The organism is Neisseria maigaei (assembly GCF_958267405.1).
GTDB classification, from domain to species: Bacteria; Pseudomonadota; Gammaproteobacteria; order Burkholderiales; family Neisseriaceae; genus Neisseria; species Neisseria bergeri.
In genome coordinates this window covers 1-57671 of sequence record NZ_CATQFT010000035.1, presented here as the reverse complement: position 1 = coordinate 57671, position 57671 = coordinate 1, and the positions used below count along the sequence as shown (strand labels likewise).

The window sequence follows — 57671 nt, the reverse complement described above, 5'->3', positions numbered from 1 at the left end:
GGCGTGTTCTTCGTGTCCGTGTCCTGAAAAGCGGGTGTAGTAGCCGATTGTGCCGTTGATGTTTGCCTGTTGGATGAGCAGGTTGCCCATCTGGTGGGTATAGTCTTGGATGACGTTGATTTGACCGGTGCGGTCGGAAACGCTGCCGCGCGGGTCGCCGAAGAGGTGGTATTTGCCGCCGGGTTCGTAGTGCTGCCGTTGGGCGTTATCGGTAATGAACGGGTCTTGCGCCAAGTCCGCCGAGAGGGCGGGCTGTATGAGTGCGGCCGCCGCTACGGCGCAGGCGGCAAGGAGGTTTGTTAGTCTGCGCAGCGGTTTCACGGTTTATTCTCCTTCACGGCGGCGGATGACTTCGTTGCCGACATCGGGGTTTTTACCGTTGTTTTGTTTGAAGTCGGGACGGTTTTGGGCGGTCGTGTCGCCGTAGGGGGTGATGTCGGAGAAATCGACCATCAGGCGGTCTGAGGCTTTGACGGTTTTGCCGACGCTGTAAGGTCCCATCCAGAGGGCGTATTGTTCTTGGTATTGGGATTCGTAGGCGGCGGTTTTAGGGGCAATCAGCAGTTTCCGGCTGTCGCGGTCGACGGCGAAATATTCGAGCTTGGTTTGGGCTTTAAGGGTTTCGGCGTTGTAGAGGTGTAGTTCGGTACGGCTGCGGACGGTGCCGAATACGTCGACGGTTACGAATACGTCGGTGTCGGCGTATTCGGGCGGTACGACTTCGATGCCGCGCAGGTAGAAGACGGTTTGGATGAGGTTGGTCAGGAAGGAAACGTCGCGGGGATTGGCGAGCAGGGTTTCGTTGCGGTAGTCGCCCGTGCCGTTGACGGACAGTCCGGCGGAGCGTTCGCCTTTGCGTCCGCTGTTTCTAGTCAGGGCGGCGGCGGGGGCGTTTAAGAGCGATGTGGAAGTGGTAACGCTGGAGAGCGCGTTGGATTTGGTGGTGGCGGTAGTGTCGTAGGCGGGGTAGCTGTATCGGGTGCTGCTGTCGGGGTTGTTGTGGTAGCCGCCGCGTATCAGTGCGTCGATGGAGTAGCGTCCGCCGCTTATGTTGCCCGAACCTTGGTCGCCCATAACGGAGACGTAAAGGGCGGCTTTGCGTCCTTTCAGGGCGGACAAATCCATTTCTTTGACGGCGGCGCGGGACGATGCGGCGACGAGTTCCTGTTCGACGGCAAAGCGTTTGCCGCCGCCGTGGGCGGGTATGCCGGTCAGTGTGCCGCAGGCTGTGAGGACGAGGGGGATGAGGAGGAGCAGGATTTTCATAGCGGGTTTTGTTTTGTTTTGAATGGGTTTTGAGTGTAAAGGGATTTTAAGATTTTGTAAATGAAAAGGTGTAAAAATGCCGTCTGAGCGGCAGGACGGGCTTTCAGACGGCGTTTGCGCTCAATAATAATATCCCGCGCCTAGAATACACGGTTTGGATGCGCCGGTCGCTTTGTGCGGACTACCGGGAATGCGGTTAATCCAACACGCCGCCAACCACGCAAATGCGGCCGCCTCCACCCATTGCGGATCGAGGTTCAGTTCGGCGGTGCTGTGCAGGGAAACGCGTGTGCCGAAACATTCTGCCAAATCCGCCATTAAAACAGGATTGCGGATGCCGCCGCCGCAAATGTACATTTGACGGGCATCTGCCGCTGCGTGTGAGACGGCGTCGCAAACGGTTTGCGCGGTAAAACGGGAAAGCGTCCGTAATACGTCGTATCGGTTTTCACCGCCGCCAAGGTAGGTTTCGAGCCAATTTAGGGCAAACAGTTCGCGCCCCGTGCTTTTGGGGTGGGGTTGTGCGAAATACGGGTGGGCGAGCAGCCTGTCGAGCAGTTGCGGCAATATGTTGCCTTGTGCCGCCTTTGCACCGTTTTTGTCGTAAGGCAGCTGCCAGTGTGCCTGCGTCCATGCGTCCATCAGCATATTGCCCGGCCCTGTGTCGAAGCCGAAGGCGGGTGCGTCGGGCGGGAGTACGCTGATGTTGGCAATCCCGCCGATGTTCAGCACCGCGCGTGTTTCTTTGTCGTCGCGGAACAGGGCTTCGTGAAAGGCGGGGACGAGCGGCGCACCTTGTCCGCCGGCTGCAAGGTCGCGGCTGCGGAAGTCGCCGACGGTAAAAATCCGCGTCCGTTCCGCCAGCAGCGGCAAATCGGCAAGCTGTACGCTGTAACCGTGTTCCGGTGCATGTCGGACGGTTTGCCCGTGGCAGCCGAGGGCGGTAATGTCGCACGGTGCGAGGTTTTGACTGCACAGCAGTTCGGCGGCGGTTTGCGCATACAGGCGGCTGAGTTCTTGCGACAACATCCTGCTGCGGTGCAGTTCGTCTGTGCCTGTGTCCTGCAAATCCAGCAATTTGCGGCGCAACCGGTCAGGGTAGGGGGTAAAGGCGTGCCCTTCCGCGCCCAGCCATTTGCCGCCGTCCATCCGTACCAGCACGGCATCCGCCCCGTCCATACTGGTTCCCGACATAATGCCGATGTAAAGCTGTGTTTCCATTTCCGCTCCCAAACCGTGTGCAAAACGCCATTTTAACGTGTATTGACGCTCGTATATTGATTTGCTGCCGCAGTGTAAATAAATGTTTCAAGACGGATTGCAAAAGGTTACAATATCCGCGAAAACCCTTCTGTGTTCACTAAGGAATCTTCCATGGCTCAAACTCAAATGAGTGCGAACTTGAAACTGATTAACGCCGTCTTTGCCGCCATGCTGGTAGGCATAGTCGGCTATTTTATCTATTGGGGTTTGGGTTATACCCACTACAATAACAGCGTGCTTTTCATCATCGCCACGATGTTCGGCGTGTTTATGGCGTTCAACGTCGGCGGCAACGATATTGCCAATTCTTTCGGCACCAGCGTCGGTTCCGGCACGCTGACCATCCCGCAGGCTTTGCTGATTGCGGCGGTGTTTGAAGTCAGCGGCGCGGTCATCGCGGGCGGCGAGGTAACCGATACCATACGCAAAGGCATCGTCAATCTGAACGGTATGGACCTCGAACCCATACAGTTTGTGTTTATTATGATGTCCGCACTTTTGGCGGCGGCGTTGTGGCTGCTGTTCGCGTCCCGCAAAGGCCTGCCGGTTTCGACGACGCACGCGATTATCGGCGGCATCGTCGGCAGTGCGTTGTGTATGGCGTTTACGCATAATGCGGACGGGGTGGCGTTGATACGGTGGGGCAAGCTGGGCGAAATCGGGATGTCTTGGGTATTGTCGCCCGTGTTGGGCGGCGCGGTGTCCTATTTCCTGTTTTCGCGCGTCAAGAAAAACGTCTTAGATTACAACGCTTGGGCGGAAGGCACGCTCAAGGGCATCAAGCAGGAAAAAAAGGCGTATAAAGAACAGCACCGCCTGTTTTTCGAGGGTTTGTCCGAAGCCGAAAAAGTCGAGTACGCCACCAAAATGGCGCACGACGCGCAAATTTACGACGAGCCCGAATTCGATCCACAAGAGCTGCAATCCGAGTATTATCGGGGGCTGTATGTGTTCGACAACCGCAAAGACAATGTCGATTCTTACAAGGCGCTGCATTCGTGGGTTCCCTTCATCGCTTCGTTCGGCGCGATGATGATTTCCGCTATGCTGATTTTCAAGGGCTTGAAAAACCTGCATTTGGGGATGAGCAACGTCAACAGCTTCCTGACCATCTTTATGATAGGCGCGGCGGTGTGGATGGGTACATTTGTTTTTGCCAAAAGCCTCAAGCGTAAAGATTTGGGCAAATCGACCTTTCAGATGTTTTCATGGATGCAGGTCTTTACCGCATGCGGTTTCGCATTCAGCCATGGGGCGAACGATATCGCCAACGCCATCGGTCCGTTTGCCGCGATTATGGATGTTTTGAGGACGAACAGCGTTGCCGCGCAAAATGCCGTTCCACCGATTGCCATGCTGACTTTCGGTATCGCGCTGATTGTCGGTTTGTGGTTTGTCGGTAAAGAGGTGATTAAAACCGTCGGTACGAGTTTGGCGGAAATGCATCCCGCCTCGGGCTTTACCGCCGAACTGTCCGCCGCATCCGTCGTGATGGGCGCGTCGCTGATGGGGCTGCCTGTTTCCAGTACGCATATCTTGGTCGGCGCGGTACTCGGTATCGGTTTGGTCAACCGCAATGCCAACTGGAAACTGATGAAGCCCATCGGTTTGGCGTGGGTCATTACCCTGCCTGCCGCCGCCGTATTGTCGGTTGCTAGCTATTTGATTTTGCAGGCAGTGTTCTGATTGTAAAATACTGACGCCGTCTGAACCCGTGTTCAGACGGCATTTCGTTGATGGAATGTGCGGGCTTGTGCCTTATGCACAATCTGTTCTGTCGGGATATGCCGTTTGGTATAGCGGATTAACAAAAATCAGGACAAGGCGACGAAGCCGCAGACAGTACAAATAGTACGGCAAGGCGAGGCAACGCCGTACTGGTTTAAATTTAATCCGCTATATCTTGGTTTCGGAACGGTCGGACACAGAGGTGCGGAACGTTATGATATGCCGCCGCCTGTCCTTGAAAACACTTATCCTGCCGGCAGCAAAATGCCGTCTGAAAAAGCCTTTCAGACGGCATTTGTACGTTAGCCGCAATCACACCGTTTGCGAATATTTCGCCTTGGTTTCCTTGTGGCGCAGGTGGTAATCGAAGACCATGGCGATGTTGCGGATGAGGAAGCGTCCTTTCGGTGTAACGGTCAGCCCGTGGCTGTTCAGGCGCACCAATCCCAAACCGGCGAGTTTTTCCAAATCCGCCAGTTCGTCTTTGAAATAGCGGTCGAACGGGATGCCGAACATACTTTCGTAAATCCGGTAGTCGAGCGCGAAGCGGCACATCAAATCCTGAATGATATTGCGGCGCAGGATGTCGTCCTGATTGAGCTGATAACCGCGCATGATGGGCAGTCTGCCTTCGTCGATGGCGGCATAGTAGGCATCGATGTCGCGTTCGTTTTGGGAATAGGTGCTGCCGATTTTGCCGATGGACGACACGCCGATGGCGACCAAATCGCAATCCGCGTAGGTCGAATAGCCTTGGAAGTTGCGCTGGAGGAAGCCTTCTTTGAGGGCGATGGAGAGTTCGTCGTCAGGTTTGGCGAAATGGTCCATGCCGATGAAGACGTAGCCGCGCTCTGTCAGGGTTTGGACGCAGTATTGCAGCATATCGAGCTTCTCTTCGCTGTCGGGGACGGCGGCGGTATCGATGCGGCGTTGCGGTTTGAACACGTGCGGCAGGTGGGCGTAGTGGTAAAGGGCGAGGCGGTCGGGATCGAGCGACAAAACCGTGTCTATGGTGGTCTTGATGCTTTCCGAAGTCTGGTGCGGCAGACCGTAAATCAAATCGACGCTGACGGATTTGAACCCTGCCTCACGGGCGGCATCGATGACTTCTTTGGTTTCTTCGTAGCTTTGGATACGGTTGACCGCCGCCTGCACTTTGGGGTCGAAATCCTGAATGCCGACGCTCATGCGGTTGAAGCCGAGCCTGCCGAGCATGAGGACGGTGTCGCGGCTGACTTTGCGCGGGTCGATTTCGATGGAGTATTCGCCGGACGGTATCAGTTCGAAATGTTTGCGTATCATACGGAAGACGCGTTCGATCTGTTCGTCGCTCAAAAAGGTCGGCGTGCCGCCGCCGAAGTGCAGTTGGGCAAGCTGGTGCCGTCCGTTCAGATGCGGGGCGAGCAGTTCCATTTCTTTTTCAAGATATTCGATGTAGGCATCGGCGCGGCTTTTGTCTTTGGTGATGATTTTGTTGCAGCCGCAGTAGTAGCAGATGGTGTTGCAGAACGGAATGTGAATGTAAAGGGAAAGCGGTTTGTTTAACGCGCCCATACCGCGCAAATGTAAAGCTTTGATATATTCGCCTTCTCGGAAACCGTCATGGAAACGGTCGGCGGTAGGGTAGGAAGTATAGCGCGGGCCGCTGGCGGGCAGGCTGGCAATCAGCGCGCGGTCAAACTCGGGGCGGTCATTGTTTACATTGTGATTGTTCTGTATCTGAATAATTTTCATGGTGTGTGTGCGGTTTTATGATGTTAGTCAAATTTTGGATAGTTTGGTAGAATGCCACAGTATGATAAACCTGTCTTGATATGTGTCAACAAGCACATAATCGGGATGGGGCAAAACACACGAAAAGGTACGGTATGGCTTCGCATAATACTACACATCAGATGAAAACCTTGTGTTCTTCCTGTTCCCTGCGGGAACTCTGTCTGCCTGTCGGATTGCTGCCCAACGAGTTCAGCCAACTCGATGCCGTTATCCGCCAAAGCCGCCGTTTGAAAAAGGGCGAATACCTGTTCCGTGCTGGCGAAGCCTTTACTTCGCTCTTTGCCATCCGTGCAGGCTTCTTCAAAACAACCGTCGCCAGTCAGGACGGACGTGATCAGGTAACGGGTTTTTTTATGTCGGGCGAACTCATCGGCATGGACGGCATCTGTGCCCATGTGCACAGTTGCGACGCGGTCGCCTTGGAAGACAGTGAGGTATGCGAGTTACCGTTTACCCATATCGAAGAGCTCGGTCAGAATATCCCAAGCCTGCGTACCCACTTTTTCCGCATGATGAGCCGCGAAATTGTGCGCGATCAGGGCGTGATGTTGCTTTTGGGCAATATGCGCGCCGAAGAGCGGATTGCCGCCTTTCTGTTGAACCTCTCCCAAAGGCTCTACTCGCGCGGTTTCGCCGCCAACGACTTCATCTTAAGAATGTCCCGCGAAGAAATCGGCAGTTATCTCGGGCTGAAACTTGAAACCGTCAGCCGCACATTATCCAAGTTCCATCAGGAAAGATTGATTTCCGTCGAACACAAACACATCAAGATTCTCAATCTGCAGGTGTTGAAGAAGATGGTATCCGGTTGTTCGCACGCCATTTGATTAACCCGTACGAACATTTCAGACGGCATTCTCAATAAACACAGGGCAGACGGAAACATCTGCCCTGTTTGTTGTATCTGCCGCAAAGTACCGTCTGAAAACCGGCAGCCGCCTAAATCGAAAAATCCTCGCTGATGGGCGTGTACAGAATCCTATCCACCTTCTCGCGTGTCAGGTGCGGCGCAAACGCTTGGATAAAGTCGTAGGCATATCCGCGCAAATAAGTATCGCTGCGCAAAGCAATCCACGTCGGCGACGGCTCGAACAGGTGTGCCGCATCCACAAGCTGCAAATCGCCGTCCGTATCCGGGTTGTACGCCATTTTCGCCATCAGTCCCACGCCCAAACCCAAGCGCACATAAGTCTTCAATACGTCCGTATCCGCCGCCGCCAATGCGACATCCGGCTGTTCCAAACAGGCTTTGGAAAATGCCCGCGCGATGCTGCTGCCCGTGTTGAATGCAAATTCATAAGTAATCAGCGGAAACCTCGCCAAATCTTCAATACGGAGGGGGTTTCTGCATTCGAGCAAGGGGTGGTCGTTCGGTACAATCACCGCGTGTGTCCAGTCATAGCAGGGGAGTTTGCCCAGTTCGGGATGGTCGTCTATACGCTCTGTAACAATTGCCAAATCAGACTCTCCCGAAGTAACCATTTGGGCGATGGCGGCAGGGCTTCCCTGTTTGATGGTCAGATTGACTTTCGGATAGCGTTTCACAAAATCGGCAACAATCAAGGGTAGGGCATAGCGTGCCTGAGTATGCGTCGTGGCAACCGTCAGCGAACCGCTGTCCTGTCCGGTAAACTCGCTGCCGATATTTTTAATGTTCTGTACATCACGCAAAATACGTTCGGCAATATCCAAAACCGCTTTGCCCGGCTGAGAGACGGAAACCACGCGCTTTCCGCTGCGGATAAAAATCTGAATGCCGATTTCTTCTTCCAACAATTTGATTTGTTTGGAGATGCCGGGTTGTGATGTGAATAAGGCTTCGGCTGCTTCGGAAACGTTCAGGTTGTGCCGGTAAACTTCTAAGGCGTATTTTAATTGCTGTAATTTCATGGCGGGTCGGTGTGGGTCTGTGTCGGGTGGCTGAACATTGTTTATAATTTATCATATTTTCTTGCTGGTACGGTATGGGGCTTTGCCGGTATGTTTGTTGTTTTTGTGCAACGTCAATCGTGCGATATGGAAAAAATCCCCCTAAAGTAATGACACGGAATTGATTTTTCGGCATGATAGACTATCAGGAAACAGGCTGTTTTACGGTTGTTTTCAGGCGTTGAGTATTGACAGTCCGCCCCCTGCTTCTTTATAGTGGAGACTGAAATATCCGATTTGCCGCCATGTTTCTACAGCGGCCTGTATGTTGGCAATTCAGCAGTTGCTCCTGTATCTGCTGTACAAATTTAATGAGGGAATAAAATGACCAAACAGCTGAAATTAAGCGCATTATTCGTTGCATTGCTCGCTTCCGGCACTGCTATGGCGAGCGAAGCTCATATTCACGGTTATACCGTGAGCGGCCAATCACAAGAAGTCGTACGCAACAACTACGGCGAATGCTGGAAAAACACCTACTTCGACAAAGCAACCCAAGGTCGTGTAGAGTGTGGCGATGCAGTTGAACCGGCTCCTGTTGCTGTTGTAGAGCAGGCTCCGCAATATGTTGACGAAACCGTTTCTCTGTCTGCCAAAACCCTGTTCGGTTTCGACAAAGACGTACTGCGTGCCGAAGCCCAAGACAACCTGAAAGTATTGGCCCAACGCCTGGGTCAAACCAACGTACAATCCGTACGTGTTGAAGGTCATACCGACTTCATGGGTTCTGAAAAATACAACCAGGCTCTGTCCGAGCGTCGCGCCAACGTAGTGGCAAACTACTTGGTCAGCAACGGTGTGCCTGCCTCTAAAACTTCTGCTGTCGGCTTGGGCGAATCTCAAGCGCAAATGACTCAAGTTTGTGAAGCTGAAGTTGCCAAACTGGGTGCAAAAGCCTCTAAAGCCAAGAAACGTGAGGCTCTGATTGCATGTATCGAACCTGACCGCCGTGTTGACGTGAAAATCCGCAGCATCGTAACCCGTCAGGTTGCTCCGGCTCATGTTCACACCCAACAATAAGCTTTAAAAGCATCTTGCCGATGGGTAGGGTTGGATTCCTCTTTTGTATAAGAGAAGAGGTTTACGTATCAAACTTTAATCGGTTCTGATGAAACAAAACAAACCCCGCTTTTGCGGGGTTTGTTTTTAGGATGCTTGCGGAAACGGTTATTGTCAGAATATGGGGTAGGGTTTATGCTTCATCAAAATCTTCCTGGTGCTTGAAACTCCGGTTTTGAAGGCGATAGAATTTGGATTTGTTTGTGAGGGAACAAACTCTCTCAAATCAGTGCTGTACGCGGTGCTGCGTTTTATGTGCGGTACTGCGTAAAATACAGCAGATCAATAAAAATCAACATGGCGGTGCGTTCGGACATTTTGCGACATGAAAGAATTCGACTTCATCAAACGGTATTTGCAAACAGGCACGGATAAGGATGTCGTATTGGGCATAGGCGACGATGCGGCAATTATCCGCCCGCGTGAGGGTTTCGATTTGTGTTTCAGTGCGGATATGCTTTTGAAGGACAGGCATTTTTTTGCAGATGTCAAACCTGAAGACTTGGCTTGGAAGGTTTTGGCCGTCAATATTTCAGATATGGCGGCGATGGGTGCGATACCGCGTTGGGTGTTGTTAAGTGCGGCGTTGCCCGAATTGGATGAGGTATGGCTGAAACGGTTTTGCAGCAGCTTTTTCGGTTTGGCAAAAAAGTTTGGCGTAACGTTAATCGGCGGCGATACGACCAAGGGCGATATGGCGTTCAATGTAACCATTATCGGCGAATTGCCGAAGGGGAGGGCATTGAAGCGTAATGCGGCGGCAGTGGGCGATGATGTTTGGGTGTCCGGGCATATAGGGATGGCGGCGGCGGCTTTGAACTGTCGTCTGAAACAGTGTGTTTTGCCTGACGATGTATTTGCCGTGTGCGAACAGAAGTTGCTCCGTCCTGAACCAAGGGTTGAACTGGGACTTGCCTTATTGCCTGTCGCCCATGCGGCACAGGATGTTTCCGATGGGCTGGCTCAGGATATAGGGCATATTTTGACCGCTTCTGGTGTGGGTGCGGAAATTTTTGCGGATAAATTGCCGTCTTTATCCGTATTGAAAGATATTTTGCCACGTTCTCAATGGCTGTCTTATACTTTGGCCGGCGGCGATGATTACGAACTGGTATTTACCGCATCGGAAAGTTGCCGCGAAAGCGTGCTTGCCGCATCGGAACGATGCGGCGTGCCGGTAACGCGTATCGGTAAAATCAATGGGGAATGCCGTCTGAAGATTTTGGATAGTGACGGCAGGGAATTGAAACTTCACTCTTCAGGATTTGATCATTTTGGCTGATTTTAAACCTAACTTTGCATGGCTGCTCAAACGGCCGTTGTGTTTTTTGGCATTTGGTTTCGGCAGCGGGCTTGCTCCGTTTGCACCGGGTACCTTCGGTACTTTGGCGGCGTTACCTTTGGCGTTCGTATTGATTTTGACGGGTGTGGACGGCCTGTTGTTGGCTTTTTTATGTATGGTGCTGTTTATGTGGGGCATACGCATTTGCGCATATGCGGAAAAGGAAACAGGGGTATCCGATCATGGCGGTATTGTTTGGGATGAAATCGTCGCCATGATGTTTGTACTGGCTTTCGTTCCGTTCAAGTGGGCATGGTGGCTGGCGGCGTTTGTCCTATTCCGTCTGTTTGACGCGCTCAAACCGCCTCCGGTCGGCTGGTTTGATAAAAATCTGCATGGTGGGCTGGGTATTATGGCGGACGACATGGCTGCGGCGGTAATGACGTTGATTGTCTTGCAGATTGCGATGCTGTTTTAACCGGGGTTATCTTGCAGAAATGCCGTCTGAATGGTTTCAGACGGCATTTTGTTTAACGTGTTACCGGTTTATATTTAATCCGTTTCGGTTTCGCGCCTTCTTCGCCGAGTCGGCGTTTTTTATCGGCTTCATACTCCTGATAGTTACCGTCGAAGAACACCCATTTGGAGTCGCCTTCACACGCCAAGATATGCGTAGCGATGCGGTCGAGGAACCAGCGGTCGTGCGAAATGACCATCACGCTGCCGGCAAATTCCAGCAATGCGTCTTCCAGCGCGCGCAGGGTTTCCACGTCGAGGTCGTTGGACGGTTCGTCCAACAGCAACACATTGCCGCCGCCCAACAAGGTTTTTGCCAAGTGCAGACGGCCGCGTTCGCCGCCAGACAATTGACCTGCGATTTTGCTTTGGTCGCTGCCTTTAAAGTTGAAGCGTCCCAAATACTGGCGGGCGGGGATTTCAAACTGTCCGACCTGCAAAATATCGCGGCCTTCGGCAATGTTGTCGAACACGGTTTTATCGTTTTGCAAACCCTCGCGGCTTTGGTCAATCAGGCTCATTTTCACGGTTTGGCCGATTTTCACTTCACCCGAATCGGGCTGCTCTTTGCCCGAAATCATTTTGAACAGCGTCGATTTACCCGCGCCGTTCGGACCGATGATGCCGACAATCGCGCCCGCAGGCACTTTGAAGCTCAAATCGTCAATCAGCACTTTATCGCCGAACGATTTGGAAACGTTCACAAATTCAATCACTTCATTACCCAAACGCTCGGCAACGGGAATGAAGATTTCCTGCGTTTCATTGCGTTTTTGGTATTCGTAGTTGCTCATTTCCTCAAAACGCGCCAAACGCGCTTTGGACTTGGCTTGGCGGCCTTTGGCATTTTGGCGCACCCATTCCAATTCCTGCTTCATCGCTTTCACGCGCGCGGCTTCGGATTTCGCCTCGTTTTCCAAGCGTTTTTCTTTCTGCTCCAGCCAAGACGAGTAATTGCCTTTCCACGGGATACCGTGTCCGCGGTCAAGTTCCAAAATCCATTCGGCGGCGTTGTCCAAGAAGTAGCGGTCGTGTGTTACGGCAACGACTGTACCGGGGAAGCGGACCAAGAATTGCTCCAGCCATTCGACAGATTCCGCATCCAAGTGGTTGGTCGGCTCGTCCAGTAGCAGCATATCGGGCTTGCTCAACAAGAGTTTGCACAAAGCGACGCGGCGTTTTTCACCGCCGGACAAATTGCCGATTTTGGCATCCCAATCAGGCAGGCGCAGCGCGTCGGCAGCGATTTCCAATTCATGTTCTGCACCGCCGCCCGTGGACGAACCCGCCGCAATAATCGCTTCCAAGCGGCCCTGCTCTTCTGCCAACGCGTCAAAATCCGCATCAGGATTGGCGTACTCGGCATACACTTCTTCCAAGCGTTTCTGCGCCGCCGCCACTTCGCCCAAACCGCTTTCCACTTCCTCGCGCACAGTTTTCTCAGGATCAAGCTCCGGCTCTTGCGGCAAATAGCCGATTTTGATGCCACCCATCGGCACGGCTTCGCCCTCAAATTCCTTATCCACACCCGCCATAATCCGCAGCACAGTGGACTTGCCCGCGCCATTCAAACCGAGCAGGCCGATTTTCGCGCCGGGGAAGAAGGAAAGGGAAATATCTTTAATGATGGTTTTCTGCGGCGGCACAACCTTGCTCACACGCAGCATGGAATAGACGTATTGTTGGGACATAGTTTTCTCGTTTTCATCAAACAAATTTCAGACGGACATTTTAACCGATAATTTGATTTAAGCCAGTTTATCCGCGAACCGGTATTGCCAAAATCGGGCAGGATTCATAAAATCCGCCTATCCCTTTGAAATTATACAGACAAAAAAAATAATAATGATAGGGGATCACCGCACCGGCAACCATTTCAGATTTTCCAAAGCAAATATAGTGGATTAAATTTAAATCAGGACAAGGCGACGAAGCCGCAGACAGTACAGATAGTACGGAACCGATTCACTTGGTGCTTCAGCACCTTAGAGAATCGTTCTCTTTGAGCTAAGGCGAGACAACGCCGTACTGGTTTAAATTTAATCCACTATACTTTTCAAATCAAAAAAGGATTTACCTTATGTCGGAATATACGCCTCAAACAGTAAAACAAGGTTTGCCCGCGCTGGCCAAAAGCACGATTTGGATGTTGAGCTTCGGCTATCTCGGCGTTCAGACGGCCTTTACCCTGCAAAGCTCGCAAATGAGCCGCATTTTTCAAACGCTAGGCGCAGACCCGCACAATTTGGGCTGGTTTTTCATCCTGCCGCCGCTGGCGGGGATGCTGGTGCAGCCGATAGTGGGCTACTACTCAGACCGCACTTGGAAGCCGCGCTTGGGCGGCCGCCGCCTGCCGTATCTGCTTTACGGCACGCTGATTGCGGTTATCGTGATGATTTTGATGCCGAACTCGGGCAGCTTCGGTTTCGGCTATGCGTCGCTGGCAGCCTTGTCGTTCGGCGCGCTGATGATTGCGCTGTTGGACGTGTCGTCGAATATGGCGATGCAGCCGTTTAAGATGATGGTCGGCGATATGGTCAACGAGGAGCAGAAAAGCTACGCCTACGGGATTCAAAGTTTCTTAGCGAATACGGGCGCGGTCGTGGCGGCGATTCTGCCGTTTGTGTTTGCGTATATCGGTTTGGCGAACACCGCCGAGAAAGGCGTTGTGCCACAAACCGTGGTCGTAGCATTCTATGTGGGCGCGGCGTTACTGATTATTACCAGTGCGTTCACAATCTTCAAAGTCAAAGAATACGACCCGGAAACCTACGCCCGTTACCACGGCATCGATGTCGCCGCGAATCAGGAAAAAGCCAACTGGTTCGAACTCTTAAAAACCGCACCTAAAGCGTTTTGGACGGTTACTCTGGTACAGTTTTTCTGCTGGTTCGCCTTTCAATATATGTGGACTTACTCGGCAGGCGCGATTGCGGAAAACGTTTGGCAGACAACTGATGCCTCCTCCGTAGGCTACCAAGAAGCAGGCAACTGGTACGGCGTTTTGGCGGCGGTACAATCCATTGCTGCCGTTATCTGTTCGTTTATTCTGGCAAAAGTACCGAATAAATACCATAAGGCGGGTTATTTCGGCTGTTTGGCTTTGGGCGCGCTCGGCTTTTTCTCCGTTTTCTTCATCGGCAACCAATACGCGCTGGTGTTGTCTTATACCTTAATCGGCATCGCTTGGGCGGGCATTATCACTTATCCGCTGACGATTGTGACCAACGCCTTGTCGGGCAAGCATATGGGCACTTACTTGGGCCTGTTTAACGGCTCTATCTGTATGCCGCAAATCGTCGCTTCGCTGCTGAGTTTCGTGCTTTTCCCGATGCTGGGCGGCTTGCAGGCCAATATGTTTTTGGCGGCGGGTTTTGTACTGCTGCTGGGCGCGTTTTCCGTGTTCCTGATTAAAGAAACACACGGCGGCGCATAATCTTTTTATTTATCGGCAGAAAGGCCGTCTGAAACTTCTGCCGACGCTTTATCCGATTCAATAAGGCAAACCGTATTTCCAAACGGTTTGCCATAAAACCATCAAAACAGGAGCTTTACGATGTACACAAGAATTATGGAAATCAGCCCTTGGACGCTGCGTTCGGCAAAACTGGAAAAAGAACACAAACGGCTGCAAGAGAGCCTGACCAGCTTGGGCAACGGCTATATGGGTATGCGCGGCAGCTTTGAGGAAACCTATTCCGCCGACAGCCACTTGGGCACCTACATCGCCGGCGTGTGGTTCCCCGACAAAACCCGCGTCGGCTGGTGGAAAAACGGCTATCCCAAATATTTCGGCAAAGCCATCAATGCGCTCAATTTCAGCAAAGTCAAAATCTTTGTCGATGGTCAAGAAGTGGATTTGGCAAAAAACGACGTTGCCGACTTCTCTGTCGAACTCGATATGCAGCACGGCGTGTTGCGCCGCTCGTTCACCGTATTCGGCGTGCGTTTCGATGTGTGCAAATTCCTATCCGTCGCGCAAAAAGAGCTGGCTCTCATCCGTTGGGAAGCCGTATCTGTTGACGGCAAAACCCACCAAGTCCGCATCGATTCCATCATCGATGCCGACGTGAAAAACGAAGACTCCAACTACGAAGAAAAATTCTGGCAGGTATTGGACAAAGGCGTTTCAGACGACCGCTCCTACATTGCCACCCAAACCGTCGCCAATCCTTTCGGCGTGGAACAATTTATCGTCAACGCCGAGCAAACCTTCGCCGGCAGCTTCAAAGCCCTCGGCGGCAGCCAATCCGATTGGCAAGTTTCTAATTCTTTTGAAGCCGAAGTCGGCGGCACGCCTGAAACCTTTGAAAAACGCGTGATTGTTACCACCAGCCGCGATTATCAGGGCTTGGAAGCCGTGAAAGCCGCAGGCCGCGCCTTGTCGGAAAAAATCGCAGGCGTTGCGTTTGAAACCTTACTGGAAGCACACAAAGCAGGCTGGCTGCACCGTTGGGAAATCGCCGACGTGGTTATCGAAGGCAGCGACGAAGCGCAGCAGGGCATCCGCTTCAACCTGTTCCAACTGTTCTCCACCTACTACGGCGAAGACGCACGCCTGAACATCGGCCCGAAAGGCTTTACCGGCGAAAAATACGGCGGCGCGACCTATTGGGACACCGAAGCCTATGCCGTGCCGCTTTACCTCGCACTGGCGGAACCCGAAGTTACCCGCAACCTGCTGCAATACCGCCGCAACCAACTGCCGCAGGCGCAACACAACGCGCGCGAACAGGGCTTGGCGGGCGCACTCTATCCGATGGTGACGTTTACGGGCATCGAGTGCCACAACGAATGGGAAATTACCTTCGAGGAAATCCACCGCAACGGCGCGATTCCTTACGCCATCTACAACTACACCAACTACACCGGCGACGAAAGCTATCTTGCCAAAGAAGGCTTGGAAGTCTTGGTCGAAGTGTCCCGCTTCTGGGCGGACCGCGTCCACTTCTCCAAACGCAACGGCAAATACATGATTCACGGCGTAACCGGCCCGAACGAATACGAAAACAACATCAACAACAACTGGTACACCAACACCCTCGCCGCATGGGTATTGGACTACACCCGCGAAGCCTTGGCGAAATACCCGCGCCCCGATTTGAACGTGAGTGCCGCCGAGCTGGAAAAATGGGCGGACATCAGCGCGAATATGTACCGTCCGCATGACGAAGAACTCGGCGTATTCGTGCAGCACGACGGCTTCCTCGACAAAGACATCCGCCCTGTGTCCGCGCTTTCGCCCGACGATTTGCCGCTCAACCAGAAATGGTCGTGGGACAAAATCCTGCGTTCGCCCTTCATCAAACAGGCGGACGTATTGCAAGGCATCTACTTCTTCGGCGACCGTTTCAACATGGACGAAAAACGCCGCAACTTCGACTTCTACGAACCGATGACTGTGCACGAAAGCTCGTTGTCACCATGTATCCACTCTATTCTCGCCGCCGAACTGGGCAAAGAAGAAAAAGCCGTGGAAATGTACCAGCGCACCGCCCGCCTGGACTTGGACAACTACAACAACGACACCGAAGACGGCCTGCACATCACCTCCATGACCGGCTCGTGGCTCGCCATCGTCCAAGGTTTCGCCCAAATGAAAACTTGGGGCGGCAAACTCAGCTTCGCACCGTTCCTGCCGAGTGCGTGGACAGGCTACGCCTTCCACATCAACTACCGAGGCCGTCTGATTAAAGTCGCCGTCGGCAAAGAAAACGTGGTCTTCACCCTGCTCAAAGGCGAGCCGCTCGATTTGCAGGTGTACGGCAAAGACATCACGCTCAACGGCAGCCACACCGTTGCGTTGGAAAAATAAGGGGGGCGCAAAATGACTTTTACCGCAGTCCTCTTTGATCTCGACGGTGTCATCACCGACACCGCCGAATACCACTACCGCGCATGGAAAAAGCTCGCCGAAGAATTGGGCATCAGCATCGACCGCAAGTTTAACGAGCAGCTCAAAGGCGTGTCGCGCGACGATTCGCTCAAACGCATCCTCGCGCACGGCGGCAAAACCGTCGGCGAAGCCGAGTTCGCCGAACTGACCCGCCGCAAAAACGACAACTACTTGGAGATGATTCAGGCAGTCAAACCCGAAGACGTGTACCCCGGCATTTTGCCGCTGCTGGAAGCATTGAGGGCAAACGGAAAAAAAATCGCCCTCGCGTCCGCCAGTAAAAACGGCCCGTTCCTGCTCGAACGTATGGGGCTGACCCACTTCTTCGACACCGTCGCCGACCCTGCCGCTGTCGCGCATTCCAAACCCGCCCCCGACATCTTCCTCGCCGCCGCCGAGGGCGTGGGCGCGGATATCCGTCAATGCATCGGCATCGAAGACGCCGCCGCCGGCGTCGCCGCCATCAAAGCCGCCGGCGCCTTGCCCGTCGGCGTGGGCAAAGCCGAAGACTTGGGCAGCGACATCGCGCTGGTGTCCGGCACCGCCGAGCTGACCTACGCCTACCTGCAAAACGTGTGGAAACAGTCGGGCAGGTAAAATATTAAGGAAATAAAAAGGCCGTCTGAACAGTGTTTCAGACGGTCTTTCTGCTTTTATAGTGGATTAACAAAAACCAGTACGGCGTTACCTCGCCTTAGCTCAAAGAGAACGATTCTCTAAGGTGCTGAAGCACCAAGTGAATCGGTTCCGTACTATTTGTACTGTCTGCGGCTTCGTTGCCTTGTCCTGATTTTTGTTAATCCACTATAGAACAGATTGATAACCCAACTTACGCAACCATAAAAACCGAATGCCAATCTCTTAACCATGCTATTCAAATTTATTTGAACGATTTTCTCTGACCTGCCAACCTTAACAATCACTATTGAAATGCGCGCCGATGTTTTGCCGCCTTGCGTATGCGGCTTGGGCGACGGCGAGGCTGCATTCGAGCAGGTTGCGGTTTTCGTATTCGGACGCGGTGTGCGGCTCGGCTTGGTTTTGTTTCCAAAGCCGCAGTTGGGCGATGGCGCGGCGCAGGCCGGTATCGTTGCGGAGGATGCCCAGATGGTGTTGGTTGAGCGCTTGCAGGGTGGGGCGGCTGAATGCGCTTTGGATGCCGTCTGAAAAGATGCCTGCTTCGGAGGAGGGGCTTTCAGACGGCCTTTGGAATGGTTCGGCTTGGAATGCTTGTCCGTCCGCGATGGTTCGGGCGGCAAGCCTGGCGGTAACGACGCATTCGAGCAGGGAGTTGCTGGCGAGGCGGTTGGCTCCGTGCAGCCCTGTGCAGGCGGTTTCGCCTAAGGCGTAGAGCTGTGGCAGGGAGGTTCTGCCGCAGGGGTCGGTTTGGATGCCGCCGCAGGTATAGTGCTGCACGGGGCGGACGGGGATGGCTTGGCGCGTGATGTCTAGGCCGCATTGGGACAGGCAGTGCCGATGGATGGACGGGAAATGCTGACGGACGAACGCCGCGGGTTGATGGCTGATGTCGAGCGAGACGAAGTCTTGCGTTTGTTTGGCGATTTCGGCGGCGATGGCGCGGGCAACGATGTCGCGCGGCGCGAGTTCGGCGCGGCGGTCGTAATGCGGCATAAACCGTTCGCCCGCTTGGTTGGTCAGGATACCGCCTTCGCCGCGCACGGCTTCGGAAATCAGGAAGGTGCGGCCGTTTTCAGACGGCCTTGCCAAGCCTGTGGGGTGGAATTGGATAAATTCGAGGTTTTCGACTGCGCAGCCTGCGCGTATCGCCATGGTGATGGCGTCGCCCGTGCATTCGGGCGGCGTGGTGGTAGCGGCGTAAATCTGTCCCAAGCCGCCGCCTGCGAGTACGGTATGGCGGGCGCGGATGCGGTAGGTTTCTTGCGTTCGGCGGTTGAGGACGGTCAGTCCGCACGCTGCGCCTGATTCGGTTTGGATGTCCAACGCCATCTGCCGCTCGCAAACGCGGATGTTCGGGCGACGGCGTATTTGGGCAATCAGGCTCTGCATGACGGCTTCGCCCGTGTAGTCGGCAACGTGGGCGATTCGGCGGCAGGTATGCCCGCCTTCGCGCGTCAGGTGCAGGTCGTTATTATTTTGGTCGAACGCCACGCCCTGCGCCAGCAGCCATTCGATTGCCGGTTTGCCCTGCGATAAGATGGTGCGGACGGCGGCTTCGTCGCACAAACCCGCGCCTGCTTTCAAGGTATCGGCAACGTGTTTTCCGATGTCGTCCTCTCCCGACCACGCAGCCGCAATCCCGCCTTGCGCATGACGGCTGGCGGTGTCGTCCAGCCGGTTTTTGCACAAAATGACGATGCGGAATGATTCAGGCAGCGACAGGGCGAGCGTCAGTGCCGCCAGCCCGTTTCCGGCAATCAATACGTCGCAATCGGTTTGCATGGTGTTGTCCTTGTTTGAGAGGTCGTCTGAAACGGCAATATTGACGGCAAATCAGGCGGGGCCCATGCCGTTGAACACATCTTTTTTCTTCAACCCTGCCGCGAAGTCGAGCATACGCTGCAAAGGCAGTTTGGCGGCTTCGCCCAGCTTCCTGTCTAACAGGATTTCGTTGTGTCCGCTCGTCAGGGCGTATTTGATGCCGCCCAGCGAATTCATCGCCATCCACGGGCAGAACGCGCAGCTTTTGCAGCTTCCGCCGTTGCCCGCCGTCGGTGCGGCGATAAATTCTTTGTCGGGCGCCTGCTTTTGCATTTCGTGCAGGATGCCCAAATCGGTCGCCACAATGAATTTTTTTTCAGGGCGCGATACGGCGGCTTTGAGCAGTTTGCTGGTCGAGCCGACCACGTCGCCCAGTTCGATGACGCTTTGCGGCGATTCGGGATGAACCAGCACCACCGTGTCGGGATGTTCCGCCTTCAACGCCGCCAATTCCTGCCCTTTGAATTCGTTGTGGACGATGCACGAACCCTGCCACAGCAGCATATCCGCACCCGTTTCGCGGCGGATGTAGTCGCCAAGATGGCGGTCTGGCCCCCAAATCAGCTTCTCGCCGCGCGATTTCAGATACGACACGATTTCCAACGCCACTGAAGACGTTACCACCCAGTCGGCACGCGCTTTCACGGCGGCGGAAGTGTTGGCGTACACCACCACCGTGCGGTCGGGGTGTTGGTCGCAAAACGCCGAAAACGCCTCTTCCGGGCAACCCAAATCCAAAGAACATTCCGCTTCCAAATCAGGCATCAGCACCGTTTTTTCAGGGCAGAGGATTTTCGCGCTCTCGCCCATGAAGCGCACGCCCGCCACCACCAGCGTACCGGCTTCGTGTTCCGCACCGAAACGCGCCATCTCCAGCGAATCGCCCACGCATCCGCCCGTTTCCAAAGCCAAATCCTGAATCAGCGGATCGACGTAATAATGCGCCACCAAGACCGCGTTTTTCTCCTTCAGCAAGGCCTTGATTTCGTCTTTCAGACGACCTGCCGTTTCGCGGTCGGGCGTGTCGGCAACCTTCGCCCACGCCTGACGGATTTGGCAGGCGGAAGTCGGCATCTGGATGAGGGGCATATCGTAATCGAACGAGCGGCGGGCGGCGGTTTGCATGATGTTTCCTTGTGGCTGTTTTTCAGACGGCATAAAGGTTTGCCGTCTATGTTTCAAATAGTTTTTATATTATGCTCAACTTGAGTATAATATGCAAGGTCGTCTGAAAACCGCTTTGGTTTACAATAAGGTTTTCTCTTGAATGAAAGCCACGCATGGATGCCTATCCTGAAACAGCAACCAATACGCAAAGTATCGTCGAGCTGGTTCCTGTACTGATCGCCATTACAAACGGCAGCTTGAGGGTTTTGACCGTTGCCCAAGGAGCGCTACTGCCCAACGGCCTGCTTGCACCGCTTCGCCACTCCCTGCAGGCAGGGGTCAGGATGTGGGTCGCCAAGCAGACATCTCAGCCCATGGGTTATGTAGAACAGCTTTACACCTTTGTCGATACGCGCCGTCAAAACAAGCAAGGCCTGCCCGTCTTGTACGTCAGCTATTTGGGACTGGTGCGCGAGGCAGCCGACAGCATCCTGCACCCGGATGCGAAATGGCAGGACTGCTACGGCTATTTCCCGTGGGAAGACTTGCGCACCGACGGCGGGCAGCGCGACGCCATCGTCAGCCGCCTGCGCATTTGGGCAAACTCTGCGGATACGGAGGAAGTGCGCCAAAAGCGGCTCAAGTGCATTCATTTGTGTTGGGGGGTCGAACCGGAAAACTGGTCGGAAGAATACGTTTTGCAACGCTATGAAATGCTGTATGAAAGCGGTCTGATAGCGGAAGCCGCCGAGCCGCAGGCAAACTTCGACTTCGCGCTCACGGGGCAGCCCATGCGCCACGACCACCGCCGTGTACTGGCAACAGCCTTATCCCGCCTACGCGCCAAAATCAAATACCGCCCCGTAATTTTTGAATTGATGCCGCCCGAATTTACACTGCTGCAACTGCAAAACAGCGTCGAAGCCATCAGCGGCAGATTGCTGCACAAGCAAAACTTCCGCCGCCAAATTCAGCAGCAAAACCTCATCGAGCCGTCGGATACCGGCGTATCGGGCAGCAAAGGCCGTCCCGCGCAGCTTTACCGCTTCCGCGACGATGTCCTGCCAGATCAGTTGATTTCTGATATCGGACTGCCGCTGGGCAGCCGCTAACTGATTTTCAGACGACCTCAAATCAAGTTTTGCCCCATCGGTGCAACACCAATATTTTTCAACAAAGGAAACCCCATGCCGTCTGAAAACACCCTCTTCCCCCTGCCCGACACCCTGTTGCGCCCCATGGTCGAACAAGCCTTGAGCGAAGATTTGGGCAGGCGCGGCGACATTACATCCGCCGCCGTCATCGCCCCCGACAAAACCGCCAAACTCTTCCTCGTCAGCCGCGAAGACGGCGTCATCGCCGGCACGGACTTGGCACGCCTCGCCTTTCAGACGATGGATCCGTCCGTCCGCTTCCAAGCCGAAATCCACGACGGACAAGCCGTCCGCGCAGGTCAGACGCTTGCCGCCGTCGAAGGCAACGCCCGTGCGCTGCTCGCCGCCGAACGCACCGCGCTCAACTACCTCACGCACTTGAGCGGCATCGCCACCGCCACCGCGCGTGCCGTTGCCGAAGTTGCCGAATACGGTACAGACATCGTGTGCAGCCGCAAAACTATCCCCCTGCTGCGCGTCCTGCAAAAATACGCCGTCAGGGCGGGCGGCGGCGTGAACCACCGCATGGGTTTGGACGACGCCGTGCTCATCAAAGACAACCATCTTGCCTATTGCGGCAGTATCGCCCAAGCCGTGCGGCAGGCAAAACAGGCAGTCGGAGCATTGACCTGCGTGGAAATCGAAGTGGACACGTTGGCACAACTGGACGAAGCCATCGCGGCGGGCGCGGAACGGATTTTGCTGGATAACATGGACGACGAAACCCTGAAAGAAGCGGCAAACCGCTGCCACACGCAAACCGCCTACCCCCACACCGTCTATTGCGAAGCATCGGGCGGCATCGGCTTCGACCGACTGAAGCGCGTGGCGCAAACCGGCGTGGACGGCATCGCCCTCGGCTATCTGACCCACAGCAGCCGTTCGTTGGACATAGGTTTGGATTTCGTGGCATGAGGTTTAGGGTGAGGGCTGCTGTTTGGTGTGTCAGGCAAGGAACCGCTTAACCGTAATCCGGTTATTGCCTCAGGGAGGAAATGCCGTCTGAAAGATTCTTCAGACGGCATTTTTCGTGAAGGTCGTGATGCTTTAGAAAAAACAGCGTTTCGGGCAGGTATTTTGTTTGCCCGACGGCGCGGAGGCATCGGCAAGGCGTGCGGCGGTTGTAAGGCATCTTTTGAACAATGCGGATGATTCCGGCCGGCGGCAGGACAGGGGGAAAGGACAGGGGCGGCAGTTTTATGCCGTCTGAAGGTCTGCCTTTACGCTTGTTTGTAAAAATAGTGGTAAAAGGAACATACAATCCTGTACAATCATACATAAATAATTGATTTACAATATAATTTATAAAGATAATCACAATCATCCATATCTGCCGCCCGTCAATCCGCTTGGCGGGCGGAAAAGGTTTTAGGAATACCGATGAACACAATACCGCTCCACACCATACTCAAATTGATGGCGCATCCCGAACGTATGGCGATATTGATTCAATTGTTGGACAGCGAACGCAATATCACCGAACTGGCAAAATCCTTATCCCTGCCGGCCACCGCGGTTTCCGGCCATTTGAACCGCCTGAGGGCGGGCGGTCTGGTGGACTTTACGCGTTACCACCGCATTATCGAATACCGCCTGATTTCCGAAGACGCGGCAACGATTCTGCGGACAATCCGCGATTTGGAAAACAAACGCGCGGTATAGTGTTAGAATCCTTTCCTTTTGCCGTCTGAACGTGTCAGACGGCATTTTTCGGAAATGTTATGAAAATCACCACTTGGAATGTCAATTCGCTCAATGTGCGGCTGCCGCAGGTGCAGAACCTGCTTGCCGACAATCCGCCCGATATTTTGGTTTTGCAGGAACTCAAACTCGATCAGGACAAATTTCCGGCCGCCGCCTTGCAAATGATGGGCTGGCACTGTGTTTGGAGCGGGCAGAAAACCTATAACGGCGTGGCAATCGTCAGCCGCAGCGCGCCGGAAGACGTGCATATCGGGCTGCCCGCACTGCCGGACGATCCGCAACGGCGCGTGATTGCGGCAACCGTCGGCGACGTGCGCGTCATCAATGTCTATTGCGTCAACGGCGAAGCCCTCGACAGCCCCAAATTCAAATATAAGGAACAGTGGTTTGCCGCGTTAACCGAATTTGTCCGCGACGAAATGGCACGCTACGGTAAACTGGTGCTGCTGGGTGATTTCAATATCGCGCCTGCCGATGCGGACTGTTACGACCCTGAAAAATGGCACGAAAAAATCCACTGTTCGTCCGTCGAACGGCAGTGGTTTCAAAACCTGCTGGATTTGGGATTGACTGACAGTTTGCGCCATATCCATCCCGAAGGTGCGTTTTACACATGGTTCGACTATCGCGGCGCGATGTTCCAACGAAAACTGGGCCTGCGTATCGACCATATTTTGGTGTCGCCTGCGATGGCGGAGGCGTTGAAGGATGTCCGCGTCGATTTGGAGACGCGCGCGCTGGAGCGTCCGAGCGACCACGCGCCGGTGTGTGCGGAATTCGATTGGTAGGATGAAAGGCAGATGCCGTCTGAAACCGTTTTCGGGTTTCAGACGGCATCTTTGTTTGAAGGTTCAAACCGTGTATCGGTAAAGCGCAATCATCAGCGGCATGGTGATGACGCACAGCAGGGTAGTGATGCCGTAAATCGCGCTTGCCTTGCGTGCGTCGTTGCCGTACACGACCGCCATTTGCGTGATGGTTGCCGCCGACGGGCTGATGGTGGCGAGAAAGCTGATGAGGACGACGGTTTCGGACAGGGCGTTGAGGTGTGCCAGCCCCGACAGTTTGACGACGGCAAGCAGTATCAGAGGAATCAGAATCAGCCGCAGGAATGCCACGGCATACAGCCTTGCCGAACACAAAAGCGCGTGCGGCGGCACGGAGGCAATCAGCATTCCGGCAACAATCATGGCAACCGGCCCGATCATGCTGCCGACGGCGGCGAAGGTGTTGTCTATCAGGCGGGGCAGTTTGATTTGGAAGGCAAACATCAGCAGTCCGGTAAAAATGCAGAGGATGTTGATGTTGGTCAGCATGGTTTTCCATGAAAGTCTGACGTTGCCCGAGACCAGCAGGCGCAGGTGCGTCCAAAACAGGACGGTTTGCACGATGATGAAGCCGCCGGTGTAGATGACCCACTCCGAACCGAAAACGGACATGACCAGCGGAATAATCAGGTTGCCCGAATTGCTGTACACCATCGCGGCGTGTTCCAGACTGTCGAGCCTGAGCAGCTTTTTCAGGATTTTGCCGATGGCAATCAGCAGGATGTGGAAGAGGACGGCGAGCTTGACTGAAAGCAGCAGGCCTTGTGCCACTTCGGGCGTGTAGCCGATTTGGAAGGCGTGCAGCATCACCGACGGGCTGATGAGGTAGAGGGCGATGACCGACAGCGGATAGCTGTTTTCCGATTTGAGCAGCCCCGATTTCACCAAACCGATGCCCATAAAAACAATCAGCGTCAGTTCGGCGATTTTGCCGGCAAGGAGCAGGGCGGTATCCATAGAATCACCGTGTCAGAAAAAAGGGAAAGATTGTACGCCCGGGGGCGCAAATACGGAAATGCCGTCTGAAAAGCATTCAGACGGCATTGGCGTTGCAGGGCGCGTTATATGTGCCGTGCGGCGTTGACGGCGCGTTGGTCGGGGTTGATGAGGATTTCGACGCGGCGGTTTTGCGCGCGGCCTTCAGCCGTAGCGTTGGACGCGGCAGGCATATGCGAGCCGTAGCCGTAAACCGTCAGGCGCGAAGCCGCCACGCCGCGCGTCTGCAGATAGTAGGCAACCGCTTGGGCGCGGTGTTGCGAAAGCGGATTGTTGACGGCATCGGAACCCGTGTTGTCGGTGTGCCCGTTGATGGTCAGCGTCGTGTCGGGATACTGCACCAGCGTCTGTGCGGCAGTGTTCAGGGCGTATTGCGCGTTGCCGCCCAACGCCGCGCTGCCGGTGGCGAAAGTAACGCTTTCGGGCATCACCAGCTTGATTTGGTTGCCTTGGCGTTGGATTTCGATTTGCGTGCCGGCGAGGTTTTGGCGCAAACGCTGCTCTTGGTAGTCCATATAGCCGCCCACGCCCGCGCCGATTGCGCCGCAGGCAAGCGCGGAATTGCGTGCGCCTTTGCCGCTGTGGGTCAGTGCGCCGACGATGCCGCACACTGCCGCGCCGCCCAAACCGTACATGGCGGATTTGCTTGGGGACTGCTGTCCGGTTGCGGGGTCGGCAACGCAGCCGGACAGCGCGAGTGCGGATGCGGTCAGCACGACGGTAAAGGGTTTGAAGAAAGTCATGGCGTTTCCTTCCGTGTATATGTCAAACCGTACAACTATAAACAATCATGCCGTCTGAAAAAGTGGAATTAACCTGAAATTACCCGATTTTGCCCGAAACAACACCGGTTTATCGTGATTTGCGCCGAAACCGCCGCCATATCCACAAAAAACGTACCTTCACATCGTAGCCGACCGAACCCGCGCCCAATATCAGCAGGGTTGCCGAAACGGGCAGGGCAAAGTGGTGTCCGATTTTATGGTAGCCCCATGCGCCGATGATGCCGCCGAGCAGGAAGGCCTGCATCATGCCGCCGAGCAGCCACATTTTGGGTTTGTTGACGCGCACGTGCGGCAGGCGCGGATGGTGGGTTTTGGAGTAATACAGGGCGCGTGAGATTTCGATGCCCAAGTCGGTCGCCGTACCCGTCATGTGGGTCGAGCGGATGGCACCGCCCGATAAAAGCGTCATGACTGTGTTGTGCATCCCCATGATGAAGCAGAGCAAGAACAGCGCGAGGGAAGGGAAGACCAAGCCTCCGTCCGTATCCCATTGCAGCGCGGTAATGCCAAACAGGCCGAAAACCAGCAGGTAAAGCGCCTCCAGCCACATCGACAACCCGTAGCTGCCTCGAAAGCGCATTTGCTGCGTCCATAAAATCACCCAGCCCGAATGCGCCGCACCCGCGATGAAACACAACACGCTGACCATTGCCACCGCTGCCGCCGTCCATTGCTTCAGATATACCATGTCCGCCAGCAGCGACATCGAGCCGGTAACGTGCGACGTGTAGCGGGCAAATGCAAAAAAACCTCCGGCATTGATTGCGCCTGCCAGCAGCGACATGATGTAGCCCAATCGGCGGAAACGCGCATCCGAAATGTGGTGTTCGTGCAGATAGGGGCGGTCAGCCTGCCAAAACGGCGGGATGTGGTGGCGGCTGCGGCGGGCGTGTTTGGCGTGGCGGTCGGATTCGTTCATAATGGGCGGACGGTTCGGAAAGCATGTTCAAGAACCGCATTTTATAGCGAAAACAATCTAGGGGCGAACTTCACAAATTTTTGAAAAGAGCGTACATTGAATCTGTTTCCGAGGAGGGTAGAACACCATGCGCCGATACATCGCGGCCGTCGCCGCAATACTCATACTGACTGCCTGCGCCACACCCGAACAGCAGGCGGCACGCCGTCAGGCGCAGCAACGCTACGAACAGGATTTGCAGGTTGCCCTTGCCGCACAATGCGACCGCGAAACCGCACAGCTCATCCGCCGCCAGTTCGATGCCGGATACGCCGCACTGCCCGAAACCGAAATGCAGGCGTTCAAAACACGCTATGCCGAAAAGCTTTCCGACCCCATGTTCCAAGCCTGCTACAAAATGGCATGGCAGAACCACATCTCGCAACAGCAGCTCAAAGAAGCACGCCTGTACCGCTATTATGACGACTGGGGCTATCCCTTCTACCGCCCGTGGTGGTGGTAGACCTTTCAGACGGCATATGCCGTCCGAACCCTGCCCACTGTCTATAAACCGCAATACCGTTTACAATGACCGCCTGTTTGACCACACTCCCGAACATATAATGAAAATCAGGCTTGGGCGGCACAACGCGCCCGACTTTCCGCACGGGGCCGCCGTAACCATAGGCAATTTCGACGGCGTACACCTCGGACACAAACACATCCTCCAAAAACTCCGCCTCGAAGCCGACACGCGCGGCTTGCCCGTCGTGGCCGTCATTTTCGAGCCGCAACCCAAAGAATTTTTTGCACTCCGCACAGGCAAAACCCCGCCCTGCCGCATCAGCCCCCTGCGCACCAAGCTCGAATTATTGGAAGGCACAGGCTGCGTCGATGCCGTCTGGGTTTTACGTTTCGATCAAAATTTTTCCGAAATATCCGCGCAAGCATTTATCGACCGCCTGCTGCGTCAAACCTTGAATACGCGTTATTTGCTCGTCGGCGACGATTTCCGTTTCGGCGCGGGGCGGGAAGGCTGTTTTGAACTTTTGGCACAACAGCCCGATATGCAGACAGAGCGCACGCCTTCCGTCATCGTCGAAGACATCCGCACCAGCAGCACCGCCGTGCGACAAGCCCTTTCAGACGGCAACCTTGCCTATGCCAAAAAACTTTTGGGACACGATTATGTTTTGGGGGGCAGGGTCGTACACGGCAGAAAACTCGGGCGCACCTTAAACGCCCCGACCGCCAATATCCGCCTGCCCGGCCACCGTTATGCCCTCGGCGGCGTGTTTGTCGTCGAAGCAGACGGCGCATTCGGCACGCGGCGCGGCGTGGCGAGCTTCGGCTTTAATCCCACCGTTGATAGCGGCTGTTCTCAAAAGCTGGAAGTCCACCTGTTCGACTTTCAAGGCGACCTGTACGGACAACGGTTGAACGTCCGCTTCCTGCACAAACTGCGCGATGAAGAAAAGTTTGACGGTATGGAAGAACTGAAAAGGCAGATTGAAGCCGATATGGAAGCCGCAAAGTGTTGGTAGAAAAACCTTATACAAACCATCCGATTGGGCTACAATCAATCTTTTAACTTTTCAGACGGCATAGGGGTTTTCCCGTTGTGAAATACTGTTTGGGGTGCAATGCCGTCTGAAACCGAAATATTGTAACAATAGAGATTAAAAAATGACCGATTACAGTAAAACCGTAAACCTGCTCGAGAGCCCGTTTCCAATGCGCGGCAATCTTGCCAAGCGCGAGCCCGCATGGCTGAAAAGCTGGTACGAGCAAAAACGCTACCAAAAACTGCGCGAAATCGCTAAAGGCCGTCCGAAATTCATCCTGCACGACGGCCCTCCGTATGCCAACGGCGACATCCACATCGGTCATGCCGTCAATAAAATTCTTAAAGACATCATCATCCGCAGCAAAACCCAAGCCGGTTTCGACGCGCCTTATGTGCCGGGCTGGGACTGCCACGGTCTGCCCATCGAAGTGATGGTGGAAAAGCTGCACGGCAAAGACATGCCCAAAGCCCGCTTCCGCGAATTGTGCCGCGAATACGCCGCCGAACAGATTGCCCGCCAGAAAAAAGACTTCATCCGTCTGGGTGTGTTGGGCGACTGGGACAATCCTTACCTGACCATGGATTTCAAAACTGAAGCCGATACCGTGCGCATGCTCGGCGAAATCTACAAATCGGGCTATCTCTACCGCGGCGCGAAACCGGTTCAGTTCTGCTTGGACTGCGGTTCTTCGCTGGCGGAAGCGGAAGTGGAATACAAAGACAAAGTATCGCCTGCGATTGACGTTGCCTATCCGTTTAAAGACAATGCCGCGCTTGCCGCCGCATTCGGTTTGTCCGGCATCGAAGGCAAAGCGTTTGCCGTCATCTGGACGACCACGCCTTGGACGTTGCCCGCGAGTCAAGCCGTGTCTGCGGGCGCGGACGTGGTGTATCAACTGATTGATACGCCCAAAGGCAAATTGGTGTTGGCGAAAGATTTGGCAGAAGACGCGCTAAAACGTTACGGTTTTTCAGACGGCATTGCTATTCTTGCCGAAACCACCGGCGACAAGCTGGAAAACCTGCACATGAATCATCCGTTCCTCGAACGCGATATTCCCATGCTTAACGGCGAACACGTTACCACCGATGCCGGTACCGGCTTGGTACACACCGCCCCCGCGCACGGTTTGGAAGACTACGCCGTCTGCAATAAATACGGCATCGAGCTTTACAACCCTGTCAACGCTGAAGGCAAATACATCGGCGAAACGCCGCGCGTTGCCGGTATGCGCGTTTGGGAGGCGAACCCCGTCATCCTGCAATGGCTGGAAGAAACTGGCAACCTCTTGGCAAGCAGCAAAATCGAACACAGCTACGCGCACTGCTGGCGGCACAAAACGCCGCTGATTTACCGTGCGACCGGCCAATGGTTTATCGGTATGGACAAAGCCGGTGCCGACGGCAAAACCCTGCGCGACAAAGCCATCAAGGCCGTGGACGACACCGAGTTCTTCCCGTCATGGGGTCGTGCGCGCCTCGAAGCCATGATCGAAGGCCGCCCCGACTGGGTGGTTTCACGCCAACGCTACTGGGGCACGCCGATGACTTTCTTTGTTCACAAAGAAACGGGCGAGCTGCATCCGAACTCTGCCGAGCTTTTGGAAAAAGTTGCCCTGAAAATCGAAGAAAAAGGCATCGAAGCGTGGTTCTCACTCGATAAGAGCGAATTATTAAGCGCGGAAGATTGCGAACATTACGACAAACTTTCCGACACGATGGACGTATGGTTCGACTCCGGCTCGACCCATTATTCCGTCTTGAAACAACGCGAAGAATTGGAATGGCCGGCGGATTTGTATCTCGAAGGCAGCGACCAGCACCGGGGCTGGTTCCAATCGTCTATGCTGACCGGCTGCGCCTCATCAATGGGTCGCGCGCCGTACAAACAGCTTCTGACACACGGTTTCGTGGTGGATCAAAACGGGCGCAAAATGTCGAAATCCATCGGCAACGTCGTCGCGCCGCAAGAAGTGTATAACGAATTCGGCGCGGATATCCTGCGCCTGTGGGCGGCATCCACCGATTACAGCGGCGAATTGGCGATTTCCAAAGAAATCCTCAAACGTGTAACCGAAAGCTACCGCCGTATCCGCAACACCTTGAGCTTCCTGTTTGCCAACCTCAGCGACTTCAATCCTATTGAAGATGCCGTGCAACAGGCAGACATGGTGGAAATCGACCGCTATGCCTTGGTATTGGCACGTCAGCTGCAAGAGCGTCTGGCAGGCGACTTCTATCCGCGCTATGCCTTCCACTTTGCTGTAAAAGACATTGTTTCTTTCTGTTCGGAGGATTTGGGCGCGTTCTACCTCGATATCCTGAAAGACCGCCTCTACACTACCAAAGCAGACAGCCACGCCCGCCGCAGCGCGCAAACTGCCCTGTACCACATCACGCGTAGCCTGGTTCTCTTGATTGCGCCGATTTTGTGCTTCACCGGCGAAGAAGCGTGGGACATCATCGGCGGCGGCGAAGAAGACAGCGTCCTCTTCCACACTTGGCACGAGTTCCCGACCATCAACGAAAAAGCCGAAGCCGAACTGGTGAAAAAATGGACGGCAATCCGCGAAGCCCGCGAAGCCGTAACCGCCGCCATTGAGCCTTTGCGCGCCGACAAAACCGTCGGTTCGTCCTTGCAGGCAGAAGCCGAAATTACGGCTCCGGAAGAAATGGCCGGCTATCTGAATGCTTTGGGCGAAGAATTGCGCTTTGCCCTCTTGGTATCCAAAGCCGAAGTCAAAACCGGCAACGAACTTGCCGTTACCGCCAAAGCCAGCGGCGGCGAAAAATGCGAACGCTGCTGGCACTATACCCGCGATGTGGGCGCGGTTGCAGGCTATGAAACCGTCTGCAAACGCTGTGCGGAGAATGTCGGAGGAGAAGGCGAAACGCGCCATTACGCCTGATAAAGTTTGAGCAAATGCCGTCTGAAACCGCCAAACAGCATTTCAGACGGCATTTTTTGCGCCGCAATTTGTCTTCATAATGGCGGAGGGGTTTCAAGATTACGGTGTTGTCGGGAATGACGGTTCGGATATTTCCCTGCGCCCGCCCCGCGCCTGTAAACGGCGAGTGCATCAAAAATGCCGTCTGAAGGTTCAGACGGCATCGGTGTCGGGAATCAGCGAGCCGTAGGGTGTGCTTCAGCCCGCCATTTCCATCAATCCAACATTTCTACCGTTTTCATTGAATCCATCGAATCTGCCCCTTTCGACAACCCAGCCCTACGCAACTGAACCGTCATTCCCACGAAAGTGGGAATCTAGAATCTCGGGGTTTGGGCAACTGTTTTTATCCGATAAGTTTCTGTGCGGACAGGTCTGGATTCCCGCCTGCGCGGGAATGACGGGTTTCGAGATTACGGTGTTGTCGGGAATGACAGGAAATGGCGGGAATTGTGTAAAAAATGCCGTCTGAAACCGTTGGAAGCATCGGAAGCGTTGGAGTCGATGAATCGGTGGGCTGAACCCACCCTACAGCCACGCCACAGTTTACCTTGCAGCCAACCCTGCGGCGTACTCAAACCAACATAGAAACTTATATGCCGTCATTCCCGCACAGGCGGGAATCCGAACACGTCCGCACGGAAACCCGCATCCCGTCATTCCCACGAAAGTGGGAATCTAGAATCTCGGGGTTTCAGTCATTTCCGATAGATTCCCGCCGCGTCAGGGGTCTGGATTCCCGCCTGCGCGGGAATGACGGGTTTCAAGATTACGGTGTTATCGGGAATGACGGTTCGGGTATTTCACTGCGCCCGCCCCGAGCCTGTAAACGGCGAGTGCATCAAAAATGCCGTCTGAAGGTTCAGACGGCATCGGTATCGGGGAATCAGAAGCGGTAGCGCACGCCCAATGAGGCTTCGTGGGTTTTGAAGCGGGTGTTTTCCAAGTGTCCCCAGTAGTGGTAGCGGTATCCGGTGTCCAAGGTCAGATTGGGTGTGATGTCGATACCTACGCCTGCCACCGCGCCGAAGCCCACGCGGCGGATGCTGTGGCTTTGGTGGATGGGCGGGTGGGCATCTGTCGGTCCTTGTTTGATATTATTAATGGTAATGGTTCCTTGGTCTTCCAAGGAAATGCTGTGCTTGATTTTGCCTAAACCGACCCGTGCACCGACATAGGGTTTGAAGCGGGTGCCGGTGTTGAAATCGTAGATGGCGGAGATGCCGTAGTTGGATTCGGCTTTGAATGTGCCTTTGTCGGTGTGGTCTGTTTCTATTTTGGCTGTAACAGGACCAGCTTGTTTTGTTGCCTCTGCGTGAATATGCTTGCCATGTCTCCAAGTATTGTAACGGGCGTAATCGAGGGCGATGCGCCAGTTGCCGAAATCGTAGCCGACAGAAAGGCGTGGGTGGGTGGACTGGGTTTTGATGTCGCGGTAGTCGTCCAAGACTTTGGCGTTGTCGCCGGGATAATCGTGGGTAATGTGTTCGTAGGCGTAGGCTAAATCTGCCTGCACATATGGGCCGCGGCCATTGTCTTCACTTGCTGCCTGCGCTGCGGAAGAGAAGAGAAGAGAAGAGAAGAGAAGAGAAGAGAAGAGAAGAGAAGAGAAGAGAAGGGTTTTTTTGGGGGCTGGATTCATTTTCGGCTCCGTATTCGGTTTAACTGATTAAAAAAGAACGATTTTCACTGATGGTTCAAGGGCGGATTGTATCGGGTTTGGGGCGATGTTTCAACACATAGGACTGCGCCTGATGCGCGCTTTATGCGTTTGGCGAGTTCGGCGGCGGGAAATTTGCCTGCTTTTTCCGCGTCGGGCGGGAATCCGGTCCGTTCGGTACGGAAACTTATCGGATAAAACGGTTGCTCCGATCCTGCGTTCTAGATTCCCACTTTCGTGGGAATGACGGTTCAGTTGCTACGGTTACTGTCAGGTTTCGGTTATATTGGAATTTCGGGAAACTTATGAGTCGTCATTCCCGCGCAGGCGGGAATCTAGGTCTGTCGGTGCGGAAACTTATCGGGTAAAACGGTTTCTTGAGATTTTGCGTCCTAGATTCCCACTTTCGTGGGAATGACGGTTCAGTTGCGTAGGGCTGGGTTGTCGAAAGGGGCGGATTCGATGGATTCGATGAAAACGGTAGAAATGTGGGATTGATGGAAACGGCGGGCTGAAGCCCACCCTGCGGTTACTGTCAGGTTTCGGTTATGTTGGAATTTCGGGAAACTTATGAATCGTCATTCCCGCGCAGGCGGAAATCCGGTCCGTTCGGTTTCAGTTATTTCCAATAAATTTCTGCTGCTTTTTATTTCTAGATTCCCACTTCCGTGGGAATGACGGCGGAGGGGATAAGTTCTTGCAATCTAAAATTTCGTCATTTCTATAAAATAGCAATCCGAAACAGCAACTTAAAAACAGAAACCCAAAAACAGAAACCCAAAAACAGAAACCCGAAACAGCAACCTGAAACCCCGTCATTCCCGCGCAGGCGGGAATCTAGACCTTCAATGCTAAGGCAATTTATCGGGAATGACTGAAACTCAAAAAACTGGATTCCCGCCTGCGCGGGAATGACGAAGTAGAAGTTACCCGAAACTTAAAACAAGCGAAACCGAACGAACTAGATTCCCACTTCCGTGGGAATGACGGCGGGGCGGATAAATCCTTGCAATCTAAAATCTCGGCATTTCCAATAAATTTCATATTTTTCATTTCGTTATTCTCAATCACTGATTGCCCGAAGGCCGGTTTGTATCGGCCGGTAAAAATCCATCTCTTAATCGGTCGGCGGTTTTGCCCGATTTTTTTGGGCGCATTAAGCGTTTCAGACGGCATTTGCCGTTTCGGGTACAGGCAGGGGGTTTTCGGGTAAAATGGCACTCTTTTATCCGGCTGTTGAAAAATATGTCTTCATCTGTTTCAAGTAAAACGCGCTATTGGGTATTGGCACTTGCCGCCATCGTGCTGGACCAGTGGTCGAAGTGGGCGGTGCTGTCGTCGTTTCAGTATCAGGAACGCGTCAATGTCATCCCTTCGTTTTTCGATCTGACGCTGGTGTACAACCCCGGAGCGGCGTTCAGCTTCCTTGCCGATCAGGGCGGTTGGCAGAAATACTTTTTTTTGGTGCTGGCGGTGGCGGTGAGCGCGTATTTGGTACGCGCCATCTTGCGCGATGAGTTTGCAGCCCTCGGCAAAATCGGGGCGGCAATGATTATCGGCGGTGCGTTAGGCAATGTCATCGATCGCCTGATACACGGTCATGTCGTCGATTTCTTATTGTTTTATTGGCAAAATTGGTTTTATCCCGCCTTTAATATTGCCGACAGCTTTATCTGCATCGGCGCGGTGTTGGCGGTGCTTGACAATATCGTCCATCGCAAAGATAGCAAAAAAACGTGAATGCCGTCTGAACACGGAATGCAAAACTTATGAACGGAAAAACCATCATCCTTGCCAATCCGCGCGGCTTCTGCGCCGGTGTGGATCGGGCAATCAGTATTGTCGAACGTGCTTTGGAAGAATTCGGCGCGCCGATTTATGTGCGCCACGAAGTCGTCCACAACAAATTCGTCGTGGACAACCTGCGCGAAAAAGGCGCGGTGTTTATCGAAGACTTGGCGGAAGTGCCTCGGGGCGCGACGCTGATTTATTCGGCACACGGCGTATCGAAGGCGGTGCAGCAAGAAGCGGCGGAGCGCGGTTTCCGCGTATTTGATGCGACTTGCCCGCTAGTGACGAAAGTGCATAAGGAAGTCGCCCGACTGGATGCCCAAGACTGTGAAATCATCATGATCGGGCATAAGGGGCACGTCGAGGTCGAAGGAACGATGGGGCAGCTTGCGCCGGGCAAAATGCTTTTGGTCGAAACGGTCGGAGATGTGGCAAAACTCGAAGTCAGAAACCCCGACAAACTCGCCTATGTCAGCCAAACCACGCTCTCGGTCGATGAAACCAAAGACATCATCGCCGCGCTGAACGCGCGTTTCCCTAATATCCGCAATCCGCACAAGGAAGACATCTGCTATGCGACGACCAACCGGCAAACCGCCGTCAAAGAGCTGGCGGAACAGTGCGACATCGTGATTGTGGTCGGTTCGCCCAATTCGTCCAACAGCAACCGCCTGCGCGAAGTGGCGGCAGGCATCGGGACCGATGCGTATATGGTGGATAATGCAGGCTACCTGCAACGCGCGTGGTTTGAGGGCAAGAACAAAGTCGGCGTAACGGCAGGCGCGTCCGCGCCCGAAGTGTTGGTGCGGGAAGTATTGGCAACCATACGCGGGTGGGGGCATGAAACCGTACGCGAAGGGGAGGGCGCGGAAGAAAGCATCGTGTTCGTCCTGCCCAAAGAGTTGCGCCGTGAGGGCGAAACCAAACCCGATTTGTGCAAACGTTGACGTAGGCATCGGATGTTTGGGCAACACAAATGCCGTCTGAACAGGCTTCAGACGGCATTTTTGCCGCGTGCCGGATGCGGAAACCGATCAGGCGTAATGCTGTGCAAGAAAACCGGGCAGTTCGGACAAACCGTCCAATACGGCGAGATGCGGTGCGCTAAGGAGCTGTTCGCGCGAATGTGCGCCGGTGGCAATGCCGACTGCCGTCGCCCCCGCGTTTGCCGCCATATGCAGGTCGTGCGCCGTATCGCCGACGACCAATGCTTCTTTCGGGTCGAGTCCCAGTTCGCCGCAAAGTCCGAATACCATTTCGGGCGAGGGTTTGGAGGGATATTCCCCCGCGCAGGCGGTGGCGAGCCAATAGCTGCCGGTGGCGGTTTGGCTGATGGCTCCGTCCAAGCCCGCCCGCCCTTTGCCTGTGGCGACGGCAAGCCGGAAGCCTTGCGCTTTGAGCTTGTCCAGACAGGGCAGGGCATCGGGAAAGAGCGTCATATTGCGGTTGTTGGGATTGAGGTAATGTGCGGAATAGGTGCGTGCGATGTCGGCAACGGCGGTTTCAGACGGCATTTCGAGCAGGGCGCGGATGATTTCGGGCAGGCTGTAGCCGATCAGACTGCGGACACGGTCTGTTTCCGGCATGGGGAATCCGCATTCGGCGAAGCTGCGGCGCATGGTGTCGATGATGGGTTGGGTCGTATCGGCAAGCGTGCCGTCCCAGTCGAAGATGATGAGTTTGGGCGTGGTCATAGCAGGTTGGTTGCAGTAAAAAAGCAGATTTTATGCGGAAAACGCAGACGTGTCGCATTTTCGACAAAATTTGTCGGCTGCGCGATATGTTTTTCCGAACAAGCCGCGTTGTGCTTTATTAAAATAGAACCATTATCATTTATGTGACTGGGACAGTTTATGTCAGTTTTCCGCATCAATATGACCGCCGCCACGGTTTTGGCAGCACTTTCGTCTTCGGTTTTTGCCGCCCAAACGGAAGGTTTGGAAACCGTCCACATCAAAGGGCAGCGTTCGTACAACGCGATTGCCACCGAGAAAAACGGCGATTACAGCTCGTTTGCCGCCACCGTCGGCACAAAAATCCCCGCTTCTTTGCGCGAAATTCCGCAATCCGTCAGCATCATCACCAACCAGCAGGTCAAAGACCGCAATGTCGATACGTTTGACCAACTGGCACGCAAAACGCCCGGTCTGCGCGTGTTGAGCAACGACGACGGACGCTCTTCGGTTTACGCGCGCGGTTACGAATACAGCGAATACAACATCGACGGCCTGCCTGCGCAGATGCAGAGTATCAACGGCACGCTGCCCAATCTGTTTGCCTTCGACCGCGTGGAAGTGATGCGCGGGCCGAGCGGACTGTTCGACAGCAGCGGCGAGATGGGCGGCATCGTAAATCTGGTGCGCAAACGCCCGACCAAAGCGTTCCAAGGTCATGCAGCGGCAGGATTCGGTACGCACAAACAATATAAAGCCGAGGCGGACGTATCGGGCAGCCTCAATTCAGACGGCAGCGTGCGCGGCCGCGTGATGGTGCAGACCGTCGGCGCGTCTCCGCGTCCCGCCGAGAAAAACAACCGCCACGAAACCTTCTACGCGGCGGCGGATTGGGACATCAACCCCGATACGGTTTTGGGTGCGGGCTATCTTTACCAGCAACGCCACCTCGCGCCGTACAACGGCTTGCCTGCCTATGCCAATGACAAATTGCCGTCCCTGCCGCAACACGCATTTGTCGGCGCGGATTGGAACAAATTTAAAATGCACAGCCACGACGTGTTCGCCGATTTGAAACATTACTTCGGCAACGGCGGCTACGGCAAAGTCGGTATGCGCTATTCCGACAGGAAAGCCGATTCCAATTACACGTTTGCGGGCAGCAAACTCAACAATGCCGGACAAGCCAACGTGGCGGGTTTGGGTACGGACATCAAACAAAAAGCCTTTGCGGTTGACGCAAGTTACAGCCGGCCGTTTGCCTTGGGCAACACTGCCAACGAATTTGTGATTGGTGCGGACTACAACCGTTTCCGCAGCACTAATGAACAAGGGCGTTCGACTGTTGCAAGCAATATCGCCTTGGGCGATTTCCGCTCCGTTCCCTATGTTGATTTGATACAAAATGCCCGTGCCGGCGCGCACGGCTACAAGCATACCCTTGACACCGAGAACCTTGATAAATTCGGCGTTTACGGCAAATCCACCTTCCATCCTGCCGACGGGCTGTCGCTCATCGGCGGCGGACGTTTGGGACACTACAAAATCGAGTCGGGCGACGGCAAAACCCTGCACAAAGCTTCAAGAACCAAGTTCACCGGCTACGCAGGCGCGGTTTACGATATAGACGGCAGCAACAGCCTCTACGCCAGCTTCTCCCAGCTTTACACGCCGCAAACCAGCATCGGCACAGACGGCAAGCTGCTCAAACCGCGCCAAGGCAACCAGTTTGAAGTCGGTTACAAAGGCAGCCATATGGACGACCGCCTCAACACCCGCGTCTCCCTCTACCGCCTGAAAGACAAAAACGCCGCCGCACCGCTGAACCCGAACAACCGCAGCACCCGTTACGCCGCATTGGGCAAACGCGTGATGGAAGGCGTTGAGACCGAAATCAGCGGCGCGATTACACCGAAATGGCAAATCCACGCAGGTTACAGCTATCTGCACAGCCAAATCAAAACCGCCGCCGACTCCCGCGACGACGGCATCTTCCTGCTGATGCCCAAACACAGCGCGAACCTGTGGACGACTTACCAAGTTACGCCCGGGCTGACCGTCGGCGGCGGCGTGAACGCGATGAGCGGCATTACTTCATCTGCAGGGATGCATGCAGGCGGTTATGCCACGTTCGATGCGATGGCGGCATACCGCTTCACGCCCAAGCTGAAGCTGCAAATCAACGCCGACAACATCTTCAACCGCCATTACTACGCCCGCGTCGGCGGCACGAACACCTTTAACATTCCCGGCTCGGAGCGCAGTCTGACGGCAAACCTGCGTTACAGTTTTTAAAGACCAATATGCCGTCTGAAACGGCAGCCGCAGCATCATCAAACCACAACAAGCTGCGCGGCATACCCTATGCTCTCACAACTGGAGTATGGCATTGCGAAGGAAAACAGACCGGACCGGCAGGCAGACCGCTTTGCCGGTTCGGTTTTACCGCTTGCCGCCAGTCTGACCCACAAGCCGAACATCATGAAACCCATATCGACCGACACATTCCAACCTGCCATACTGCCCCAAGCCTTTGAAACCGAAATCAAATCTACCTGCACGGGGAGAATCTATCGGATTCAGACGGCAACACTCGGCGAAATGCCGTCTGAAGGCTATCCCGTCCTCTTTGTCCTCGACGGCGAAGCCTTTTTTCCCGCGCTGTACAACATCATGCAGTCGCTGATGCCCAACCCCGTTACCCGAAGCAACGCCCCCTGCCTTATCGTCGGCATCGGCTATGCCGGAGGAGGAGTGCGCGATTTGGTACAACGTGCCGCCGACTATACACCACCGCTGCGCAGCAACGCTTCAGAAGACGAACAGCGGCAGTTCGGACAGGCAGACCGCTTCGCCGCCTTTATCGACAGCGAGCTGACCGCCTTTTTAGAAAGCACATACCGGCTGGACAAAAATGAAACCGCCGTATTCGGGCATTCGTTCGGCGCACTGTTCGGACTGTATTCCCTGCTTTCCCACCGCCGTTTCAGACGGCATTGGCTCGTATCTCCCTCGATTTGGTGGCACAACAGGCGGATACTCGACTTTATGCCGTCTGAAAACCGGCTGGATGGCATCGATGTCTGCCTCAACATCGGCGCGCTAGAACGGGGCAGCGATTGCAAACGCAGGGAAGAACGCGACATGGCAGGGCAGGCCGAACACATGGCGGCAGAGTTGGACAGGCGCGGGGCCGCCGTCTTTTTCCGGGAATATCCGAATGCCAACCACGGCAATGTCCCGTTTCACTCGCTGACCGACTGTGTCGAATATTTGAGGGAAGCGTGGCAACGGTAGGGGGAATTCAATATATGACTGCTTTGTTTTGCATCGGAAAATATAGTGGATTAACAAAAACCAGTACGGCGTTGCCTCGCCTTAGCTCAAAGAGAACGATTCTCTAAGGTGCTGAAGCACCAAGTGAATCGGTTCCGTACTATTTGTACTGTCTGCGGCTTCGTCGCCTTGTCCTGATTTTTGTTAATCCACTATAACAAGGGCTACCTAAGGGTTATTGCTCCTGTTCTCATTTTATTTTGATATAAAAAATCCCTGCTTCAGGCCGTCTGAAGCAGGGATGGTTTGATTTAACGGACGGGCGGGTGTTTTTTCAGACGGCACGGTCTGATTTCTTTGCCCGGTTCGCCGGTTCGGTATTTTTGGAATGAAAGGGCGGTTTTGACACCGATACTTTGGAAAATGCCGTTTTTCCCTTTGGTGCTGCCTGTGTCATGTACACGGATATTAATCGCCCCGGTTGCTCTATTCAGGCTGGCGAAATAACCAAAAAATACGTTTTTCTCGGCAGTTACTTTTATTCAATCATTCGCATAAAGTACGAATGAAACCGGTTTTTGGGTTTCAGACGGCATTTATATTTCGGGTTACCAATTCACGCGGACTGCCCTGCTGCCGAGCAATGTTTCCAGTTCGCCGAACAATGCGGAACTCGGCGTAACCGTCCATTTCGGCGGCACTTGAAGCCTGCCCGACGCTTTTTCGTTGGCATACGACAGTTGCAGCGGGATGCGCGGCGTGTCGGGCAGTTGGTGGGCGGCGAGCAGTTGTACCAGTCCGCCGATGTCGTGATGCGGGGCGAGGGCGAGGCTTAGGCTGCGGGCGTAGCGTTCGCGCGCCGTTTGCAGGGTCATGACTTGGTTTGCCATAATGCGCAACCCGTCGCCGCCGTAGTCGTCGCGGCTGACTTTGGATTCGATAATCAGCACTTGGTCGGCTTTGAGGCAGTCGGCGCAGTTTTCCAGCGTCTGGCCGCTGACCATGATTTCAATCTGCCCGCTCAAATCTTCGAGGCTGACGAAGGCGATTTTGCCGCGTTTGCCCATCATGGTGCGCACGGCGGTAACGAATCCGGCGAGGCGCACGCTGTCTTGCGGTTTCAGACGGCCTAATTTGGTCGGGGCGATTTGGCGGACTTCTTGGGCATACGGGCCGAAGGGATGGCCGGACAGGTAAAAGCCGATGACGGTTTTTTCTTCGGCGAGTTTTTCCGATTCGCTCCACATGGGTGCATCGACGAGCCGCACCGGTTCGATGGCGTCTTCCATCATGTCAAACAGCCCGCCCTGATTGGCGTTGGCGGCTTTTTGGTCGGCGTTGTTCATGGCGAGGTCGATGTTCGCCAAGAGCATGGCGCGGTTGGGTTCGATGCTGTCGAACGCGCCGCCGCGTATCAGGGCTTCGAGGGTGCGGCGGTTCATGTGTTCTTTGCCGACGCGCTCGCAGAAGTCCAACAGGCCGGTAAACTTGCCGCCGCTTTGCCGCGCGGCGATGATGGATTCGACGGCGGCTTCGCCCGTGCCTTTAATCGCGCCGAGTGCGTAGCGGATTTTCATGTTCGGATACGGCGTGAAACGGTAGTCGGATTCGTTGATGTCGGGCGGCAGGAACTCGATGCCGTTGGCGCGGCAGTCGTCGTAGAAATGCTTGAGCTGGTCGGTATTGTCCAATTCAGACGACATGGTTGCCGCCATAAATTCGGCGGGGTAATGGGCTTTGAGCCATGCGGTCTGGTAGGAAATCAGGGCGTAGGCGGCGGCGTGGGATTTGTTGAAACCGTAGCCGGCAAATTTTTCCATGTAGTTGAAGATTTCGTCGGATTTTTCGCGCGAAATGCCTTGTTTTGCCGCGCCTTCGGCGAAGATTTCGCGGTGTTTCACCATCTCTTCGGGCTTTTTCTTGCCCATCGCGCGGCGCAGCAAATCCGCGCCGCCGAGCGAGTAGCCGCCGATAATCTGCGCCGCCTGCATCACTTGTTCCTGATACACCATAATGCCGTAGGTCGGCGCGAGGATACCTTCCAGCAGCGGGTGGATGTATTGGAATTCCTGCCCCTTCATACGCGCGACGAAGTCGGGAATATTGTCCATCGGGCCGGGGCGGTAGAGCGATACGAAGGCGATGAGTTCTTCAAACTTGGTGGTGTGCGCCGTTTTCAGCATTTTTTTCATGCCGGTCGATTCGAACTGGAATACGGCGGTGGTGTTCGCATCGCGGAAGATTTGGTAGGCGGCCTGGTCGTCAAGTGGGATTTTGCCGACATCGACAATATCGCCGGTGGTGTTTTTGATGTTGTTCTGCGCCATTTCGATAATGGTCAGGTTGCGCAGACCCAAAAAGTCGAACTTCACCAAACCCACGTCTTCCACGTCGCCCTTGTCGTACATGGATACGGGCGAGGCGGATTCGTCCGCCTGATACACGGGGCTGTAATCGGAAATCTTGCCCGGCGCAATCAACACGCCGCCCGCGTGCATACCCAAACCGCGCGTCAAATCTTCCAGCTTTTTCGCCAGCGTAATCAGTTCGTCCGCTTCTTCTGCTTCGATTAATTCCTGAATCTGCGGCTCCGCCTTCATCGCGTCGTCCAAACCCAAAGGTTTGTTGGCTTCCAGCGGAATCAGCTTAGACAGCTTGTCGCACAGCATAAACGGCAGTTCCAGCACGCGCCCCACGTCGCGGATGACCGCTTTGGACGACATCGTGCCGAAGGTAACAATCTGGCTCACCGCCTCCGCACCGTATTTCTCGCGCACATATTCGATCACGCGCCCGCGGTTGGATTGGCAAAAGTCCACGTCGAAGTCGGGCATGGAAACGCGTTCGGGGTTTAGGAAACGTTCGAACAGCAGCGCGTATTTGAGCGGGTCGAGGTCGGTAATCTTCAGCGAATACGCCACCAGCGAACCCGCGCCCGAACCGCGTCCCGGCCCGACCGGACAGCCGTGCGTTTTCGCCCAGTTGATAAAGTCTTGTACGATAAGGAAATAGCCGGGGAATTTCATCTGGATGATGATGTTCAACTCAAAATCCAGCCGCTCCTGATATTCCGGCATTTTTGCCGCCCGTTCCGCCTCGTCGGGATAAAGCTGAATCATGCGTTCCTGCAAACCCTCGTTGGAGAGTTTGATGAGATAGTCATCGAGTGATAAACCGTCGGGCGTGGGGAAGAGCGGCAGGAAGTTTTTGCCCAATGTGATGTGCAGGTTGCAGCGTTTGGCAATCTCCACCGTGTTTTCCAAGGCTTCGGGTAAATCGGCGAAACGTTCGGTCATCGTTTCCGGCGGAATGAAAAACTGGCTCGGTGTAAAATCGCGCGGACGTTTCTTGTCCGTCAGCACCCAGCCGCCCGCGATGCACACCCGTGCCTCGTGTGCGTTGAAATCGTCGCGGCTCATAAACTGAGTCGGATGCGTCGCTACCACCGGCAAACCCAACTCCTCCGCCAGTTTCACGCTGCCGGAAACGCAAGCCTCCCATTCGGGGCGTTCGGGCAGGCGTTGCAGCTCTAAATAAAACGCATCGGGAAACCACGCCGCGTATTTCAAAGCCGCCGCACGCGCCGCGTCTTCATTGCCGTTCAACAGATTTACGCCCACTTCGCCGTAATGCGCGCCGCTCAAACAAATCAAGCCGCTGTTGTCGCCGTTTTCCAGCCATTCGGGATTGAGTTCCGCGTGATGGACATTGCGGTCTTTGCCGACATAAGCTGCCGTCAAAAGCTCGCTCAAACGCAGATAGCCCGCATCGTTGCGGATAATCAGCATGGCGCGGAACGGCTTGTCAGGCGCATTCGGATTGCCTATCCACACGTCCGCCGCGCCGATGGGCTTAATCCCTGCGCCGCGGCAGGCTTTATAGAATTTCACCAAACCAAATTCGTTCATCAAATCGCTGATGCCCAAAGCAGGCAAACCGTATTCCTGCGCTTTGGCAATCAGTTTTTTAATCCGCACCATACCGTCGGTAATCGAAAACTCGGTATGCAGGCGCAGCGGGATGTAGGTCGGCTCGGTCATAGCAAAATCGGCGTGAACAATAAAAGGCGTATTGTAGCAGGGTTGTCTTTAGATGGCGGGCGGGAAGATGCCGCTTCGGGTTCAGACGGCATTGCCTGCCAATGGTTTCCGCGCTTTTACGACGGCAAAAAAATGCCTCCTGCCGTGTGGCGGAGGCTTCCCAAGGAGTATTGATAGATATAAAGGACTATCAAACTAGTTATAAAGAACTATATACCTTATTCGGACGGATGGCAAGCAGTTAAATTGATTTTACGTTCAAACAGGTTTTTGATTTCGTTTTGATGGCTGATGCCGATGACCAGTGTATCGGGCAGTTCGCGTTTGAGGAGGTGCATCAGCGTCAGTGCGGATTCGTCGTCGAGCTGGTTGGTGGCTTCATCGAGGAACAGGATTTGCGGTTTGTGCAGCAAGGCTCGGACAAGGCTGAGCCGCTGCTGTTCGCCGCCTGACAGGAGGGAGTGCCATTCCTTTTCGGTATCCAAGTCGTCGGTCAGACGGCCTAACCCTACCTGTTCCAATGCCGTCTGAAGGGAGTGGTTGTCTGTATGTGCGGCATTCGGGTAGTGGGCGGTTTGACGCAGGGTTCCGGCGGGAAGATAGGGGCGTTGCGGTAGGAACAATGTTCCGCCTTTTAATGTGAAATTGCCGAGATAATAAGGCCACAATCCTGCCAATACGCGCAGAAGGGTGGATTTTCCGATGCCGCTTTTGCCTTCGAGCAATACCCATTCGGGGGCGCGGGCTTTGAAGGCGATACCGGAGAGCAGTTTGCCGCCGCTTTGGGTGTGGACGGTGAGGTTTTGCAGGACGAGGATGCCGCTTTGGCGGTGGTTGTTTAAAGTCGGGGCTGATGCGGACGTTGGGCGGGCGGTGCTTCTGCCTTCCTGTTCTACTTGTTCCAATGCCGTCTGAAAACCGGAGAGGCGTTCGACGACTGCCGCCCATTCGATGAGGCGGCGGTAGGAGTCGGTAAACCAGCCGAAGCTGTCTTGGACGCGGGCAAACGATGTGCGGGTCTGCATCATGTCGCCGAAGGTCATGGTTTTGGCGAGGTACATGGGCAGCGTGGCGAGGATGGGGATGAAGATGCTGATGCGCACATAGGTTGCCCAAAAGGTTTCTTGGCGGAATTCGCAGTTGGTCAGCCGCCGCCAGTTGTCGCGGATGCGGAGGTAGCGCTGTTTCAGACGGCCTGTTTCGGCTTCGCCGCCGTTGTAGAAGGCGATTTGTTCGGCATGGTCGCGTACGCGTAAAAGGGCTGCGCGGTAGTCGGCTTCTCGGTGCTGGCGGTCGATATTGAGGTTTTTCAGTTTGCGGCCGACAAGGTGGGCGATGACGGTGCTGAAGATGGAATAAATCAGGGCAACCCAGACGAGGTAGCCGTGTATGGTGATGTTGTGTCCGCCGATGTTGAAGGTCTGCACGCCAGACAGCGTCCACAGTACGGCGACGAACGCGCTGAATTTGGCAACGTTGTTGATGAAGGAGCGAAAGAGGCTGATGCTTTTGTCGGCGAGGAGGTAGATGTCTTCGGCGATACGCTGGTCGGGGTTGTCCGGTTCGCCCGTCAGGCGCAGGCGGTAGTGTTTGTGGCCTTCGAGCCAGTTTGTTTGGAATTGCTCGGTCAGGTGGGTACGCCAGCGGAAGATGAGGCGTTTTTGCAACCAGTCGCCGCAAACGATGCAGCCGATGATCATCGCCATGTAGCCGAGGTATTCGACGATGAGCGTGGGCATGGACGCGCCGTCAAATGCGGCCAGCGCGTCGTAGAAACGTTTGTCCCACGCGGCAATCCAAACGCTGATAGTGATGGAGAATAGGGTAAACCCTATTAAAACGGCGAGCATCAGCCATTGGAGGCGACCGTGTGCCCCTGACCAAAAAGGGCGGGCAAGGTAAAAGAATTTTTTGAGCGTATTCATGATGAATGCTTGTAAATGTGCGTGATAGGCCGTCTGAAAACAGAATTTTGCTTTCAGACGGCCTTGTTTATAAGAAATGATTGGTTTTTATATGCTTTTGAAGAGTGGAGGGCAATCCACTCCCGGTTTGCCGCTATTTACATTTTCCACTTCAGGCTGAACACGGCGTTGCGCGGTTCGCCGTAGAAGTTGCCGTAGTTTTTTGTACGGTTGCTGTTGTTTTCATAGTAGCGTTTGTCGGTCAGGTTGTTGACCGCCAGCCCCAGTTGCAAATTGTCGGTCGGACGGTATTGTAAACCGGCATTCCAAACGGTATAGCCGCCTTGGGGCAGTTTGCTGCCGGTTTTGCTTTGACTGGATAAGCCCATACCGATGCTTAACTTACCGTTTGCAAACGGCGGCGTATAGCTGCTGTAAGCGCGGAAAATGTGTTTTGGGGTCCAGTTGGCAAAATCGCCCTCGGTATGGGGATGGTTTTCTGTTTTGCGGATATTGTAGGTATAGCCGGCAAACAGTTTCCAATTTGCGCCGATTGCTCCGGAAATTTCCGCATCTACACCGCGGCTGCGTTCTTTTGCGGGAACGTAGTAGAAAGTCTGCTTCTTGTTGCCGCTGGCCGGAACGTTGACACGCACGCCGACGTTGGTGTTATCGGTTTGGAACAGGGAAACGGCCGTATTGAGTTTGCCCTGCATCCATTCGCCTTTCCAACCCAATTCGTAGTTTTTACCGACTTCGGGCGAGAGATAGCTGTTGTCTGCATTTGTTTTCAGAGTCGGTTTGTAGATGGATGTATAGCTTGCATAGAGGCTTTGCCCCGGCATGAAATCGTAAGTGATGCCGATGTATGGAATGAATTTGCTGTTTTTGACCGAATAGGTTTTTGCATCATTGTCCGGAGCACCTTTATAACGGGACCAGTTGTAATCGAAGTCGCGTTTCCAATGGGTATAGCGTCCGCCTGCCAACAGATGCAGTTTTTCCGTAGGATTGATGCGGGTACCTGCCGCAAGGGCGTGCGTATAGAAATGGTTGTTGCTGTCCATAATGCTGTATGGTTCGGCAGCCCAGTCCGGCTGGGGGATAACGGCAGAAAATGGATCGTAGCTGCCGGTTGCCTGCATACGGGTATGGTGCAGGTTATTGCGTTCTTTCGAATAATTATGGGTCAGGAAGATGTCGTGGGTTTGACCCAAGGCTTCAAACTTGCCGCGCAGGTTGTTTTGAATATGCAGGTGTTTGCTGTCGTGCTGATAGCGGAAAGCCTGTTGGTCTTCAATACCGATGGATTGATTGGCTTTCAACCCGTTTTCGTCTGCCATTAAGAAAGCATACCGTTGGTCGGAGTGGCTGTTTCGCCAATCGATTTTGCTGTTCCATTTCCAGTTGTCGTTGAAGTAGTGGTCAAATTCTGCAAAAACACCGTTTTTGATGAACCGCCCATGATTCCAATCCGCACCGAAATAGCTGTTGCGCGGCAGGCTGCTTCCGTCTTCCCATAAAGGTAAGCCGTTGAGATTGGGGGTGTTGCGCTGGGCGATACGGTACGCGCCGACAGAAACCTTGCTGTTTTCCCCGATGTCTTTTTCCAAAATGCCGTAAAGAAGGCTGTTTTGCCCTTTTACTTTATCCTGAAAGGTTTTGTCATGATCAAAACTGCCGACAATACGCCCGCGGAGTTGGTTTTCCGGGCTTAAAGTGCCTGAGGCATCCAATTCGATATGCCGTTTGCCGAAACGGTCGGCCAAACCATTCATACTGATTTGTTTTTTAACCGTCGGTTTTTTGCGTACGGCATTAATGGTACCTCCGGGTGCGCTGTTGGATTGGGTCAGCCCGGCCGCACCGCGCACAACTTCAATGTGGTCATACATGGCAAGGTCGGTGATGTTGTGCCCGTCTCTGGCAGGGCTGCCGAATATGCCCGGCGCGCCAATAGTGGTGGCCATGCCGTCTTCTTCCAATTTTTCAATATAGAATCCGCGGCTTTGGAAATGGGTGCGGTTCCCTTGGCGGACGACATTTACGCCGGTCGTTGTTTTCAAGGCATCCGCCAGCGTCGTAATACCTTGATCGTTAATTTGATTTTTTGTAATCACGCTGACGGATTGCGGCGTCTCGCGCGGAGTCAATGCCAGTCCTGTGGTAGAACTCATAGCCGAAGTCGTATAGTCATTTCGATTTTCGGTACGCAGGCTGCGGTTTTTGGCGGTTACGCGGATTTGTTCCAGTTCTGCCTGTTGCATTTCTCCGGCAGCCTGTGCGGCGTGGGACAATGCGGTCAGGCTGAGCGTCAGTATGCTGAGTTTGAAGAGTTTGTATGGGCGGTTCATGCCTATGCTCCTGTGCAAGGTTGACTTGGTAAAGTTTATTAATGTTGCAAACATATCCTCTGTTTTGAAATAAACCAAATATCATTGGGTGGGTATTCAGGCAGGGTAGGATATTGCAATTTAATGAGTCGGTATCAATAAAAATAATCAGAAAGAACTATATCGAAATCCTAAAAAAAATCAACAGAATTTTTGTTGGATTTGGAGGGGTTCAGAAGTTTTGTTTTAAATCAAACTTTTTACCGGGCAATTTTAACGGTTGTTTGACGGATGATGCCTGCCGCCTTTGTAGCGGACGGTTTATGCGTTGGGATATATATAAACGGTTTGCGGATTTATTGTCGGTTTTCAGGGTAATGTGCGGTCGTGGAGTCTGACGTTGGGCAGGATTTCTTTGATCGGCTGGCGGCATACGGGGTTTCAGACGGCATTTTTACTTTTACGGAACAGCTGGTGTGGGATGTGCTGCCGGTTTTGCGGCAATTTGGGGTGCGGTAGCGGCAGGTGCTACAATAACGGCCTTTTTCTGAAAGGGGACATTATGGAAGCTACTGTCTATCTCGAAGACAACGAATACATCGCCTTGTGCGACCTGTTGAAATTGGCCGGACTTGCCGAAAGCGGCGGACAGGCAAAAGCGTTGATTGCCGAAGGGCTGGTGTCGCGCAACGGCGAAACCGAAACCCGTAAAACCGCCAAAATACGCGGCGGCGAAGTCATCGAGTTTGATGGCGCACGCTTGGAAATCGCCGATGGATACGACCCTGAAGCATAAAGCCGAAGCCATCTTGGGCGAGCCGCTTTTGGACGAACCCGTCCGCCCCGAATCGTGGGAATGCTGCGGCAGCGACTGCGGCGAGGCGTGCATTCAGACGATTTACTGGGCGGACAAGGCACGCTACGACGCGCAACGGCGGAAATTGAAAGAAGCGGGTTGGTCGGACGATGCCGTCTGAAACGGTTCGGCTTGATGGAAACCGCGTTTTCAGATGGCCTTTTATTGTGGATTGAAATAGAAAATACTTATTTCGTCATTCCCGCGCAGGCGGGAATCTAGGTCCTGATTTATCAGAAATATTTAGCTTTTCAAACTTCTGGATTCCCGCCTGCGCGGGAATGACGGTATAGGGGCTTTTCCTTTAAATCAAAGTCTGGGTTCCCGCCTGCGCGGGAATGACCGCATAGCGGCTTTTCCTTTGCATTTGCCATACGCCCGTCTTCAACATTACCGCCGCCACACTGCCCGACAATATTGAAACACCCTGCCCACCATTTACCACACACATAACGCCTTATGATAGACCTGCACTGCCATTCCACCGTTTCCGACGGTATGCTCTCCCCCGCCGAAGTCGCGCGCCTCGCGCATCAAAACGGCTGCACGCTGCTGGCGTTGACCGACCACGACCACACCGGCGGCATTGCCGAAGCGCGTGCCGAAGCCGACAGGCTCGGTTTGCGCCTGATTAACGGTGTGGAAATCTCCGTAACGTGGCGCGGGCGTACCATACACGTTGTCGGTTTGGATTTCGACGAGCAGGACGAAAACCTGCAAAACCTGTTGGCGCAAGTGCGGCAAGGCCGTCTGAAACGTCTTGAAGCCATTGCCGCCAAGCTCGAAAAGAAAGGCATCGGCGGCGCATACGACGGCGCGCTGGCACTGGCGGCAAACAAAGAAATGGTCAGCCGCACCCACGTCGCCGAGTTCCTCATCAAAAACGGACATGTCAAAAACAAGCAGCAGGCGTTCACCAAATACTTGGGCGACGGTAAATCCTGCGCCGTCCGACACGAATGGGCGACGCTGGAAGACTGCGTCTCCGCCGTCAACGGCGCGGGCGGCATGGCAGTCATCGCCCACCCCATGCGCTACGATTTGTCCGCCACCGCCAAGCGCAATCTGTTTGAAGAATTTAAAAACCTCGGCGGCGCAGGCATCGAAGTCCACAGCGGCAACTGCTGCAAAAACGACCGCCTCAACTACGCGCTTTTGGCAGAACGCTTCGGTATGCTCGCCAGCGCGGGCAGCGACTTCCACCGTTTAAACGACTTCAGCGGCGGCATCCTCGGCGCGTGTCCCGAGCTGCCGGAAAACTGCAAACCGGTGTGGGCGCATTTTTCCCGACATTGAATGCAGATAAAAATGCCGTCTGAAAACCTTTCAGACGGCATTTTTTTTGCGTTTTAAACGTTGTCGTACAGTTTTCGGACAGTTTTGCCGATGGCGGCAATGCCTTTTTCCAGCGTTTGAGCGTCCTGCGCGATGCTCATGCGGATGCACTCGCCCGCGTGCGGGTAGTCTTGCGTGTCGATGCCGACGAAGAAATGCTCGCCCGGAATAATCAGCGTGCCTTCGGCTTTGAGCATTTCGTACAGGGTTTGCGAAGAAACGGGCAGGTTTTCAAACCAGAGCCACAGGAAAATCGCGCCTTCGGGTTTGTGGATTTTCATCGGGTACGCGCCCAGCTCCCGCTTGAGCAGCGAGACGGCGGTTTGCGCTTGATTGCGGTAAAACGGCCGGATGACTTGGTCGGCAAGCCGTTTCATCTCGCCGCTTTCCAGCAGCGGCGTTGCGATGGCCGCGCCGAAGCGCGTGGGGGCGAGGTTCACAATCGCGTTCAGGCTGCTGACGGCTTTGACGACTTCGGGAGCGGCGACGATGATGCCGGTGCGAACGCCCGGCAGGCCGACTTTGGAAAGGCTGAAGCAGAGGATGATGTTTTCGTGCCAATTCAGCGTTACGTCGCTGTCAATGATGTTGGGGAACGGCATTCCGTAGGCGTTGTCGATAATCAGCGGAATGCCGTGTTCCCGTGCCAGAGCGTCCAAACGCGCCATTTCGCCGTCAGTCAACACATTGCCGGTCGGGTTGGTCGGGCGCGAACAGCAAATCGCGCCGATTTTGCCCGCTTTGAGTTCGGGCAGGTTTTCCAGTGCGTCAAAGTCCACGCGGTATTTGAAAAAGCCTGCTTCGCCTTCGTGTTCGACGTTTTCGATTTTCGGTTTGACGGAAACGAAGTGCCGCCCTTCGACATGCACGTCGGCATAGCCGATGTATTCGGGCGCGAGCGGCAACAAAATGGCTTTTTCTGCGGATGTGCCGTCTGAAAGCTTGAATTTGCCGCCGAAGAGGTTGAACAAATAGAAAAACGCGTTTTGCGAACCGTTGGTCAGCGCGATATTGTCGGCGGTCAGGTTCCAGCCGTATTCGCGGTTGAGGAAGGCGGTCAGCGCGTCAATCAGCGCGGCATCGCCTTGGGGGTTGGAGTAGTTGCCGATGTTTTCGACGGCGTGTTCCGCCGCCAGTTTGGAGAATATGTCGGCAAACGCCCGATCGATTTCCGGAATGCGCGCCGGATTGCCGCCGCCGAGCATATTGACGGGCTTGTCGCTTTTGAGCGCGTCGCCGAGGTCGTCCATCAGTTGGAGGATGCCGCTGTGTTGCGTGAATTTTTCGCCGAATACTGAAAACTGCATGTCAAACTCCGTGTGTGTAAGGTAGGTTGGTTTGTACGTTATGCCGTCTGAAGGTTCAGACGGCATTTTTTCTGTGTGTTTCTCGTACCCAAAGCAGGTCGCAGATACCGTCGCTCGGGGCAAAGCCGGTCGGGGCGTTGACGAGCAGGTCGCGGATTGCCTGTTGGTCGTAACGGTCGCAGTCGGTGCGGATGCGGTCGAGCAGGGCGGAGAGTTCGCGCCACGGCAGCATGGTCTCGTTGGCGGTCATGATGCGCGGATGGCCGGTTTTGCGGACGTTGTCGCCGATGAGCAGCTCTTCGTAGAGTTTTTCTCCGGGACGCAGCCCGGTAATGAGGATTTCGATGTCGCCGTCGGGTTGTTCGGGTGTTTTGGGTTTGAGGCCGCTTAGGGTAATCATTTGGCGGGCAAGGTCGATGATTTTGACGGATTCGCCCATGTCGAGGACAAATACGTCGCCGCCCGTACCCATCGCGCCCGCCTGTATGACGAGTTGGGCGGCTTCGGGTATGGTCATGAAATAACGTGTGATGTCGGGGTGGGTCAGGGTAATCGGGCCGCCTTCGGCAATCTGTTTTTCAAACAGCGGGACAACGGAGCCGGACGAACCTAAAACATTGCCGAAACGTACCATACTGAAGCGGGTTTTCTGTCCGGGTTCGGCGGCGAGTGCCTGAAGGCAGAGTTCCGCCATGCGTTTGCTGGCACCCATGGTGTTGGTGGGGCGGACGGCTTTGTCGGTGGAGATGAGGACGAAGGTTCTTACGCCCGATGCCGTGGCGGCAAGCGCGCATTCGAGTGTGCCGAAGATGTTGTTGCGTATGCCTTCGACGGTGTTGAATTCGACCATGGGGACGTGTTTGTAGGCAGCGGCGTGATAGACGGTTGCAACGGAAAAGGCGGTCATGACATGTTCGAGCAGGGTGCGGTTTTGCACCGAGCCGAGAAAGGGCAGGATTTCGGCGGCGATGCCGTTTCGGGCGCAGGTTTCGCGCAATTCTTTTTCGACGGTGTACAGGGCGAATTCGGATAACTCGAACAGCAGCAGCTTTTCGGGGCGGCGGCGGATAATCTGGCGGCAGAGTTCCGAACCGATGGAGCCGCCCGCACCGGTTACCATGACGGTTTTGCCTTCGATGTCGGCACCCATCAGGCGGTCGTCGGGCGTGACGGAATCGCGCCCGAGCAGGTCGGACACGGAGATTTTTTTGAGCGTGCCGATGCTGATTTTGCCGTCCATCAGGTCTTTCATTCCGGGAATGGTCAACACTTCGCACGGATAGGCTTCCAGTTTGCTGATGATTCGGCGGCGTTGTTCCTGAGTCGCGCTGGGAATGGCAAGCAGGATTTTTTCCACGCCGCAGCGTCCGATGAGGGCGGCGATGTCGTCGGGGCGGTAAACGGCAAGGCCGCAGATGACGGTGCGCCACAGTTTGGGGTCGTCGTCCACAAAGGCGGCGGCGGAATATTCGCGCATTTGTTTGACTGCCTCGAGAAGCTGCCTGCCCGCCTGCCCCGCGCCGTAAATAATGACGGGGGTCATCTGTTTTTTGGGGTGTTCGGACAACAGCCCGCGCAAAACCATACGCGAGCCGGTCACGGAAACAAACAGCAGCAGGAAATAGACGACGGGCAGGGCGAGCCGCAGCCGTTCTTCAAATATCAGCGTATTGAGGAAAAACAGTACGGCGGAGGCGAGGCTGCCTGCCAGCGCGGTGGAGAGGATACGGAAGCTGATGAAGCGTGTGACGGCGCGGTAAAGCCCCATTCTGAAGAACAGGCAGGCGGTCAAAAGCGCGGTCAATAGGAAAGACTGCCAGTTGGCGGGGTCGAACCATTCTTCGGAATAGTCGGCCTTCAGGCTTTGGGTGAACCAGAATGCAATGAAAATCATCAGAAAATCGTGTATGAGGAAACAGGTTTTCTTGATGTTGCGCGGCAGGGCGATCAGGGTTTCCAGATTCATATCGTGGGCGGTATGTGTTTTCAGACGGCGTATGCCGTCTGAAGGGTTATCGTGCGGCTTCGGTCAATACGGCTTCGATGTGTTTTTTGCAGAACGCGATTTCCTCGCCGGTCAGCGTCGGGTGCACCAAGAACATCAGGGCGGTGTCGCCCAGTTGGACAGCGTTTTTCAGCCGCTCTTTCGGCCGCCAAGGCGTGTTGTCGAAGGCTTTTTCCAAATACACTTCGGAGCAGCTTCCCTGATAGCAGGGGACGTTGCGCGCGTTCAGTTCGTTCACAATGCGGTCGCGCGTCCAGCCTTCTTTGAGGTGTTCGGGTTTGACGAAGGCGTAGAACTTGTATTGCGCGTGTCCGATGTAGTCGGCGACTTCAACCAAACGGATGCTGCTGAATTTGCCCAGGCTTTCGGCAAGCGCGGCGGCGTTTTCTTGGCGGCGCGCCGTCCATTCGGGCAGGCGTTTGAGTTGGATACGCCCGATTGCAGCCTGCATTTCCATCATGCGCCAGTTGGTGCCGAAACTTTCGTGCAGCCAGCGGAAACCGGGCGCGTGTTGGCGGTGGTACACGGCATCGTAGCTTTTGCCGTGGTCTTTGTACGACCACATTTTTTCCCACAGGGTTTTGTCGTTGGTCGTAACCATACCGCCTTCGCCGCCGGTGGTCATGATTTTGTCTTGGCAGAACGACCACGCGCCGACGTGTCCGATAGAGCCGACGGATTTGCCTTTGTATTTTGCGCCGTGTGCTTGGGCGCAGTCTTCGATCACCCACAAATCATGTTCTTTTGCCAAGTCCATGATGCCGTCCATTTCGGCGGGCATACCGGCAAGGTGAACCACGATAACCGCTTTGGTATTCGGGGTCAGCACGGCTTTGACGGTTTCCGCGCTGATGTTTTGGCTGTTCAAATCCACATCGGCAAACACGGGGTTTGCGCCCGCGTTCACAATGCAGGACGCGGAGGCAAGGAAGGTGCGCGAGGTAACAACCACATCGTCGCCCGCGCCTATACCCATTGCTTTGAGCGCGACATCGAGTGCCAGCGTGCCGTTGGAAAGGGCGACGGCGTACCGCGTGCCGGTGAAAGCGGCAAATTCTTTTTCAAATTCGCGGCATTCGCTGCCCGTCCAGTAGTTGACTTTGTTGGACAGCAGGACTTTGGAAACGGCATCGGCTTCTTCTTGGGTGAAGCAGGGCCACGGGGAAAGGGAGGTGTTCAGCATGGTGTTTAGTCCGTCGTGTTCAGACGGCATTTCTGACAATATGCCGTCTGAAGGGGGCGTGTTCCGAAGAATCGGGCGCGCGCCGCAGGTGTTGTCAAAATCGGTTTGTACGGAGGTTTATTTTAATCGCTTATGCCGTCCCGGTCTTGGGGTTTTTGCCCGTAAGGGGCTTTGCCGGGTTGCCCGCGACGGTCATGCCGTCTGAAACGTCGCGCACGACGACTGCGCCCGCTCCAATGGTTGCGCGGCTGCCGATACGGATCTGCTGGCGGCTGCACGCGCCCGTGCCTATCCAGCTTTCTTCGCCGATACGCGTGTTGCCCGACAGGTGCGCGCCCGGGCTGATGTGGACGAAAGCATCAAGCAGGCAGTCGTGATCGACGGTGGCGGCGGTGTTCACAATCACGCCGTCTTTCAATACGCTGCCGGCTTGTACGACGGCTTTCGCCATAACGACGCTGCCTTGTCCGACTGTTGCAGAAGGCGAGACGGTTGCGTCGGGATGAATCAGAACGGGCAGGGCGAAGCCGAGCGCGGCGGCGCGTCCGGCGATTTGGCGGCGGATACGGTTGTTGCCGACGGCGACGGCGACGTCGTATTGTTCGGGCGATAAACTGTTTTCGAGCAGCAGCGTCGTGCCGATGACGGAAAAGCCGTTGACGCTGCCTTGTGCGCGGTCGTCCAGAAAAACGATTTCGCCGTATGTGCCGAGTGCGGCGGCAAGCTCGGCAACGACTTTGCCGTGTCCGCCCGCGCCGATAACGGCAAGTTTGCGATTCCCCGTGAAAGGGGGCATCGTGGCTTCCCCTTCCGCCGAAATGCCTTCTTTAATCAAGACTTTTTTAATTGTCAGAAACAGGATTTTCATATCCAGCCAAAAGCTGAAGTTGTCGGTGTACCAAACATCGCAGGCGAACTTTTCGTCCCACGAAAGCGCGTTGCGTCCGTTGACCTGCGCCCAGCCGGTAATGCCCGGTTTCATTTCGTGGCGGCGGTTTTGGAAGTTGTCGTACAGCGGCAGATATTGCATCAGCAGTGGGCGGGGGCCGACCAGGCTCATCTCGCCTTTTAAGACATTCCATAATTCAGGCAGTTCGTCCAAACTGGCGGCACGCAGTTTTTTGCCGAAGGGTGTCAGGCGTTCTCCGTCGGGCAGCGGAATGCCGTCTGAATCAAGCGCGTCGCGCATGGAACGGAATTTGACCATTTTAAAAGGTTTTCCGTCCTTTCCGGGGCGTTCTTGAATGAAGAAGACGGGCGAACCCAGATTCTTGCGGATGAGGTACGCCAAAATCAGGAAAACGGGTGAGAGGACAATCAGCCCCGATGCGGATGCGATGATGTCGAACAGGCGTTTGACGGCTTTACTCATTTGCCAATCTTTCAATCAGGTTGACGATTTTCCGATAGGAAATGTCGCGCCTGAAGCGGCGGACGATTTCATCGGACTGAACGGGGTCGTTTTTGCGTTTCAAAATATCTTTGGCGGCTTGAACGAAGCTGTCCACGTCGCCGGAACGGTAGTTTTCGTGCGGCAGCAGGTTCAAGAGGCTAAGGACTTCGGCATTGGTCTGGCTGTTCAGAATCGGTTTTTGCAAAGCCATATAGTCGGAGAGTTTGTTGGTAACCGACTGCATGGCGTGGCTATGGATGGCGTTGACGGCAATGTCGCAGCCTTTGGCAATCGACATCATTTCAGAATAGGGTAAATAACCGTAAAACTTGATGGCGCGATTTTCATATTGTTTGAGTTTCTCCAAATCGGGTCCTCCGCCCATAATGTGCAATTCGACGTTTTCGCCGTCGTCTAAAAGTTTCCGAACACCTTTGCACACGGTTTCCACGTCATAGCTGTAACTGAGCGTGCCCAAGTAGAAAAGGCGGACGGTTTTGGAGCGGAATCGCGGGGGGGGGGGCGATGGCGGCAAAATCCGTACCGATATAGACGGCTTCGCCGGGTACGTTCGGATTGGCTTCTTTGGCGCGGTCGAGATAAGTCTGCGATACGGCAACCAGCGCGTCGGCGCAGCGGTAGGCACGGTTGGCGCGTGAAGCAAAGGGCAGCAGCTTGTGCGGTACTTTTTTCAAAAACGGTACGACCGAGGAGAAAGACTCCGGCCATACGTCCTGTACATCGACAATCAGTTTGTAGCCCAAACGCGCTTTGTGTTTGCCCAACAGCAGGTTGGTGGCAATCAGCGGATAGGCGGAATAGACGATGTCTTGTTCGCCCGGCCGGCAGTTTTTCAGCCATTGCTCAAAATTTTTGACGAAGCGGTAATGGCTGGCAACACGTTCTAAAGACACGTTTTTGCCGTAGCCGCTTTCTTCCAACAGCATGACTTTCAGACGGCCTTGCGAGGCGGCCTCGGCATCTTCGGGCCGTCTGAAGGATTTGTCGTAGTGGCGGAAACGGCTGGTAATCAGCAACACGTCGTGCGATTGCGACAACAGTTCTGCCAGATACCAAAAGCGGTTGAAATACGGTTCGGACGGCAGCGAGCAGTAGGGGGCGACTATGGTGATGTTCATCGGCGGCTTTCAGACGGCATTACATGGTATAGGCGGCCATGGTGGTACGGTAGATTTCGTCGTCGGAACAGAGTGCGGCGACGTGTGCGTGCAGCCTTTTGCCCATTGCTTCGCGCAACTCCGGTTGTCTGACGAGCGTGTCTATGGCGGCGATAAAGGCTTCTTCGTCGCCGAAGGGGATGCAGTAACCCGTTTCCCCGTTGACGACCATTTCGGAAATGCCCGCCATATCGTAGGTAACGACGGGCGTGTCGTAAAGTCCGGCTTCCAAGATGTTGTTGCCCACACCTGCGCCGTGGTCGCCCACGCAATGCGGCGTGTTCACCAAAATATCCACGTCTTTGAAGTAGGCGGTCAAATCGCGCACGCCGCCGAGGAAGGTAATTTTGTCGTCTATGCCCAAACGTTCCGCCTGCGCTTTCAAATTGTCCATTTCTTCTCCTATGCCCGCTATGTTGAGGCGGACGGGCATACCGCGGTCAACCATTTTCTTCAAAATATCCAACATCAGATGCACGGCGCGGACGGTGTCCAAACGGGAAAGCGTGCCGAGTACGGCGCATTCTTTTTTGGTTTTCCGGAAATGAAATTCCGGGGGGGGGGGGGGGGGGTTGT

The 57671-nt window shown here is 54.7% G+C and carries 47 protein-coding genes and 4 pseudogenes (1 of these 51 running past the window's edge); 25 read left to right on the top strand and 26 right to left on the bottom strand.

Annotated features, from left to right (window positions below):
* The 3 genes and pseudogenes from mafB to Q3O06_RS05755 all read right to left on the bottom strand — a co-directional run.
* Positions 1-321, bottom strand: a pseudogene (gene mafB / locus Q3O06_RS05765) (polymorphic toxin MafB class 1) (its annotated part extends 718 nt beyond the left edge of the window); the annotation flags it as partial.
* Positions 322-324: 3 nt separating this feature from the next.
* Positions 325-1266: an adhesin MafA gene (gene mafA / locus Q3O06_RS05760; protein WP_301818058.1), complete on the bottom strand. Its 942-nt coding sequence runs from the start codon at positions 1264-1266 to the stop codon at positions 325-327.
* A 120-nt stretch (positions 1267-1386) separates the two neighbouring features.
* On the bottom strand, positions 1387-2487 hold the full coding sequence (locus Q3O06_RS05755) for an anhydro-N-acetylmuramic acid kinase (RefSeq protein WP_301818057.1): 1101 nt from the start codon (positions 2485-2487) through the stop codon (positions 1387-1389).
* Between the two features lie 153 nt (positions 2488-2640).
* On the opposite strand from Q3O06_RS05755, the gene Q3O06_RS05750 reads away from it, so the two are divergent.
* Together Q3O06_RS05750 and Q3O06_RS05745 are read left to right on the top strand one after the other, a co-directional pair.
* Positions 2641-4215, top strand: a complete 1575-nt coding sequence (locus tag Q3O06_RS05750) for an inorganic phosphate transporter (RefSeq protein WP_301818056.1) — start codon at positions 2641-2643, stop codon at positions 4213-4215.
* Between the two features lie 117 nt (positions 4216-4332).
* A pseudogene (locus Q3O06_RS05745) lies at positions 4333-4458 on the top strand (IS5/IS1182 family transposase); the annotation flags it as partial.
* 111 nt (positions 4459-4569) lie between these two features.
* Here the strand turns inward: Q3O06_RS05745 and hemN are convergent.
* Positions 4570-5991, bottom strand: a complete 1422-nt coding sequence (gene hemN / locus Q3O06_RS05740; protein WP_301666881.1) for an oxygen-independent coproporphyrinogen III oxidase — start codon at positions 5989-5991, stop codon at positions 4570-4572.
* A 134-nt stretch (positions 5992-6125) separates the two neighbouring features.
* Here hemN and fnr point away from each other — a divergent pair, with 134 nt between their 5' ends.
* A complete protein-coding gene (fnr, locus tag Q3O06_RS05735) occupies positions 6126-6860 on the top strand; it encodes a fumarate/nitrate reduction transcriptional regulator Fnr (protein ID WP_301818055.1) in 735 nt (244 codons plus the stop codon).
* Positions 6861-6972: 112 nt separating this feature from the next.
* Here fnr and Q3O06_RS05730 read toward each other — a convergent pair whose 3' ends face one another.
* Positions 6973-7923: a CysB family HTH-type transcriptional regulator gene (locus Q3O06_RS05730; RefSeq protein WP_301818054.1), complete on the bottom strand. Its 951-nt coding sequence runs from the start codon at positions 7921-7923 to the stop codon at positions 6973-6975.
* A gap of 363 nt (positions 7924-8286) precedes the next feature.
* Here Q3O06_RS05730 and Q3O06_RS05725 point away from each other — a divergent pair, with 363 nt between their 5' ends.
* The 3 genes from Q3O06_RS05725 (at position 8287) to Q3O06_RS05715 (ending at position 10781) form a co-directional block, all read left to right on the top strand.
* Complete coding sequence (locus Q3O06_RS05725; RefSeq protein ID WP_025458266.1) at positions 8287-8982, top strand: OmpA family protein; 696 nt, start codon at positions 8287-8289, stop codon at positions 8980-8982.
* A gap of 364 nt (positions 8983-9346) precedes the next feature.
* Positions 9347-10303, top strand: coding sequence for a thiamine-phosphate kinase (thiL, locus tag Q3O06_RS05720; protein ID WP_301818053.1), 957 nt, complete (start codon positions 9347-9349; stop codon positions 10301-10303).
* A complete protein-coding gene (locus Q3O06_RS05715; RefSeq protein ID WP_301818052.1) occupies positions 10296-10781 on the top strand; it encodes a phosphatidylglycerophosphatase A family protein in 486 nt (161 codons plus the stop codon). Before thiL ends, Q3O06_RS05715 begins: the two co-directional genes overlap by 8 nt.
* A gap of 52 nt (positions 10782-10833) precedes the next feature.
* Here Q3O06_RS05715 and ettA read toward each other — a convergent pair whose 3' ends face one another.
* Positions 10834-12510 carry an energy-dependent translational throttle protein EttA gene (gene ettA / locus Q3O06_RS05710; protein WP_118780776.1) on the bottom strand — a complete coding sequence of 559 codons (1677 nt, stop codon included), beginning with the start codon at positions 12508-12510 and terminating at the stop codon, positions 10834-10836.
* Positions 12511-12899: 389 nt separating this feature from the next.
* On the opposite strand from ettA, the gene Q3O06_RS05705 reads away from it, so the two are divergent.
* The 3 genes from Q3O06_RS05705 to pgmB all read left to right on the top strand — a co-directional run bounded on the left by Q3O06_RS05705 (position 12900) and on the right by pgmB (position 17312).
* On the top strand, positions 12900-14255 hold the full coding sequence (locus Q3O06_RS05705) for an SLC45 family MFS transporter (RefSeq protein WP_118822863.1): 1356 nt from the start codon (positions 12900-12902) through the stop codon (positions 14253-14255).
* A 120-nt stretch (positions 14256-14375) separates the two neighbouring features.
* The gene (locus Q3O06_RS05700; RefSeq protein ID WP_301818051.1) at positions 14376-16634 is read left to right on the top strand and encodes a glycoside hydrolase family 65 protein; all 2259 of its coding nucleotides are present in this window, start codon (positions 14376-14378) and stop codon (positions 16632-16634) included.
* Between the two features lie 12 nt (positions 16635-16646).
* Positions 16647-17312 carry a beta-phosphoglucomutase gene (gene pgmB, locus Q3O06_RS05695; RefSeq protein ID WP_301818050.1) on the top strand — a complete coding sequence of 222 codons (666 nt, stop codon included), beginning with the start codon at positions 16647-16649 and terminating at the stop codon, positions 17310-17312.
* A 315-nt stretch (positions 17313-17627) separates the two neighbouring features.
* Here the strand turns inward: pgmB and nadB are convergent, their stop codons facing one another.
* On the bottom strand, positions 17628-19136 hold the full coding sequence (gene nadB / locus Q3O06_RS05690) for an L-aspartate oxidase (RefSeq protein ID WP_301818049.1): 1509 nt from the start codon (positions 19134-19136) through the stop codon (positions 17628-17630).
* 51 nt (positions 19137-19187) lie between these two features.
* Positions 19188-20300 carry a quinolinate synthase NadA gene (nadA, locus tag Q3O06_RS05685; protein ID WP_301818141.1) on the bottom strand — a complete coding sequence of 371 codons (1113 nt, stop codon included), beginning with the start codon at positions 20298-20300 and terminating at the stop codon, positions 19188-19190.
* 155 nt (positions 20301-20455) lie between these two features.
* Here nadA and Q3O06_RS05680 point away from each other — a divergent pair, with 155 nt between their 5' ends.
* Together Q3O06_RS05680 and nadC are read left to right on the top strand one after the other, a co-directional pair.
* A complete protein-coding gene (locus tag Q3O06_RS05680; protein WP_301818048.1) occupies positions 20456-21394 on the top strand; it encodes an NUDIX hydrolase in 939 nt (312 codons plus the stop codon).
* Between the two features lie 75 nt (positions 21395-21469).
* A complete protein-coding gene (gene nadC, locus Q3O06_RS05675; RefSeq protein WP_301818047.1) occupies positions 21470-22351 on the top strand; it encodes a carboxylating nicotinate-nucleotide diphosphorylase in 882 nt (293 codons plus the stop codon).
* A gap of 61 nt (positions 22352-22412) precedes the next feature.
* Here the strand turns inward: nadC and Q3O06_RS05670 are convergent, their stop codons facing one another.
* Positions 22413-22715, bottom strand: a complete 303-nt coding sequence (locus Q3O06_RS05670) for a hypothetical protein (protein WP_301818046.1) — start codon at positions 22713-22715, stop codon at positions 22413-22415.
* A gap of 101 nt (positions 22716-22816) precedes the next feature.
* Between Q3O06_RS05670 and Q3O06_RS05665 the strand changes: the two genes are divergently transcribed.
* Positions 22817-23098: an ArsR/SmtB family transcription factor gene (locus tag Q3O06_RS05665; RefSeq protein ID WP_301818045.1), complete on the top strand. Its 282-nt coding sequence runs from the start codon at positions 22817-22819 to the stop codon at positions 23096-23098.
* A gap of 59 nt (positions 23099-23157) precedes the next feature.
* A complete protein-coding gene (xth, locus tag Q3O06_RS05660) occupies positions 23158-23928 on the top strand; it encodes an exodeoxyribonuclease III (protein ID WP_301818044.1) in 771 nt (256 codons plus the stop codon).
* Positions 23929-23991: 63 nt separating this feature from the next.
* Here xth and Q3O06_RS05655 read toward each other — a convergent pair whose 3' ends face one another.
* The 3 genes from Q3O06_RS05655 to Q3O06_RS05645 all read right to left on the bottom strand — a co-directional run bounded on the left by Q3O06_RS05655 (position 23992) and on the right by Q3O06_RS05645 (position 26667).
* Positions 23992-24924, bottom strand: a complete 933-nt coding sequence (locus Q3O06_RS05655) for an AEC family transporter (protein ID WP_301818043.1) — start codon at positions 24922-24924, stop codon at positions 23992-23994.
* Positions 24925-25028: 104 nt separating this feature from the next.
* Entirely contained in the window at positions 25029-25706 is a 678-nt protein-coding gene (locus Q3O06_RS05650; RefSeq protein WP_301818042.1) for a YiaD family glycine zipper/OmpA-like lipoprotein, read from the bottom strand.
* A 109-nt stretch (positions 25707-25815) separates the two neighbouring features.
* On the bottom strand, positions 25816-26667 hold the full coding sequence (locus tag Q3O06_RS05645) for a YoaK family protein (RefSeq protein ID WP_301818041.1): 852 nt from the start codon (positions 26665-26667) through the stop codon (positions 25816-25818).
* Between the two features lie 127 nt (positions 26668-26794).
* On the opposite strand from Q3O06_RS05645, the gene Q3O06_RS05640 reads away from it, so the two are divergent.
* The 4 genes from Q3O06_RS05640 (at position 26795) to Q3O06_RS05625 (ending at position 31452) form a co-directional block, all read left to right on the top strand.
* Positions 26795-27169 carry a hypothetical protein gene (locus tag Q3O06_RS05640; protein ID WP_301818040.1) on the top strand — a complete coding sequence of 125 codons (375 nt, stop codon included), beginning with the start codon at positions 26795-26797 and terminating at the stop codon, positions 27167-27169.
* 100 nt (positions 27170-27269) lie between these two features.
* On the top strand, positions 27270-28190 hold the full coding sequence (ribF, locus tag Q3O06_RS05635; protein ID WP_301818140.1) for a bifunctional riboflavin kinase/FAD synthetase: 921 nt from the start codon (positions 27270-27272) through the stop codon (positions 28188-28190).
* 142 nt (positions 28191-28332) lie between these two features.
* Positions 28333-31122, top strand: a complete 2790-nt coding sequence (gene ileS / locus Q3O06_RS05630; RefSeq protein ID WP_301818039.1) for an isoleucine--tRNA ligase — start codon at positions 28333-28335, stop codon at positions 31120-31122.
* A 177-nt stretch (positions 31123-31299) separates the two neighbouring features.
* Positions 31300-31452, top strand: a complete 153-nt coding sequence (locus tag Q3O06_RS05625; protein WP_301818038.1) for a hypothetical protein — start codon at positions 31300-31302, stop codon at positions 31450-31452.
* On the opposite strand, the gene Q3O06_RS05620 is transcribed toward Q3O06_RS05625, so the two are convergent.
* The 3 genes from Q3O06_RS05620 to Q3O06_RS05610 form a co-directional block, all read right to left on the bottom strand.
* The gene (locus Q3O06_RS05620) at positions 31441-31671 is read right to left on the bottom strand and encodes a hypothetical protein (RefSeq protein ID WP_301818139.1); all 231 of its coding nucleotides are present in this window, start codon (positions 31669-31671) and stop codon (positions 31441-31443) included. The two genes, Q3O06_RS05625 and Q3O06_RS05620, sit on opposite strands and share 12 nt — an antisense overlap.
* A gap of 376 nt (positions 31672-32047) precedes the next feature.
* Entirely contained in the window at positions 32048-32803 is a 756-nt protein-coding gene (locus tag Q3O06_RS05615; RefSeq protein ID WP_301818037.1) for an opacity family porin, read from the bottom strand.
* A gap of 879 nt (positions 32804-33682) precedes the next feature.
* Entirely contained in the window at positions 33683-33997 is a 315-nt protein-coding gene (locus Q3O06_RS05610) for a hypothetical protein (RefSeq protein WP_301818036.1), read from the bottom strand.
* Positions 33998-34066: 69 nt separating this feature from the next.
* Here Q3O06_RS05610 and lspA point away from each other — a divergent pair, with 69 nt between their 5' ends.
* The gene (lspA, locus tag Q3O06_RS05605; protein WP_301818035.1) at positions 34067-34561 is read left to right on the top strand and encodes a signal peptidase II; all 495 of its coding nucleotides are present in this window, start codon (positions 34067-34069) and stop codon (positions 34559-34561) included.
* A gap of 29 nt (positions 34562-34590) precedes the next feature.
* On the top strand, positions 34591-35559 hold the full coding sequence (gene ispH / locus Q3O06_RS05600; protein WP_107819742.1) for a 4-hydroxy-3-methylbut-2-enyl diphosphate reductase: 969 nt from the start codon (positions 34591-34593) through the stop codon (positions 35557-35559).
* A gap of 87 nt (positions 35560-35646) precedes the next feature.
* Here ispH and Q3O06_RS05595 read toward each other — a convergent pair whose 3' ends face one another.
* The gene (locus Q3O06_RS05595) at positions 35647-36306 is read right to left on the bottom strand and encodes an HAD family hydrolase (protein WP_118792522.1); all 660 of its coding nucleotides are present in this window, start codon (positions 36304-36306) and stop codon (positions 35647-35649) included.
* A 159-nt stretch (positions 36307-36465) separates the two neighbouring features.
* Between Q3O06_RS05595 and Q3O06_RS05590 the strand changes: the two genes are divergently transcribed.
* On the top strand, positions 36466-38580 hold the full coding sequence (locus tag Q3O06_RS05590) for a TonB-dependent siderophore receptor (protein WP_301818034.1): 2115 nt from the start codon (positions 36466-36468) through the stop codon (positions 38578-38580).
* A gap of 69 nt (positions 38581-38649) precedes the next feature.
* Positions 38650-39582 (top strand): alpha/beta hydrolase, encoded by a 933-nt coding sequence (locus Q3O06_RS05585; protein WP_301818033.1) that lies wholly within the window; start codon positions 38650-38652, stop codon positions 39580-39582.
* A gap of 290 nt (positions 39583-39872) precedes the next feature.
* Here Q3O06_RS05585 and Q3O06_RS05580 read toward each other — a convergent pair.
* Together Q3O06_RS05580 and dnaE are read right to left on the bottom strand one after the other, a co-directional pair.
* A pseudogene (locus tag Q3O06_RS05580) lies at positions 39873-40079 on the bottom strand (hypothetical protein); the annotation flags it as partial.
* A gap of 90 nt (positions 40080-40169) precedes the next feature.
* Positions 40170-43601: a DNA polymerase III subunit alpha gene (gene dnaE / locus Q3O06_RS05575; RefSeq protein ID WP_301818032.1), complete on the bottom strand. Its 3432-nt coding sequence runs from the start codon at positions 43599-43601 to the stop codon at positions 40170-40172.
* A gap of 12 nt (positions 43602-43613) precedes the next feature.
* On the opposite strand from dnaE, the gene Q3O06_RS05570 reads away from it, so the two are divergent.
* Positions 43614-43775: a hypothetical protein gene (locus tag Q3O06_RS05570; RefSeq protein WP_301818031.1), complete on the top strand. Its 162-nt coding sequence runs from the start codon at positions 43614-43616 to the stop codon at positions 43773-43775.
* 44 nt (positions 43776-43819) lie between these two features.
* Here Q3O06_RS05570 and Q3O06_RS05565 read toward each other — a convergent pair whose 3' ends face one another.
* Together Q3O06_RS05565 and Q3O06_RS05560 are read right to left on the bottom strand one after the other, a co-directional pair.
* Positions 43820-45526 (bottom strand): ABC transporter ATP-binding protein/permease, encoded by a 1707-nt coding sequence (locus Q3O06_RS05565; protein WP_301818030.1) that lies wholly within the window; start codon positions 45524-45526, stop codon positions 43820-43822.
* 137 nt (positions 45527-45663) lie between these two features.
* Positions 45664-47859 carry a TonB-dependent siderophore receptor gene (locus Q3O06_RS05560; protein WP_301818029.1) on the bottom strand — a complete coding sequence of 732 codons (2196 nt, stop codon included), beginning with the start codon at positions 47857-47859 and terminating at the stop codon, positions 45664-45666.
* Positions 47860-48400: 541 nt separating this feature from the next.
* Here Q3O06_RS05560 and Q3O06_RS05555 point away from each other — a divergent pair.
* The 3 genes from Q3O06_RS05555 (at position 48401) to Q3O06_RS05545 (ending at position 49990) form a co-directional block, all read left to right on the top strand.
* Entirely contained in the window at positions 48401-48634 is a 234-nt protein-coding gene (locus Q3O06_RS05555; protein ID WP_002219804.1) for an RNA-binding S4 domain-containing protein, read from the top strand.
* On the top strand, positions 48612-48815 hold the full coding sequence (locus Q3O06_RS05550) for an oxidoreductase-like domain-containing protein (RefSeq protein ID WP_301818028.1): 204 nt from the start codon (positions 48612-48614) through the stop codon (positions 48813-48815). Before Q3O06_RS05555 ends, Q3O06_RS05550 begins: the two co-directional genes overlap by 23 nt.
* A 338-nt stretch (positions 48816-49153) precedes the next feature.
* Positions 49154-49990: a PHP domain-containing protein gene (locus tag Q3O06_RS05545; RefSeq protein ID WP_301818027.1), complete on the top strand. Its 837-nt coding sequence runs from the start codon at positions 49154-49156 to the stop codon at positions 49988-49990.
* 53 nt (positions 49991-50043) lie between these two features.
* On the opposite strand, the gene Q3O06_RS05540 is transcribed toward Q3O06_RS05545, so the two are convergent.
* The 6 genes and pseudogenes from Q3O06_RS05540 to Q3O06_RS05515 all read right to left on the bottom strand — a co-directional run.
* The gene (locus tag Q3O06_RS05540) at positions 50044-51336 is read right to left on the bottom strand and encodes a valine--pyruvate transaminase (protein WP_301818138.1); all 1293 of its coding nucleotides are present in this window, start codon (positions 51334-51336) and stop codon (positions 50044-50046) included.
* A 55-nt stretch (positions 51337-51391) separates the two neighbouring features.
* Positions 51392-53302 carry a polysaccharide biosynthesis protein gene (locus tag Q3O06_RS05535; RefSeq protein ID WP_301818026.1) on the bottom strand — a complete coding sequence of 637 codons (1911 nt, stop codon included), beginning with the start codon at positions 53300-53302 and terminating at the stop codon, positions 51392-51394.
* Positions 53303-53348: 46 nt separating this feature from the next.
* On the bottom strand, positions 53349-54524 hold the full coding sequence (locus tag Q3O06_RS05530) for a DegT/DnrJ/EryC1/StrS family aminotransferase (protein ID WP_301818137.1): 1176 nt from the start codon (positions 54522-54524) through the stop codon (positions 53349-53351).
* Between the two features lie 130 nt (positions 54525-54654).
* On the bottom strand, positions 54655-55896 hold the full coding sequence (locus Q3O06_RS05525) for a NeuD/PglB/VioB family sugar acetyltransferase (protein WP_301818025.1): 1242 nt from the start codon (positions 55894-55896) through the stop codon (positions 54655-54657).
* A pseudogene (locus Q3O06_RS05520) lies at positions 55889-57056 on the bottom strand (glycosyltransferase). The gene Q3O06_RS05525 and the pseudogene Q3O06_RS05520 overlap by 8 nt, the downstream one beginning before the upstream one ends.
* A 19-nt stretch (positions 57057-57075) precedes the next feature.
* Positions 57076-57671, bottom strand: a 596-nt coding sequence (locus Q3O06_RS05515; protein ID WP_301818024.1) for a glycosyltransferase, incomplete at its 5' end; no start/stop codon positions are given.

Excerpts from the sequence above, each read along its gene's own strand:
- mafA (WP_301818058.1), bottom strand. The coding sequence starts at position 1,266 with ATGAAAATCCTGCTCCTCCTCATCCCCCTCGTCCTCACAGCCTGCGGC.
- Q3O06_RS05755 (WP_301818057.1), bottom strand. The coding sequence starts at position 2,487 with ATGGAAACACAGCTTTACATCGGCATTATGTCGGGAACCAGTATGGAC.
- Q3O06_RS05750 (WP_301818056.1), top strand. The coding sequence starts at position 2,641 with ATGGCTCAAACTCAAATGAGTGCGAACTTGAAACTGATTAACGCCGTC.
- hemN (WP_301666881.1), bottom strand. The coding sequence starts at position 5,991 with ATGAAAATTATTCAGATACAGAACAATCACAATGTAAACAATGACCGC.
- fnr (WP_301818055.1), top strand. The coding sequence starts at position 6,126 with ATGGCTTCGCATAATACTACACATCAGATGAAAACCTTGTGTTCTTCC.
- Q3O06_RS05730 (WP_301818054.1), bottom strand. The coding sequence starts at position 7,923 with ATGAAATTACAGCAATTAAAATACGCCTTAGAAGTTTACCGGCACAAC.
- Q3O06_RS05725 (WP_025458266.1), top strand. The coding sequence starts at position 8,287 with ATGACCAAACAGCTGAAATTAAGCGCATTATTCGTTGCATTGCTCGCT.
- thiL (WP_301818053.1), top strand. The coding sequence starts at position 9,347 with ATGAAAGAATTCGACTTCATCAAACGGTATTTGCAAACAGGCACGGAT.
- ettA (WP_118780776.1), bottom strand. The coding sequence starts at position 12,510 with ATGTCCCAACAATACGTCTATTCCATGCTGCGTGTGAGCAAGGTTGTG.
- Q3O06_RS05705 (WP_118822863.1), top strand. The coding sequence starts at position 12,900 with ATGTCGGAATATACGCCTCAAACAGTAAAACAAGGTTTGCCCGCGCTG.
- Q3O06_RS05700 (WP_301818051.1), top strand. The coding sequence starts at position 14,376 with ATGTACACAAGAATTATGGAAATCAGCCCTTGGACGCTGCGTTCGGCA.
- pgmB (WP_301818050.1), top strand. The coding sequence starts at position 16,647 with ATGACTTTTACCGCAGTCCTCTTTGATCTCGACGGTGTCATCACCGAC.
- nadB (WP_301818049.1), bottom strand. The coding sequence starts at position 19,136 with ATGCAAACCGATTGCGACGTATTGATTGCCGGAAACGGGCTGGCGGCA.
- nadA (WP_301818141.1), bottom strand. The coding sequence starts at position 20,300 with ATGCAAACCGCCGCCCGCCGCTCGTTCGATTACGATATGCCCCTCATC.
- Q3O06_RS05680 (WP_301818048.1), top strand. The coding sequence starts at position 20,456 with ATGGATGCCTATCCTGAAACAGCAACCAATACGCAAAGTATCGTCGAG.
- nadC (WP_301818047.1), top strand. The coding sequence starts at position 21,470 with ATGCCGTCTGAAAACACCCTCTTCCCCCTGCCCGACACCCTGTTGCGC.
- Q3O06_RS05670 (WP_301818046.1), bottom strand. The coding sequence starts at position 22,715 with ATGTATGATTGTACAGGATTGTATGTTCCTTTTACCACTATTTTTACA.
- Q3O06_RS05665 (WP_301818045.1), top strand. The coding sequence starts at position 22,817 with ATGAACACAATACCGCTCCACACCATACTCAAATTGATGGCGCATCCC.
- xth (WP_301818044.1), top strand. The coding sequence starts at position 23,158 with ATGAAAATCACCACTTGGAATGTCAATTCGCTCAATGTGCGGCTGCCG.
- Q3O06_RS05655 (WP_301818043.1), bottom strand. The coding sequence starts at position 24,924 with ATGGATACCGCCCTGCTCCTTGCCGGCAAAATCGCCGAACTGACGCTG.
- Q3O06_RS05650 (WP_301818042.1), bottom strand. The coding sequence starts at position 25,706 with ATGACTTTCTTCAAACCCTTTACCGTCGTGCTGACCGCATCCGCACTC.
- Q3O06_RS05645 (WP_301818041.1), bottom strand. The coding sequence starts at position 26,667 with ATGAACGAATCCGACCGCCACGCCAAACACGCCCGCCGCAGCCGCCAC.
- Q3O06_RS05640 (WP_301818040.1), top strand. The coding sequence starts at position 26,795 with ATGCGCCGATACATCGCGGCCGTCGCCGCAATACTCATACTGACTGCC.
- ribF (WP_301818140.1), top strand. The coding sequence starts at position 27,270 with ATGAAAATCAGGCTTGGGCGGCACAACGCGCCCGACTTTCCGCACGGG.
- ileS (WP_301818039.1), top strand. The coding sequence starts at position 28,333 with ATGACCGATTACAGTAAAACCGTAAACCTGCTCGAGAGCCCGTTTCCA.
- Q3O06_RS05625 (WP_301818038.1), top strand. The coding sequence starts at position 31,300 with ATGCCGTCTGAAGGTTCAGACGGCATCGGTGTCGGGAATCAGCGAGCC.
- Q3O06_RS05615 (WP_301818037.1), bottom strand. The coding sequence starts at position 32,803 with ATGAATCCAGCCCCCAAAAAAACCCTTCTCTTCTCTTCTCTTCTCTTC.
- Q3O06_RS05610 (WP_301818036.1), bottom strand. The coding sequence starts at position 33,997 with ATGCCGTCTGAAACGCTTAATGCGCCCAAAAAAATCGGGCAAAACCGC.
- lspA (WP_301818035.1), top strand. The coding sequence starts at position 34,067 with ATGTCTTCATCTGTTTCAAGTAAAACGCGCTATTGGGTATTGGCACTT.
- ispH (WP_107819742.1), top strand. The coding sequence starts at position 34,591 with ATGAACGGAAAAACCATCATCCTTGCCAATCCGCGCGGCTTCTGCGCC.
- Q3O06_RS05595 (WP_118792522.1), bottom strand. The coding sequence starts at position 36,306 with ATGACCACGCCCAAACTCATCATCTTCGACTGGGACGGCACGCTTGCC.
- Q3O06_RS05590 (WP_301818034.1), top strand. The coding sequence starts at position 36,466 with ATGTCAGTTTTCCGCATCAATATGACCGCCGCCACGGTTTTGGCAGCA.
- Q3O06_RS05585 (WP_301818033.1), top strand. The coding sequence starts at position 38,650 with ATGCTCTCACAACTGGAGTATGGCATTGCGAAGGAAAACAGACCGGAC.
- dnaE (WP_301818032.1), bottom strand. The coding sequence starts at position 43,601 with ATGACCGAGCCGACCTACATCCCGCTGCGCCTGCATACCGAGTTTTCG.
- Q3O06_RS05565 (WP_301818030.1), bottom strand. The coding sequence starts at position 45,526 with ATGAATACGCTCAAAAAATTCTTTTACCTTGCCCGCCCTTTTTGGTCA.
- Q3O06_RS05560 (WP_301818029.1), bottom strand. The coding sequence starts at position 47,859 with ATGAACCGCCCATACAAACTCTTCAAACTCAGCATACTGACGCTCAGC.
- Q3O06_RS05555 (WP_002219804.1), top strand. The coding sequence starts at position 48,401 with ATGGAAGCTACTGTCTATCTCGAAGACAACGAATACATCGCCTTGTGC.
- Q3O06_RS05550 (WP_301818028.1), top strand. The coding sequence starts at position 48,612 with ATGGATACGACCCTGAAGCATAAAGCCGAAGCCATCTTGGGCGAGCCG.
- Q3O06_RS05545 (WP_301818027.1), top strand. The coding sequence starts at position 49,154 with ATGATAGACCTGCACTGCCATTCCACCGTTTCCGACGGTATGCTCTCC.
- Q3O06_RS05540 (WP_301818138.1), bottom strand. The coding sequence starts at position 51,336 with ATGCAGTTTTCAGTATTCGGCGAAAAATTCACGCAACACAGCGGCATC.
- Q3O06_RS05535 (WP_301818026.1), bottom strand. The coding sequence starts at position 53,302 with ATGAATCTGGAAACCCTGATCGCCCTGCCGCGCAACATCAAGAAAACC.
- Q3O06_RS05530 (WP_301818137.1), bottom strand. The coding sequence starts at position 54,524 with ATGCTGAACACCTCCCTTTCCCCGTGGCCCTGCTTCACCCAAGAAGAA.
- Q3O06_RS05525 (WP_301818025.1), bottom strand. The coding sequence starts at position 55,896 with ATGAGTAAAGCCGTCAAACGCCTGTTCGACATCATCGCATCCGCATCG.